General features: G+C 73.2%; 66 protein-coding genes, 1 tRNA gene and 2 pseudogenes (2 of these 69 cut by a window edge). 20 read left to right on the plus strand and 49 right to left on the minus strand.

Annotated features, from left to right (window positions below; translation table 11 throughout):
• The 33 genes from ACGFR9_RS27830 to ACGFR9_RS27990 form a co-directional block, all read right to left on the minus strand.
• A protein-coding gene (locus ACGFR9_RS27830) for a hypothetical protein (RefSeq protein WP_393213452.1) crosses the window boundary here: on the minus strand, positions 1-93 show its 5' portion. 90 nt of this gene lie to the left of the window's left edge; the window shows 93 of its 183 coding nt (coding positions 1-93); it begins with the start codon at positions 91-93; its stop codon lies off the left edge, out of view.
• Positions 90-1,658 carry a terminase gene (locus ACGFR9_RS27835; protein WP_393213455.1) on the minus strand — a complete coding sequence of 523 codons (1,569 nt, stop codon included), beginning with the start codon at positions 1,656-1,658 and terminating at the stop codon, positions 90-92. The genes ACGFR9_RS27830 and ACGFR9_RS27835 overlap by 4 nt, the downstream gene beginning before the upstream one ends.
• Positions 1,655-1,975, minus strand: coding sequence for a hypothetical protein (locus ACGFR9_RS27840; RefSeq protein ID WP_393213458.1), 321 nt, complete (start codon positions 1,973-1,975; stop codon positions 1,655-1,657). Before ACGFR9_RS27840 ends, ACGFR9_RS27835 begins: the two co-directional genes overlap by 4 nt.
• A 304-nt stretch (positions 1,976-2,279) precedes the next feature.
• On the minus strand, positions 2,280-2,720 hold the full coding sequence (locus ACGFR9_RS27845) for an AAA family ATPase (RefSeq protein ID WP_393213460.1): 441 nt from the start codon (positions 2,718-2,720) through the stop codon (positions 2,280-2,282).
• A 4-nt stretch (positions 2,721-2,724) separates the two neighbouring features.
• On the minus strand, positions 2,725-3,042 hold the full coding sequence (locus ACGFR9_RS27850) for a hypothetical protein (protein WP_393213463.1): 318 nt from the start codon (positions 3,040-3,042) through the stop codon (positions 2,725-2,727).
• Positions 3,036-3,326, minus strand: coding sequence for an HNH endonuclease (locus tag ACGFR9_RS27855; protein ID WP_393213466.1), 291 nt, complete (start codon positions 3,324-3,326; stop codon positions 3,036-3,038). Before ACGFR9_RS27855 ends, ACGFR9_RS27850 begins: the two co-directional genes overlap by 7 nt.
• A gap of 19 nt (positions 3,327-3,345) precedes the next feature.
• The gene (locus tag ACGFR9_RS27860; RefSeq protein WP_393213469.1) at positions 3,346-3,708 is read right to left on the minus strand and encodes a hypothetical protein; all 363 of its coding nucleotides are present in this window, start codon (positions 3,706-3,708) and stop codon (positions 3,346-3,348) included.
• Positions 3,709-3,867: 159 nt separating this feature from the next.
• A complete protein-coding gene (locus ACGFR9_RS27865; protein ID WP_393213471.1) occupies positions 3,868-4,107 on the minus strand; it encodes a MerR family transcriptional regulator in 240 nt (79 codons plus the stop codon).
• Positions 4,108-4,330: 223 nt separating this feature from the next.
• Positions 4,331-5,053: a DNA-methyltransferase gene (locus ACGFR9_RS27870; RefSeq protein WP_393213473.1), complete on the minus strand. Its 723-nt coding sequence runs from the start codon at positions 5,051-5,053 to the stop codon at positions 4,331-4,333.
• Between the two features lie 116 nt (positions 5,054-5,169).
• Positions 5,170-5,568: a hypothetical protein gene (locus ACGFR9_RS27875; RefSeq protein WP_393213476.1), complete on the minus strand. Its 399-nt coding sequence runs from the start codon at positions 5,566-5,568 to the stop codon at positions 5,170-5,172.
• A gap of 158 nt (positions 5,569-5,726) precedes the next feature.
• Complete coding sequence (locus ACGFR9_RS27880; protein ID WP_393213479.1) at positions 5,727-6,101, minus strand: hypothetical protein; 375 nt, start codon at positions 6,099-6,101, stop codon at positions 5,727-5,729.
• A gap of 270 nt (positions 6,102-6,371) precedes the next feature.
• A complete protein-coding gene (locus tag ACGFR9_RS27885) occupies positions 6,372-6,746 on the minus strand; it encodes a hypothetical protein (protein WP_393213482.1) in 375 nt (124 codons plus the stop codon).
• A gap of 163 nt (positions 6,747-6,909) precedes the next feature.
• On the minus strand, positions 6,910-7,848 hold the full coding sequence (locus tag ACGFR9_RS27890; protein WP_393213485.1) for a hypothetical protein: 939 nt from the start codon (positions 7,846-7,848) through the stop codon (positions 6,910-6,912).
• The gene (locus ACGFR9_RS27895) at positions 7,845-8,354 is read right to left on the minus strand and encodes a hypothetical protein (RefSeq protein WP_393213488.1); all 510 of its coding nucleotides are present in this window, start codon (positions 8,352-8,354) and stop codon (positions 7,845-7,847) included. The genes ACGFR9_RS27890 and ACGFR9_RS27895 overlap by 4 nt, the downstream gene beginning before the upstream one ends.
• Positions 8,351-8,755 carry a hypothetical protein gene (locus ACGFR9_RS27900; RefSeq protein ID WP_393213490.1) on the minus strand — a complete coding sequence of 135 codons (405 nt, stop codon included), beginning with the start codon at positions 8,753-8,755 and terminating at the stop codon, positions 8,351-8,353. The genes ACGFR9_RS27895 and ACGFR9_RS27900 overlap by 4 nt, the downstream gene beginning before the upstream one ends.
• 120 nt (positions 8,756-8,875) lie before the next feature.
• Positions 8,876-9,106 carry a hypothetical protein gene (locus tag ACGFR9_RS27905; RefSeq protein WP_393213493.1) on the minus strand — a complete coding sequence of 77 codons (231 nt, stop codon included), beginning with the start codon at positions 9,104-9,106 and terminating at the stop codon, positions 8,876-8,878.
• Entirely contained in the window at positions 9,103-9,624 is a 522-nt protein-coding gene (locus tag ACGFR9_RS27910; protein WP_393213496.1) for a hypothetical protein, read from the minus strand. Before ACGFR9_RS27910 ends, ACGFR9_RS27905 begins: the two co-directional genes overlap by 4 nt.
• Complete coding sequence (locus ACGFR9_RS27915; protein WP_393213499.1) at positions 9,621-9,953, minus strand: hypothetical protein; 333 nt, start codon at positions 9,951-9,953, stop codon at positions 9,621-9,623. Before ACGFR9_RS27915 ends, ACGFR9_RS27910 begins: the two co-directional genes overlap by 4 nt.
• A 22-nt stretch (positions 9,954-9,975) precedes the next feature.
• Positions 9,976-11,022 (minus strand): hypothetical protein, encoded by a 1,047-nt coding sequence (locus ACGFR9_RS27920; protein ID WP_393213502.1) that lies wholly within the window; start codon positions 11,020-11,022, stop codon positions 9,976-9,978.
• A 36-nt stretch (positions 11,023-11,058) separates the two neighbouring features.
• Positions 11,059-11,307, minus strand: coding sequence for a hypothetical protein (locus ACGFR9_RS27925; protein ID WP_393213505.1), 249 nt, complete (start codon positions 11,305-11,307; stop codon positions 11,059-11,061).
• Positions 11,304-11,699, minus strand: coding sequence for a hypothetical protein (locus tag ACGFR9_RS27930; RefSeq protein WP_393213507.1), 396 nt, complete (start codon positions 11,697-11,699; stop codon positions 11,304-11,306). The genes ACGFR9_RS27925 and ACGFR9_RS27930 overlap by 4 nt, the downstream gene beginning before the upstream one ends.
• A 68-nt stretch (positions 11,700-11,767) precedes the next feature.
• Positions 11,768-13,192, minus strand: a complete 1,425-nt coding sequence (locus ACGFR9_RS27935) for a glycosyltransferase (protein ID WP_393213510.1) — start codon at positions 13,190-13,192, stop codon at positions 11,768-11,770.
• Positions 13,189-13,359: a hypothetical protein gene (locus ACGFR9_RS27940; RefSeq protein WP_393213513.1), complete on the minus strand. Its 171-nt coding sequence runs from the start codon at positions 13,357-13,359 to the stop codon at positions 13,189-13,191. Before ACGFR9_RS27940 ends, ACGFR9_RS27935 begins: the two co-directional genes overlap by 4 nt.
• Positions 13,360-13,560: 201 nt before the next feature.
• Complete coding sequence (locus ACGFR9_RS27945; RefSeq protein ID WP_393213516.1) at positions 13,561-14,070, minus strand: helix-turn-helix domain-containing protein; 510 nt, start codon at positions 14,068-14,070, stop codon at positions 13,561-13,563.
• 35 nt (positions 14,071-14,105) lie between these two features.
• The gene (locus tag ACGFR9_RS27950) at positions 14,106-14,702 is read right to left on the minus strand and encodes a hypothetical protein (protein WP_393213519.1); all 597 of its coding nucleotides are present in this window, start codon (positions 14,700-14,702) and stop codon (positions 14,106-14,108) included.
• A gap of 73 nt (positions 14,703-14,775) precedes the next feature.
• Positions 14,776-14,982, minus strand: coding sequence for a hypothetical protein (locus tag ACGFR9_RS27955; protein ID WP_393213522.1), 207 nt, complete (start codon positions 14,980-14,982; stop codon positions 14,776-14,778).
• Entirely contained in the window at positions 14,982-15,200 is a 219-nt protein-coding gene (locus ACGFR9_RS27960; protein WP_393213525.1) for a hypothetical protein, read from the minus strand. Before ACGFR9_RS27960 ends, ACGFR9_RS27955 begins: the two co-directional genes overlap by 1 nt.
• Entirely contained in the window at positions 15,197-15,664 is a 468-nt protein-coding gene (locus ACGFR9_RS27965) for a LuxR C-terminal-related transcriptional regulator (RefSeq protein WP_393213528.1), read from the minus strand. The genes ACGFR9_RS27960 and ACGFR9_RS27965 overlap by 4 nt, the downstream gene beginning before the upstream one ends.
• Positions 15,664-16,170 (minus strand): hypothetical protein, encoded by a 507-nt coding sequence (locus ACGFR9_RS27970; protein ID WP_393213530.1) that lies wholly within the window; start codon positions 16,168-16,170, stop codon positions 15,664-15,666. Before ACGFR9_RS27970 ends, ACGFR9_RS27965 begins: the two co-directional genes overlap by 1 nt.
• Positions 16,167-16,787 (minus strand): hypothetical protein, encoded by a 621-nt coding sequence (locus tag ACGFR9_RS27975; protein ID WP_393213533.1) that lies wholly within the window; start codon positions 16,785-16,787, stop codon positions 16,167-16,169. Before ACGFR9_RS27975 ends, ACGFR9_RS27970 begins: the two co-directional genes overlap by 4 nt.
• A complete protein-coding gene (locus ACGFR9_RS27980) occupies positions 16,784-17,620 on the minus strand; it encodes a hypothetical protein (RefSeq protein WP_393213536.1) in 837 nt (278 codons plus the stop codon). The genes ACGFR9_RS27975 and ACGFR9_RS27980 overlap by 4 nt, the downstream gene beginning before the upstream one ends.
• Positions 17,621-17,708: 88 nt before the next feature.
• Positions 17,709-17,894 (minus strand): hypothetical protein, encoded by a 186-nt coding sequence (locus ACGFR9_RS27985; RefSeq protein WP_393213539.1) that lies wholly within the window; start codon positions 17,892-17,894, stop codon positions 17,709-17,711.
• A complete protein-coding gene (locus tag ACGFR9_RS27990) occupies positions 17,891-18,139 on the minus strand; it encodes a helix-turn-helix domain-containing protein (RefSeq protein WP_393213542.1) in 249 nt (82 codons plus the stop codon). The genes ACGFR9_RS27985 and ACGFR9_RS27990 overlap by 4 nt, the downstream gene beginning before the upstream one ends.
• A 145-nt stretch (positions 18,140-18,284) precedes the next feature.
• On the opposite strand from ACGFR9_RS27990, the gene ACGFR9_RS27995 reads away from it, so the two are divergent.
• Positions 18,285-18,746, plus strand: a complete 462-nt coding sequence (locus tag ACGFR9_RS27995) for a hypothetical protein (protein ID WP_393213544.1) — start codon at positions 18,285-18,287, stop codon at positions 18,744-18,746.
• Between the two features lie 422 nt (positions 18,747-19,168).
• Here ACGFR9_RS27995 and ACGFR9_RS28000 read toward each other — a convergent pair whose 3' ends face one another.
• On the minus strand, positions 19,169-20,680 hold the full coding sequence (locus ACGFR9_RS28000; protein WP_393213547.1) for a recombinase family protein: 1,512 nt from the start codon (positions 20,678-20,680) through the stop codon (positions 19,169-19,171).
• Positions 20,681-20,721: 41 nt separating this feature from the next.
• On the opposite strand from ACGFR9_RS28000, the pseudogene ACGFR9_RS28005 reads away from it, so the two are divergent.
• A pseudogene (locus tag ACGFR9_RS28005) lies at positions 20,722-21,240 on the plus strand (phenylacetate--CoA ligase); the annotation flags it as partial.
• Positions 21,241-21,255: 15 nt separating this feature from the next.
• On the opposite strand, the gene ACGFR9_RS28010 reads toward ACGFR9_RS28005, so the two are convergent.
• The 3 genes from ACGFR9_RS28010 to ACGFR9_RS28020 form a co-directional block, all read right to left on the minus strand.
• Complete coding sequence (locus ACGFR9_RS28010) at positions 21,256-21,834, minus strand: TetR/AcrR family transcriptional regulator (protein WP_393213550.1); 579 nt, start codon at positions 21,832-21,834, stop codon at positions 21,256-21,258.
• 77 nt (positions 21,835-21,911) lie between these two features.
• The gene (locus ACGFR9_RS28015; protein ID WP_393213553.1) at positions 21,912-23,480 is read right to left on the minus strand and encodes a phytoene desaturase family protein; all 1,569 of its coding nucleotides are present in this window, start codon (positions 23,478-23,480) and stop codon (positions 21,912-21,914) included.
• A gap of 48 nt (positions 23,481-23,528) precedes the next feature.
• Positions 23,529-23,900 carry a ferredoxin gene (locus ACGFR9_RS28020; RefSeq protein ID WP_393213556.1) on the minus strand — a complete coding sequence of 124 codons (372 nt, stop codon included), beginning with the start codon at positions 23,898-23,900 and terminating at the stop codon, positions 23,529-23,531.
• 90 nt (positions 23,901-23,990) lie between these two features.
• On the opposite strand from ACGFR9_RS28020, the gene ACGFR9_RS28025 reads away from it, so the two are divergent.
• From ACGFR9_RS28025 to fdh, 8 genes are all read left to right on the plus strand, one after another.
• A complete protein-coding gene (locus tag ACGFR9_RS28025) occupies positions 23,991-24,368 on the plus strand; it encodes a DUF6479 family protein (RefSeq protein WP_393213776.1) in 378 nt (125 codons plus the stop codon).
• Positions 24,369-24,544: 176 nt separating this feature from the next.
• Positions 24,545-25,051: a SigE family RNA polymerase sigma factor gene (locus ACGFR9_RS28030; protein ID WP_393213559.1), complete on the plus strand. Its 507-nt coding sequence runs from the start codon at positions 24,545-24,547 to the stop codon at positions 25,049-25,051.
• An 11-nt stretch (positions 25,052-25,062) separates the two neighbouring features.
• The gene (locus ACGFR9_RS28035) at positions 25,063-25,536 is read left to right on the plus strand and encodes a cellulase (RefSeq protein ID WP_393213562.1); all 474 of its coding nucleotides are present in this window, start codon (positions 25,063-25,065) and stop codon (positions 25,534-25,536) included.
• A 63-nt stretch (positions 25,537-25,599) separates the two neighbouring features.
• Positions 25,600-26,883, plus strand: a complete 1,284-nt coding sequence (locus tag ACGFR9_RS28040) for a glycosyltransferase (protein ID WP_393213565.1) — start codon at positions 25,600-25,602, stop codon at positions 26,881-26,883.
• Positions 26,880-28,157, plus strand: a complete 1,278-nt coding sequence (locus tag ACGFR9_RS28045) for a hypothetical protein (protein ID WP_393213568.1) — start codon at positions 26,880-26,882, stop codon at positions 28,155-28,157. The genes ACGFR9_RS28040 and ACGFR9_RS28045 overlap by 4 nt, the downstream gene beginning before the upstream one ends.
• 62 nt (positions 28,158-28,219) lie before the next feature.
• Complete coding sequence (locus ACGFR9_RS28050; protein WP_393213571.1) at positions 28,220-29,086, plus strand: 4Fe-4S dicluster domain-containing protein; 867 nt, start codon at positions 28,220-28,222, stop codon at positions 29,084-29,086.
• A gap of 59 nt (positions 29,087-29,145) precedes the next feature.
• The gene (gene nrfD / locus ACGFR9_RS28055) at positions 29,146-30,042 is read left to right on the plus strand and encodes an NrfD/PsrC family molybdoenzyme membrane anchor subunit (protein WP_393213779.1); all 897 of its coding nucleotides are present in this window, start codon (positions 29,146-29,148) and stop codon (positions 30,040-30,042) included.
• A 66-nt stretch (positions 30,043-30,108) separates the two neighbouring features.
• On the plus strand, positions 30,109-33,354 hold the full coding sequence (fdh, locus tag ACGFR9_RS28060) for a formate dehydrogenase (RefSeq protein ID WP_393213575.1): 3,246 nt from the start codon (positions 30,109-30,111) through the stop codon (positions 33,352-33,354).
• Positions 33,355-33,357: 3 nt separating this feature from the next.
• Here the strand turns inward: fdh and selD are convergent, their stop codons facing one another.
• Positions 33,358-34,371 carry a selenide, water dikinase SelD gene (gene selD / locus ACGFR9_RS28065; RefSeq protein ID WP_393213578.1) on the minus strand — a complete coding sequence of 338 codons (1,014 nt, stop codon included), beginning with the start codon at positions 34,369-34,371 and terminating at the stop codon, positions 33,358-33,360.
• Positions 34,372-34,429: 58 nt separating this feature from the next.
• On the opposite strand from selD, the gene ACGFR9_RS28070 reads away from it, so the two are divergent.
• Positions 34,430-34,522: transfer RNA gene (locus tag ACGFR9_RS28070), tRNA-Sec, on the plus strand.
• Positions 34,523-34,593: 71 nt separating this feature from the next.
• Here the strand turns inward: ACGFR9_RS28070 and ACGFR9_RS28075 are convergent.
• Together ACGFR9_RS28075 and selA are read right to left on the minus strand one after the other, a co-directional pair.
• Positions 34,594-36,297: pseudogene (locus ACGFR9_RS28075) on the minus strand (GTP-binding protein); the annotation flags it as partial.
• Positions 36,294-37,634, minus strand: coding sequence for an L-seryl-tRNA(Sec) selenium transferase (gene selA, locus ACGFR9_RS28080; RefSeq protein ID WP_393213581.1), 1,341 nt, complete (start codon positions 37,632-37,634; stop codon positions 36,294-36,296). The gene selA and the pseudogene ACGFR9_RS28075, both read right to left, overlap by 4 nt.
• 170 nt (positions 37,635-37,804) lie before the next feature.
• Here selA and ACGFR9_RS28085 point away from each other — a divergent pair, with 170 nt between their 5' ends.
• The gene (locus tag ACGFR9_RS28085; RefSeq protein WP_393213584.1) at positions 37,805-38,215 is read left to right on the plus strand and encodes a hypothetical protein; all 411 of its coding nucleotides are present in this window, start codon (positions 37,805-37,807) and stop codon (positions 38,213-38,215) included.
• A 242-nt stretch (positions 38,216-38,457) separates the two neighbouring features.
• Here ACGFR9_RS28085 and ACGFR9_RS28090 read toward each other — a convergent pair whose 3' ends face one another.
• Entirely contained in the window at positions 38,458-39,477 is a 1,020-nt protein-coding gene (locus ACGFR9_RS28090) for a hemolysin family protein (RefSeq protein WP_393213587.1), read from the minus strand.
• Positions 39,474-40,811 (minus strand): hemolysin family protein, encoded by a 1,338-nt coding sequence (locus ACGFR9_RS28095; RefSeq protein WP_393213589.1) that lies wholly within the window; start codon positions 40,809-40,811, stop codon positions 39,474-39,476. The genes ACGFR9_RS28090 and ACGFR9_RS28095 overlap by 4 nt, the downstream gene beginning before the upstream one ends.
• 314 nt (positions 40,812-41,125) lie before the next feature.
• Here ACGFR9_RS28095 and ACGFR9_RS28100 point away from each other — a divergent pair, with 314 nt between their 5' ends.
• Both ACGFR9_RS28100 and ACGFR9_RS28105 read left to right on the plus strand, forming a co-directional pair.
• Positions 41,126-42,070, plus strand: a complete 945-nt coding sequence (locus ACGFR9_RS28100) for a sporulation protein (protein WP_393213592.1) — start codon at positions 41,126-41,128, stop codon at positions 42,068-42,070.
• Between the two features lie 79 nt (positions 42,071-42,149).
• A complete protein-coding gene (locus ACGFR9_RS28105) occupies positions 42,150-42,605 on the plus strand; it encodes a tellurite resistance TerB family protein (protein ID WP_030223025.1) in 456 nt (151 codons plus the stop codon).
• Positions 42,606-42,624: 19 nt separating this feature from the next.
• On the opposite strand, the gene ACGFR9_RS28110 is transcribed toward ACGFR9_RS28105, so the two are convergent.
• The gene (locus ACGFR9_RS28110) at positions 42,625-43,557 is read right to left on the minus strand and encodes a M56 family metallopeptidase (RefSeq protein WP_393213595.1); all 933 of its coding nucleotides are present in this window, start codon (positions 43,555-43,557) and stop codon (positions 42,625-42,627) included.
• A 7-nt stretch (positions 43,558-43,564) separates the two neighbouring features.
• Complete coding sequence (locus ACGFR9_RS28115) at positions 43,565-43,996, minus strand: BlaI/MecI/CopY family transcriptional regulator (RefSeq protein ID WP_393213598.1); 432 nt, start codon at positions 43,994-43,996, stop codon at positions 43,565-43,567.
• A 107-nt stretch (positions 43,997-44,103) separates the two neighbouring features.
• Between ACGFR9_RS28115 and ACGFR9_RS28120 the strand changes: the two genes are divergently transcribed.
• The 4 genes from ACGFR9_RS28120 to ACGFR9_RS28135 all read left to right on the plus strand — a co-directional run bounded on the left by ACGFR9_RS28120 (position 44,104) and on the right by ACGFR9_RS28135 (position 46,658).
• On the plus strand, positions 44,104-44,337 hold the full coding sequence (locus ACGFR9_RS28120) for a twin-arginine translocase TatA/TatE family subunit (protein WP_393213601.1): 234 nt from the start codon (positions 44,104-44,106) through the stop codon (positions 44,335-44,337).
• Between the two features lie 129 nt (positions 44,338-44,466).
• Positions 44,467-44,922: a cyclic nucleotide-binding domain-containing protein gene (locus ACGFR9_RS28125; protein ID WP_393213604.1), complete on the plus strand. Its 456-nt coding sequence runs from the start codon at positions 44,467-44,469 to the stop codon at positions 44,920-44,922.
• 5 nt (positions 44,923-44,927) lie between these two features.
• A complete protein-coding gene (locus ACGFR9_RS28130) occupies positions 44,928-45,590 on the plus strand; it encodes a CBS domain-containing protein (RefSeq protein WP_393213606.1) in 663 nt (220 codons plus the stop codon).
• A gap of 249 nt (positions 45,591-45,839) precedes the next feature.
• Entirely contained in the window at positions 45,840-46,658 is an 819-nt protein-coding gene (locus ACGFR9_RS28135; protein ID WP_393213609.1) for a ribonuclease BN, read from the plus strand.
• A 245-nt stretch (positions 46,659-46,903) separates the two neighbouring features.
• On the opposite strand, the gene ACGFR9_RS28140 is transcribed toward ACGFR9_RS28135, so the two are convergent.
• Entirely contained in the window at positions 46,904-47,968 is a 1,065-nt protein-coding gene (locus tag ACGFR9_RS28140; RefSeq protein ID WP_393213782.1) for a galactosyldiacylglycerol synthase, read from the minus strand.
• 248 nt (positions 47,969-48,216) lie between these two features.
• Here ACGFR9_RS28140 and ACGFR9_RS28145 point away from each other — a divergent pair, with 248 nt between their 5' ends.
• Together ACGFR9_RS28145 and ACGFR9_RS28150 are read left to right on the plus strand one after the other, a co-directional pair.
• Positions 48,217-49,119, plus strand: a complete 903-nt coding sequence (locus tag ACGFR9_RS28145) for a DMT family transporter (RefSeq protein WP_393213612.1) — start codon at positions 48,217-48,219, stop codon at positions 49,117-49,119.
• A gap of 13 nt (positions 49,120-49,132) precedes the next feature.
• Positions 49,133-49,867: a polysaccharide deacetylase family protein gene (locus ACGFR9_RS28150; RefSeq protein WP_393213615.1), complete on the plus strand. Its 735-nt coding sequence runs from the start codon at positions 49,133-49,135 to the stop codon at positions 49,865-49,867.
• Positions 49,868-49,895: 28 nt separating this feature from the next.
• On the opposite strand, the gene ACGFR9_RS28155 is transcribed toward ACGFR9_RS28150, so the two are convergent.
• From ACGFR9_RS28155 to ACGFR9_RS28170, 4 genes are all read right to left on the minus strand, one after another.
• Positions 49,896-50,741 (minus strand): SGNH/GDSL hydrolase family protein, encoded by an 846-nt coding sequence (locus ACGFR9_RS28155; protein ID WP_393213617.1) that lies wholly within the window; start codon positions 50,739-50,741, stop codon positions 49,896-49,898.
• Between the two features lie 119 nt (positions 50,742-50,860).
• A complete protein-coding gene (locus ACGFR9_RS28160; protein ID WP_393213620.1) occupies positions 50,861-51,805 on the minus strand; it encodes an ion transporter in 945 nt (314 codons plus the stop codon).
• A gap of 261 nt (positions 51,806-52,066) precedes the next feature.
• A complete protein-coding gene (locus ACGFR9_RS28165) occupies positions 52,067-52,519 on the minus strand; it encodes a DUF5707 domain-containing protein (RefSeq protein ID WP_393213623.1) in 453 nt (150 codons plus the stop codon).
• A gap of 555 nt (positions 52,520-53,074) precedes the next feature.
• Positions 53,075-53,143: the 3' portion of an MFS transporter gene (locus ACGFR9_RS28170; RefSeq protein WP_393213626.1), read on the minus strand. It continues 1,404 nt past the right edge of the window; only the last 69 of its 1,473 coding nucleotides appear in the window; its start codon lies beyond the right edge, outside the window — the gene reads right to left on this strand; the stop codon is at positions 53,075-53,077.

Genomic DNA, 53,143 nt, shown 5'->3' on the forward strand with positions numbered 1-53,143 from the left:
GAACCCGAACTGCAGCCCTGCCCCCACCGCCAGGCCCACGCAGCCGCTCACGTAGCCGAGCCCCACCCGGGCCAGCCGCGACCACCGCGTCACACGTAGGCGCCCCAAGGCTCCGCCTCCTCTGGCTCGACGTCGTGGTACGTCTCCCAGCCCCACACCGCGTAGGTACCGGACGCCAGCGGGCTCACGTCCACGCCGTCACTACGGCGCGACCACAGCCACGCATCCCCGACCTCGCGCTTCTTCGCGCCCGCCAGCGCGGCCACCATCGGCGCCTGCCCGAGGTGGCGCAGCGTGCCCTCGGTGACGCGGTCGTAGAACTGGCCGCAGGCCTGCGTCAGCTGCCGCACCTTCGGACATATCAGCAGCTCAGAGCGGTCCTCGCGGTCCTCGTCGTCCTCGTACGCCAGCGCCTTGCGCAGCGCCGGCACCAGGGACCCGGCAGGACCGCCCTCGTCGATGACCCACGCGCACGGGTTCCACTTCTTGTCACGCTCCTTGACCCAGTCGACGACCCAATCCGTACCCGGCTGGTGTGCAACGACCTCGACGTGCACGCCGCCGCCCTCGGTCGCGGCCGCGATCGAGATCGCCGTCCACGTCCGCTCAGGCGTCGTCTCGATGGAAAACGCCACCGGGTCCGTGGGACGCGACGAGGAGTCCTCACAGGCCTCCCACACGGCCTTACTGATGACTTCCCAGGTCTCGTCCGTGACCTCGGGATAGTCGCCCACACCCTCCCGCTCACGGTCGAACAGATCCGACCGCATGGCCCGCATCTCCTGCAGGACGTACGACGTCCGGATACGGACGCCCAGCGCCGGGTTGGCCCGGGCGAACGACCGCTCGTCCTCCCGGTCGTCATGCTGGTCGCAGACGATCCGCCCGTCGGCGTCCTGCGGGCACTCCTTGACGTGAGGGTCGATGGAGTACTCGAGATACGTCAGCGACTGGTCCGGCTGCTCGCCCTCGGCCATGGCCCGGGCGCGCAGTAGTGCCAGCTGCTCGCTCTCGTCGCCGAGGCCGGCCGAACCGGTGTACACCAGCTGGGGGTTGTGCCGCGCCGACAGCACGGGCATCAGCGCGCCGATCGGGCCCGCGCGCAACTTCATGGCCTCATCCATCAGGACCAGGTCGCCGGAGAACCCTCGGCCGCTGTCCCCGCCGCGCGCCAGGAAGCGGATCCGCGCCCCGTTGAAGAGCTCGAACCCCTCCTCGCCGTGGGAGCGGCGCACGCGCTTGACCCGGCGGCTCAGGGAGTACGAGCCCTCGATGAGCTGATCGAGGCGAAGGAAGCTCTCTTGCGCAGTGTTGAACTGGTGCGCCGTGTGGATGACCAACTTCCCGCCGAACAGGATCACCTCGCCCAGCTGGCGGGCCTCGAGGAACCCGCCCTTACCGTTCTGCCGGGCGACGTTGAGGACGACGTCGAGGGACGTCCACAGGCCCTCGTCGTCCTCCGCGAGGGAGTGGTGCAGCGCGAGCTGCTGCCACACGTCGAGGTGCAGGCCTGCGTCCTCGGCGAGCTCGATGCACTCCTGCCCGGCGGGCGAGCGGAAGTCGAGTGCGGCCTGGTCCTCGGTGCCGTCCCACCGGCCGGTGCTGACGCGCTTGTACCAGGGCGTCGAGATGATCCTCGGCGTCTGGCAGCCGATCACCGGGCGCCGCCCTTACCGGCTGCCGGGGAGACGGCGCCCGCGCGCCGTTCCGTACGCCGTGCGGCCAGCTGGTCGATGCGGTCGCCGCGCTCCTTAGGGGGAGCGGCCGCGCGGACCACGGCCATGGCCTGGCGCAGTTCGCGGGCGACGCCTGCGGCTGCCTTGGGATCGGGGGCGGAGTCGAGTTCGGCGGCGAGCCGGAGGGCGGCCGCGGCCTGCGCGTTGGCGGTAGGGTCGACGCCCAGGTCCTCAAGTTCGGCGGTGGTCGCCGCGGCGACCGCGCCTCGGCGGAGTCGGCGCTTCGGAGCGTCACCCATCGGTCATCACCCCCCGTAACCGGACAGACAGTCACGGACTGCGATGAATCGTCAGTTACTCTCCGCTACAGGGGCAATTGTCACAGAGAGTAACTTGTAGGGTCGAACTGGGCTCGGGGTGGTAAGTGCGATCGCCGCGGGGAGAGATCTGGGCGACAAGGGCTTTTGGGTCGCCCGTCCCCTCGATTTACGTCGCGGCACGGCCCCCCTCCCCTTCTCCGCTCGGCGCGGTCCGAGCGTGATCATTCGAGCGAACGTTCGACGGATCGACACGGATGACCACGCGTCGCCCATCGCTCGGTCATCACCAGTCGCGTGACGTCTGGGCAGTGACGGGGTGTGAGCCCTGCCGCCGGTACTGCCCGTACCACCGGGTGACCACCCGGTCCATGCCGGCCGACCGCATGGCCGCGACACGTTCACGCACCGTGTCCTCGCCCGGGTCGACCACGACGATGCGTGCACGTAGCCGACGGTAGCGGGCCAGTGCCTTGGGCCCGGGCATGGTGTGGATCAGGTAGACGTCGACGTCGTCGAGGTGCTTGACCGCCTCATCAATGGCGGCGAACCGCGCGCGCTGGGCGACGCGCTGCACGACCGTGTCCTGGTTCCACGCCGGCGCGCCCGGGCCAGTGAGCGCCGAGGCGATCCGGTCCATGTCGATGACGATGTCACGGGGCGTGGCGTGCGCGGTGATCCATGTGCTCTTGCCTCCCGCCGGCGGGCCGGTGATGACGTACAGCACGCTGTCATCCCCTGCCTGGCTGCCGCCCTGCGAGGCCGTCGGCGAGGGCCTGGGCGACGTCGGCCCACATGGTGGCGAGGCGCAGCGCTTCGGTGGTCCGTACGCCGTGGAACTCGGCCAGGCGTCGCTCCTCGGCCATGCGGTCGCGTTGCCAGGCGTGGTCGTGGCCCTGGCGGGCGCGGGCCTGGTCCTCGTGTTGGATGGCCTGGCCGTACTCGGTGGTCGCTCGTTCCGCCCAGCCGAAGGCGTGGGCCTGGGCGCGGCGGTGCTGCTCGGTGCGCCACGCTCCGTAGTCCTGCTCTCCGTTGCTGATGGTCACCATCTCCTCGAGGCTCGGGCCTGCGGCGGCTGGGCGGTGGTGCGGTTGCCGCGGGCACTGTTGCAGCGGCGGTGTGCGCTGCGGGCATTGGCGGGGTCGAGGAGGTCGCCGCCGCGCGTGAGGGGTTGGGCGTGGTCGAGGGTGAAGGCCCAGGCGCTGCGTTGTGCGGCGTAGCCGGTGAGGCTGTAGTCGATCTCGTGGCCGCAGAGCCAGCAGGGCAGACCGAGGGCGCGCTGGCGGGCGCAGAGGGTGCGGTAGGGGCGCCCGTTGCGGGGGTTGCCGGCCACGGGCGCCACCTCCCGGGGTCTACGGCTGTGCTTCCTCGGAGGCTTCGTCGATGAGGTCCTGCAGGGCATCGCGGCCGGCTTGGTTGGCCTGTTGGAGGCCGTCCATGTAGCGGTCGGTCCATTCGTCCTGCGGTAGCCCGTCGCACTCTGCGGGCTCGGTGTCTGTGTCGGCCTCGGCGTTGAAGTCGTCGGGCCGGTTGCTGATGGTCTCTGCCCAGGCGTCGACGCATGCCTGGCGTGCCTCGGCGGGGTCGACGGTAAGCGAGGGCGGCGGGGCCGACGTTGTGGCAGCCGGCGTGTCGCTGCTGCTGTCGCTGCTGCAGCCGGCGGTGAGGGCGGCGAGGGCGAGCAGGACGGCGGCGAGGGTGGTTCGTGTGCGCATGGTCCCCCCAAGGACGTACGGGCGCTGACGGGGCATCATCGCGTGCCATGTGCGGTGCGTGGGGGTGGTGTGTCTGTTCTGTGACGTCCCGCTGCCCGGCATCCCACCGTGGCGTTGGGGCGCCGGCGGCGGTCGCTGCCCATCGCCGGGCAGCGGGAGCTAGGGGGCACCGATGCCGACCAGGCGCAGCGCCCGGGCACGGGTGGCGTGCTCGGCGCGGGCGAGGTCGGCGAGGGTGTAGAGGGGGTGGCCGCGGTCGTCGAGGCCTGCAGGCTCGAGGTGGCCGCGGCTGGCCCACTGGCGGATGGTGGCGGGGGTGACCTCGGCGGCGCCGGCGGACAGGGTGCGGCGCCAGGTTGTGGCGAGGTCGGAGGCCTGGGCGGTGGTGAGGTGCTGCATGGGGGCCTCCCTCGGGTATGCGTGAGCCCCGGGCGCTCGGGGGCGCTGCCGGGGCTGTGTGGGCACAGGTGTGCCGCTGGCATGAGTGTGACGCTATGTAGTGATCTTTGTCCAGCAGGGACGCGCCGGCCCGCCTCACGTGGAAGTGAGGCGGGCCGTGTGAAGCGTCGACCTTGCCCTAGTCGAGTGCCGGCAGCAGTGTGGCACGGGGCGCTGGCGGCTGTCAGGCGGCGGCTGCGGTGAGTCGGGCGTCTGCGGTGGTGGCGATCTGTTCGGACTGTTCGATGCCGATGAAGCTGCGCCCGGAGGCGAGCGCGGCGACTCCGGTGGTCCCGGAGCCGGTGAAGGGGTCGAGGATCGTGCCGTCCGGCACGCAGACCTTGACCAGTTCGGTCATGAGGCCGTCCGGTTTCTGGGTGATGTGGACGCGCGCTTTGCCGCGCGGCTGGCTGGCTGAGTAGAGGCCGGGCAGGTAGACGGGGTTGCGGGTGGCGTCAACGGGGCCTTTGGTGCCCCACAGGATGTATTCGCAGGCCCGGTTGAAGCCGCCTCTGCAGGGGCGGGAGATCGGTTTGTGCCAGGGGACGATGCCGCGCCAGGTCCAGCCGGCGGCCTGCAGGGCGTCGGAGGTGGCGGGTAGCTGCCGGAAGTCGCTGAAGACCAGGAGGGGGCCGGCGTGCTGGGTGATGCGGTAGCACTCGGTGAGGATCAAGGTCAGCCACAGGGTGTAGCTGCGCTGGTCGCGGCTGTCGCCGTCGAAGTCGGGCAGCTGGTGCTGGGCGTCGCCGCTGACGTATTTGTCGCGGGCGGTGCTGGCGGTGCGCTGGGCGGCGCTCATGGCGCCGGAGTTGTAAGGCGGGTCGGTGATCGTGGCGGCTACGGAACCGCTGGGAAGGGTGCGCAGGGTGGTGAGGGCGTCTCCTCGGTGGAGAGTCCAGATGGGCATCGGGGCCCCTTTCCGTGCGTGTCGCATGCGCCGCCGGCGGCGGCGAGCGAGTCGGTGCACTGGCGCACCAAGCCTCGCTCGAACATGCGTTCCCGTCCGGGAATTTCGTGCAGTGGTCACTTACCGGGCGTCCGCCGGTAGCTGCGCCGTGCGGCGATTGCCTCGGTGGCGGTGGCGCCGAGCCAGCGATTGACGCCACCGTCGGTGTTGTCGGGGGCTGGCCAGCGGCCGCGGGTGCGGTCGGCTCGGATGGTGCCGGCGGTGACGCCGACGCCGGCGGCCTCGAGCTCGCGGGCGGTGTAGAGGCGGCGGGGTTCGAGGGCGGGGGCCTGACGGTCGATGTGGTCGCGGACGAACTGGTCTACGGCGTCCGGGTCGTAGAGGCGCCAGCGGCCGCGCCGCTGCTCGAGGGGGGCGGGCCATGCGGGGTGGCGTGTCCAGGTCTTGCTGACGGTGGTGGGGGGTCGGCCGAGGCGGGCAGCGAGCTCGGCGACCGTTTCGGGCGGTCGTACCATGGGGGTCTGTCCTCCTGTTGGGTGGATGGATCGTGACCGGTGAGGGTTTCGTGACCGGCGCCCCTCGGGGTGCCGTGGGCCTCGGCCCGGCCCTCACCGGTCGTTCTCTCGTCTTCAGTGGGTACCGCCCCCGGCTGGCTGCCGGGGGCGGTGCTGGATCAGTCAGCCTCGTTGATCACCAGCCAGAGTGCGAGTGCCTTGAGCTCCTGCTCTGCGGCGAGCAGGTTGGCGCTGCACCCTTCGGCTCGGGTGTCCATGTACCTCGCCGTGCAGAGCGCGTAGAGGTCGATGGCGGCCAGGATGTGGATGCAGCCGCTGTACAGCTGGATCCCCTGGAGATCGCCCATGGGCTGATCGCCTGCAAGATCGGTCACCCGCTGGATCGCGGGGTAGACGGACTCGGCGGGGATGTGCTGGTCGGTCGGGAGACCGATCGGCACGGGGAGTGCCCCGCAGACGTCCACCAGGATCGAGTAGACGACAGAGATCGCGAGGGTGAGTTCCCTCATGACCTCATCCTTGTGGTCAGCCATGTGACTGTCCTTCCACTGTTGAGTTGAGATGGATCGGAGTTCGGGGTTCGTAGCCCCTCCCTCTTGAGTAGTACTTTACAGCACATGGGTAGTATGTTGCAACACCTTGCGGCGAGGAAATACGGCCCTGCGTCATGCGCCGGTCGGACGGGTGGCCGGCGCCGGCGACCATGAGACTCGGGACGCCGGCGGCCTCGGCCCGGTCCCCGCCGACCGCTCTCGCCTTCAGTGGAGCGCCGCCCCCGGCTGGCTGCCGGGGGCGGCGGTGGATCAGTCAGCCGACTGGATCACCAGCCAGACATAGAGGCTCTTGAGCGCCTCCTCCGCGTAGAGGAGGTTGGCTCCGCATCCGTCTGCCCGGGTCTCCCGGTACCTCGTTGCACAGAGTGCGTAGAGGTCGACTGCGGCGAGGAGGTGAGTGCAGCCGGTGTACAGCTGCGCTTCCTGGATCTCGCCCATCGGCTGGTCCTTCGCCAGTTCCGCGACCCTCAGCACTGCGGGGATCGCGTCGCCTGCCGGGATGTGCTGGTCGGCCGGGAGGCCGATCGGCACGGGAAGCAGGGCACAGACGTCGACGAGCAGGGTGTAGACCCTGGAGATCATGTGGGCCAGGGCCCCCATGATCTCGTCTTCGCGGTCAGCCATGATGACTGTCCTTCCACTGTTGAGTTGAGATGGATCGGAGGCCGGGGTTCGTGGCCCCTCCCTCTTGAGTAGTACTTTACAGCATTCAGGTAGTGCATTGCAACACTCTTGGGTGAAGAAACGGCCCCTGGAATCTGTCCCGTTCCGGGGGCCGTTGCCGGTGCTACGCGACGCGCCAGCCGGACAGCTGGTCGTCGTCGCCGACCTCGGCGGTCAGCCGGCGGCCGGGGAGGTCGGCGACGGGGACGCCGGCGGCCGCGGCGACGTCGGCGGCCGGGTAGCGGGCCGGCTCGCTGCGCTCGGCCTCGGGGACGTCGGCGACGATCTCGGCCTGGTCGCCGAGGAGGAGCAGGACACGGACGGTGACGCGGGACATGGGCAGGGTCCTCTCAGGGGTGGTGGTGATGGTGGTCTGGTGAGTGTGCAGGACGGCCGCCGCGTGGTCGGCGTAGGCGTCCGGCTCGAGGTGATGGCCGCAGGCATCGCAGGTGATCCCGGCCCGGCCGTCGACGGCGACCAGGGCGAACGCGTCACAGCCGGGGCAGGGCGCGCCCTGGGGGTGGCGGTGGGGCACGGCGTGGGTGAGGTCGCGGATGCGGCCGAGGAGCGCGCCCAGCTGGCGATGCAGGTCGCCCACCCATGGGTGCGTGATCGCGTACGGCAGGTACCGGGCGAGCCACTGGCACCAGCCGGTGACGGTCTCGCCGTGGCGCGGCCGCGCCTGGTCGCACGGCATCACGTGGACGGTGCCGTGCCGGTCGCGGACGACGGCGGGGAACCGGTACGCGATGTATCCGGCCCATCCGCCGAGGATCACGAGGATCGGCACGGTGCCGTCCTCGTCGTCGTCGCCCTGCGGGTCGACGTGCCCGGGGCCGAGGAGGGTGAGCACGCGCAGGTCGACGGGGACGGGGGCGTGCGCGCGGCCGGCGGGGCCGAGACGGCCGGCCGCGGGCGCGCCGGCGGGGGTGAGGAACTCCTCCTCGAGGAGGCGGGCCTGGCTGGGGAGTTCGGCGAGCCATGCGCGCAGCTCGGCGGTGTGCCGGGGGCAGGCGTGCACGCCGGGCTCGGTGGCGCGGTAGCAGATGGCGCACCCGGTCATCGCTGCGTCTTCTGCAGGAGGGCGAACAGCTGCTCGATGTCGCCAGCGGTGAGGTGGTCCCACTCGCCGAGGGCGTAGCGGAGGCGGACGTCGATCTGCGCGGCGACGGCGGCCTCGGTCCAGTGCTGCGCCATCTGCCGGGCCTCGTCGGGGCTGAGTTCGCCCCTCTGCGAGCCGCGGTAGATGTGGACGTAGGGGCGGCGGGTGTTGTGGCCGGCCACGGCCTGGATGCGGAGAGCGGCGGGGGCGGGTGGTGCGGGGCGGCGGCCGCGGATGTCGAGGATCATCCGGCCGGCGGTCTGCTCGTCGACGCGCAGGGTGTCGGTGCACCAGCCGAGGAGGGCGATGTCGGCCTCGGCGTGCGCGGCGGCCGCCATGAGGTCCCGGGCGGTGGCCAGTACCTTGCCGGGGGTGAGCAGGGCCTCGACGGGCCCCCAGGTGAGGAGGCAGGCGGCGGTGCCGTCGCGGCTGTCGACGGTGGAGCGGATGAACACGGTGTCGGTCACGGGGCGTTGCCTTCCTCGGTGTTGCGGCCGCAGGTGTGTTCGGTGCCGTTGGTGCGGAAGCCGGCCTCGCAGCAGTCGCGCTGCTGCTGGTGCAGCTGCTCGAGCGCGGCCGCCGACGTCGTGGCGGCCGCGGCGATCTCGTCCTGGAACTGCCGTACGGCGGCCTGGCCCTCGTCGCGGAGGATCTGCGCCTGCAGGGAGCCGATCATGTCGGTGAGGACGCAGCGCGGCACGATCGTGTGGATGCGCTGGGCGTCGTGGGGGCGGGCGCGGTAGGCGCCGAACAGGACGAGCAGGACGGCCGGTATCCCGTGCTCGCAGCTTGCGTCTTGGGCGGTCTGCACGCCGGTGTTGGAGATCACCAGCAGGTCGTCGGGCTGTACGAGTTCGAAGTGGGTCACGGGGTCTCCCGTCGGTGGGCGAGGGTCATTCGTACTGGCGGGTAGGGGTGGGTCTCGCGCGCGCACGCGCCTGCGATTGCGTGCGCGCGTTCGCAGGCGCGTGCGCGCGAGGCCCGGGGGTTAGTCGTCGGTGGGCTGGCGGGCTGGTAGGGAGTTGATGGCGTGGCAGGCGGCGAGGTCGGCTCGCTGCTGCCGTCTGAGGGCGCGGCGGGCGCGGTGCTGGGCGCGCAGGTCGATGATGCGGTCGATGACTTGGTAGAGGCCGAGGGCGAGGGCGATGAACAGGACGACGGCGACGAGGGCGGCGAGTCCTCCGAGGGCGGCGACGGCGAGGACCTGGAACGGGGTCACCGGCGGGGCCCCCGGTGGTGGGCGCGGCGCTCGGCGTAGGCGTCGGCGGTTGCCCAGCCGGCGGCGGTGGTGGCGAGGGTGACGGGTATCGCCCAGGCCCAGTACTCGTACGCCGCGGTGTAGAGGGCGCCGGCGGCACACGCGAGGGTGAGGACCGCGAAGCACGTCACGGCGAGCCGGCTGGGCGGGGCAGCGGGGGCCGGGGGCGGGGATATCCACCAGGTGGCTCCGGCGGCGTCCTGGTGGACGGGGCCGTCGTGGCCGGCGCGCAGGATGCACGGGCCGGCGGGGTTGGTGAAGCCGGTGTCAATGGAGGCGTCGCAGGTGGTGCGCACGGGTGTGCTCCCGGGGACGATGCGGTAGCCGGACAGGGTGAGGCGGGCGTCGACGGCGCGGGCGACCACGTTGATGTCGAACGGGCGTGCGGGGTCGGTGGTGAACCACCAGTCGCTGAGTGCGCCGGCGATCACCTCGAGGTGGGGGCGGTCGGTCATGTCGGTGGTGGGCTGGGTGGTCATCGCTGCCACCGGACGGGCCGTACGCCGTGGCGTATGCGGGGGGCGGGGGTGCGGGCGCCGCGGGGGGCGGGGACGGGGCAGGACTTGATGTGGGGCATGTGCAGGTGCTCGTCGTTCTCCGGGGTGGGGCGTTCCTTGGTGAGCTGGCGGGTGAGCCAGCGTCCGGTGTGGTCCTGGCGTACGGCCTGGTTGCCGGCGTTGTCGCGGTCGGTGTCGACGGCGAGCGGGACGCGGTTGGCGGCGGTGAGGCACCACAGGACCTCTTGCAGGCAGCGTGGGCAGCGTCCGGGGCCGTTGGGGGCGGGCGGGCGTGGGGTCGGGTAGGGCATCGCAGGGACGGGTCCTCTCGGGTCAGGTGCCGGTGGGGTCGGGCAGGTAGGTGGCGGCGTCGCCGGACCAGCGGTCGCGGTAGACGCGGGCGGCGGCGTCGGGGCACTCGGAGGCGACCAGGGCGCGCCACGGCATGCGGGGCCGACCGAACTCCTGAGCGCCCGTCTCCGGGCCTGGCAGGGGTTCGTGCGCCTCCTCGTCCGCCGGGGCGTACGCAGGGCGCTCAGCGGGGAGCGCAGGGGTCTGGACGGGCAGGAGCAGCGGCGGCTGCCCGTCGGGGGTGCGGACGGTCCGTCCGCCCGTGCGGCCGCCCTGCGGCGGGGGCACGGCGCGCAGCGACTGCCGCGCCAGCGGTGACGGAGGACCGTCAGCCCGTTCGTGGGTGTCGTGCCCCCGCGCGCCCTCAGGCTGAGGTTCTACAGACACCATCTCGTGGGGGTTGTTCTTGAGTACCCCTGGGTTATTGGGCGGGGCGTAGCCCGAACCATTCGGGCGGTCGTAGCCCGAACCCGGTCGGGCTACGACCGCCCGAACTCCCTCCTCGGTGCGGGGGGTCGGGAACGGGCTACGACCGCCCGAACTCGACGGGCGGACAGCCGCCGCCGGTTCGGGCGACGAGGGCCCGAACTCGGCGGCCGCGCGGTCATGCCGGCTCTCGTCCCGATCCGTCGTCCCTCCGGCGTCGAGGACCGCGAGCGCGGCACCCCACAGGGGGCGCGGCGGGATCTGCAGGACGTAGACGGTGGTACGGCCACGGCGCGGAGCCTGCTCGGTGGTGAGCACGCCGGCGGCGATCGCCGCGCTCAGGTAGCGGCGGGCGTCCTTCTCCCGCGATCCCATGGCGGCCGCCAGCGTGCTGAAACGGATCGGCTGCCCGGTGTCGGAGAAGCGCGTGCGGCCGGCTGTGTCCGCCATCGTGGCGATCGTCGCCAGCGCGTACAGGAACGCCTTACGGCGGCGCAGCTCGGGCGGCATCTGCCGCTTTCCACCCACCCACTGCCACGCCATGCGCAGGCGGAAGGTATGCGGGACGCCGCCGCTTGCGCGGTCCGGCTGAGTGTCGGGCACGGTCTGCTCCTGGTGCGGGTGGATGGGAGAAACGGTTCAGCCGTCGAGCTGGGGGCCGTCCCCAGCGCCGTCGTCATCGGCGCCGGGGACGGTGTAGGTGGTGCCGCAGGGGGCGGTGCGGACGCCGGGTGCGATGTGCCGGTGCAGGCCGCCGCAGCCGTCGCAGCGCACGGCGTACTCGGTGCGGCCCTGCGTGCGGATCGGGTCGGCGGCTACCGCGGCGGGGCCGCCCCATCGGGGCGGGTCGGAGGGCAGCAGCGCTAACTGCTCCTCGTCGTCGCTCACCGCGCGGCCTCGCTCGGATGCTCCGGCTCGGTGCGAGCGGCAGCCGTGACGGCGGGGATCGTCAGATGAATCGGACGGGCCGCGAGCCGGTCACGCCACGTGTGCAGGTTCGGGCGGCGCATGAAGCCGGACAGCTCGAGCTCGCGCAGGATGACGCGGATCCGCTTGCCGTCGATGCGGGCCAGCGCGCACAGCGAGTCGACGCGCTGCGGCCCGTCGGCGGGCAGGTGGCCGACCGGGTCGGCGTGGTGAGCGAGGATCAGCCCGACCAGGCGCAGGTCGCGGCGCAACTGCGAGCCGAGGAGCGCGCGCTCGAACGCGGTCCGGTCGAAGGGCTCGCGCGGGGCCAGGGCGGCGGCCGGGGTGGGTATGGTCCGGGCGTTGGTGTCCATGAGAGTGGTCTCCGTTTCGGTGGAGGCCGGGTCCTGGCGGTGCGCGCCGGGGCCCTGGCCGGTGGACGTCAGCGGGTGGGCAGCGCGAACTGCAGGGTGGTCTCGGTGTCGTGGGCGGCCGGCTCGGTCGGCGCGGCCGCGGCCAGGGCGACCTCGGCGCCGTTCTGCCGGGTGCCCCAGCCGGTGCGGGCGCAGGTGGCCACGCCGTACCAGCGCATCGCACGGAGCCACGTCCACCCGCCGATGACGGCGAGCGGCATCAGCAGCCAGGTCACGGCCCGCTCGCGCATGCGCTCGTCGGAGCGGATCACGCCGAGGTACCGCAGGGCCTGCGCCCAGCCGATCAGGAACGGCACGACGAGGAAGGACGCGGGCGGGGTGTGGCCGTAGCGGACGGGCTCGACGACGAGGAGCCAGCCGAGGACGGCGGTGGACAGGGCGACCTGGAACCAGCGCAGGAGGTGCGCCCAGTAGGGCCAGCCGGACAGCGGCAGGTACCGCAGGCGCCACACGGAGCGGATCGTCGAGCCGCGCATCCATCGCATGTACATGCGGCCGAAGTGCGAGGCCTTCTCCGGCAGGGCGGTGAAGACGACGGCCGACGGCTGCTGGACGGTGCGGCCGCGCAGCAGCGCGTACAGGGTCAGCAGCGAGTCGTCCGAGAACATCACCGGGCGGCCGAGGAACGTCTCGTGCAGGTAGCTGTCGAGGTTGTCGCGGACGACGCCGGCGCGGTACGCGGCGAGCGGCCCGCTGTTGACGAGGACGGCGCCCATCGCGGACAGCGCGGACCGGTCGGTGAGCTGGCCGGTGGTGAACCAGAGATCCATCACTCGGGTGAGGAGGTTCGTGCGGTGGTTGGTGGCGAGGACGACGCCGGCGACGGACTGCACCCGCTGCCGGGCGAACGGCAGCAGCACCTCGGCGAGCGCGTTCGGCGCGAGACAGGAGTCGCTGTCGACGGTGATGTACACGTCCGCGTGCGGGCTCATCCGTACGCCGGCCGCCTGGGCGTGCCGCTTCCCGCCGTTGGGGGTGCGCTGCCACGTGGTGGCGATCCCGGCCGCGGCCGCCGCCTGCGTCCACCAAGCGCGCACCGAGGCGTAGTCGCCGGAGGTGGACCCGTCGTCGACGACGTGCACGCTATCGGGCGGGCGGGTCTGGGCGAGGAACGACTGCAGCCCGAGCCGCAGGTATCCCTCGTCCTCGTTGTAGACGGGCAGGAGGACGGCGACGTGCAGGGCGTCGAGCTGGCGGCGGGCGCGCGGCGAGACACGGCGCGGCCGCTCGCAGTGGTACATGACCGTCTGGGTGAGCAGCAGCAGGAACGTGATCAGCCACACGGCGGCCAGCCGGCTGCCGGTCTCGTCGCCGTAGGTGGCGGCCTGCACGCCGTGGTGCGCGGCCCATACCCCGGCGGTGACGAGGACGACGGCCGCGCCGAGGACGGTCCCCGAGCGGTGGACCCGTGCGGACAGCGGCCGGTCATTCACCGCTGCCCCGCGTTCTTGCCCGGGCGGAAGCCGAAGCGGATCACGAGCGCGCCGGCGATGACGACGGCCGCCGGGATGGCGAGCAGCCACCAGCCGGTGACGACCGCGCCGCCGATGGCGACGGCGCCGAGCGTTCCGGTGCGGGCGAGCTGTGCGTTGTCAGACACGGGTTGTCCATTTCTGTGGTGTGTGGGTGGCGGGGCGGCCGGCCAGGTGCCAGGGGCTGTGCAGGTCGCACAGCCAGCCGCACGGGTACAGCCGCGCCCGGGTCAGGGAGTGCCGGCCCGTCAGGGCCTGGCACGGCGGGGTCCGCCGGCGGCGGGGGGAGGGCGGCCCGCCCCGGGAGTCGGGCGGGGCGGGCCGCCCGGTCACGGCGCCGGCCGGTCGGCGAGCAGGGCGGCCGGACGCAGGCTCATGCCGGTGACGACGAACGGCCGGCCGGGCTGTAGCTCGCCACGGTCCAGTGCCTGGCGGTAGTGGTGCGCCAGGGCGACGACCGCCTGATGCACCAGCGCCTCGGCCGACTGCCCGGTCTGCGCCAGCACCGCGAGGTCGCGGCGCAGCGCGCGCCACTGGCTCACGTCGATCCCGGCCAGCGGATCAGCCACCCGGCGCGGCAGTTCCACCGGTGGCGCAGCCTGCGCCATGGTGTCCGCGGCGGTGGCGCACGGCGGCGCAGGCTCGGCGCTGACCTGCGGCGCAGTGTGCGCCACCTGGTCCGCGTTTGATGCGTCTGCCCGGCTGGCCGGTGGCGCAGGCTGCGCCACCTCGGCGTCGAGCGCTTCCAGGTCGCGGCGCACCGTGTCCTTGGAGATGCCAAGGCGCTGCGCCATGTCGCGGTGGCTCAGGTCCGGCTCGCCCTGGCGCAGCTGCGCCACCCTCGCGCGGCGCAGATCCCGCGCCGTCGCCGGCGTCACCGCGTACCGCCGGTGTGGACGGGGCGGCCATCGCGGATCACGGTGAGCCGGTGCGGACCCGCCTCGAACCACAGGTCCGACAGCGGGTCGGGGTCGTCCTCGACGGTGAAGCAGCCGACCATGCCGTCGAGGAACTCGGTGTCCTCGGGCAGGCTGTGGCACAGCAGCTTCATGGACAGGAAGCCATGGGCGCCGGCCGTGAGGAGGTACGTCTCACCGAAGGCGGCCATGCTGCCGACCGGCTCGAAGTGGACGTGGACCAGGTCGCCCGGGCGGGCCGGGTACCAGGGCGCCGACGTCAGAGCGGCACCGGCACCGATCAGAATGTCGAGCTCACCGGGCAGGTCCCGGCTGCGCTTGGCGTCCTCGGCCTGGGCGACCGGGCTCTGCTCGGAGTCAGCTTCGAGCGGAAGCTGCCCGGCGATCTTCAGGGCCAGGACATCGACCTGAATGGCCCACGGCTTGGGACGCTCCGTGGCCCGCGGGTCGAACACGGCGACGGAATGGCCAGTGATCAGGTCGGCGGGGGGCACATCCGGGACGGGCTGCTTGAGAACGCGGGTGATGATCTTCAACGCCTCGGTTCGGCGCATGGGGGTACTCCAGAACGGTGGTTGGTGGCCGGGCGGCGGGACGGGGGGTCAGACACGTCCCGCCGCCCGGGGATCAAGGGGTGCGGCCGGCCTTGATACGGCGGACCGCGGCGGGGACGGCCTCCACCGGGACGGTGATCCGCCAGCCCTCACGGCGCAGGTCCTCCGCCTGGGCGCGGGCGATGCGGTAGATCTCCTCCCGCTCGAGGCGCAGCTCCTGCGAGAGGCGGGCGGCGAGGACATCGATAGCGGCCTCGGTCACGATCCCGATGCGGGTCATCAGTCCTCCGGCGTGCTGGGGCGGGTCAGGGTGCGGGCCATGGCCTTGCGGGCGCGGGCGTAGTCCTGGCGGACGTAGGCCGGGAACCGGCCGGGGATGTGGACCGCCCACCGCTCGGGGATGTGCGGGCGGCGGCCGACGAGGACGTCCGCGACGATCGCGACGGCCCACACGACGGCGGCGAATACGGCGAAGACGAGCAGCAGGATGAGGATCACGGGGTGTCTCCGTCCGGGGCCGGGGTGTCAACGGGGATCCAGCCGGCGGCCACCGCGAGCGCGACGGCCTGGACCATGCCGTGCGCGCCAAGGCGGCGAGCGGCCCGCTGCCGCGCCGACTTGACCGTGTCGGGCGTGACATGCAGGCGGCGGGCGGTGTCCTCGATGGTTTCGCCATGCGCGGCCGCAGCCAGGGCCTCGAGCTGACCGGCCGTCAGAGGGCTGTTCCTCAGCACCTGCAGACGGGCCAGCTCGGACCGCTCGCGCGGCGGGGTGGCGGTGCGCAAGCGGCCGATCTCGGCGAGGAGGCTCTCCCGGATGCGGTCGAGGCGCTGCGCCTCGGCCAGGAGGTGCCGCTCGGCGGGGGTGGCCGGCCGCCACTCCTGCCCCGGCAGCACGCGCGGCAGGCGCAGGCCTGCGTTACGGGCCAGGGCGACGAGGTCGCGGATCAGGGTCGCCGTCATCACCACACCCCGTCCGGCCGGTCCTCAAACCGGCTGATCGCAATGTCGAGATAGACGGCCTCGGACCAGCGGCCGTCGGCCGTCGGCACCCACGGCTCGCCGACGCCGTGCCGCGCGTGGTGCCGGGCGGCGTCGGCCACCAGCTCGGGCGCGGCCAGGGCGTCGACGTCGAGGAGCGCGTACCGCTCGTCGGCGTCGTGGACGGACCAGCCGGTGACGTGCGACCAGGCGATCGTCAGGCCGTACGGGCGGGCGGGGTCGGCCAGGGCGGGAGCTCCCGCCGGCCACACCGCGCGCACGTACAGCTCGGACGCCCCGCTCCGGCCCCGCCGCACCCCGGCCTCGTAGCAGGAGGGCTGCAGGGCGGCGGCGCACAGGGCGTCGTACACGGCGTCCGCGTACGGGAGTTGCGGCAGGACCAGGATGCGGGTGGCGTCGCCCGGGGACAGTCGGCTGCTGTCCTGGGTGCTCTTCCCGACCAGACCGGTCTCGTCGGTGGCTGTCACTGGGCACCGCCCGTCTGCTGCGCGAGCTGGGCGGCGATCCACCGGGCGGCGGCCGCGACCGTGCGGGCGGGCCGGTCCTCGTTCGTGGCACCCCAGTCGAACCGCCGGTACTGCTGGTACTTGCCCGGGGTGGGCAGGGCGCCGGCGTTCCAGATGATGGCGCCGCGCTTGCCGCGGCCCTGGGTGATGACGCCGACGACGTCGGCCTCCGTCACCCGGGTCACGCCCTTGCGGGTCACGACGAAGTCGTACGGCTCGTCGCTGGACAGGCGGCCGAAGTTCAGCCAGGGCTCGCCCGGCCACAGCAGCAGACCGGCCACCGTGCGGGGCGGCTCGCCGTACCCGTACGTGGCGTGTGCGCCCCGGCTGGTCGACGCGTCCTCGCCGCGGATGACGAGGGCGGCCTGGCAGGACCGGCACACGATCCGCACCGTGGTGCGCTCGTACCGGTCGCCGTGCTGGCACTCGTCGTTGGGGCAGGAGTGCGCGCCGCCGCCGAGCCGGTCACGCAGCTCGTCGCGTTCGGTGCGCATGTCCACTGACCAGGCGGGCCGCTTGCAGCCGGCCATGTGCTGGGGTTCCTCCCAGCCCAGGTACGTCTCGAGGACCGAGGTCACAGCTCACCGCCGGTGGTGGTCTCCTCGATGGCGGCGAGCTCCTCGCCCGCGCGGGCGAGCGCGGCGAACACGCACTGCGGGGTGCAGTACCAGCGGGGGCCGCCGTCGATGCCGGCGACCTCGACGCGCGCCCAGCCGAAGACTCCGTTGCTGTCGAGGTGCGCGTCGTCGCTGCCGCAGCCCCGCTCGTGCGGGCAGGGGGCGTGGATGTCGCGGATCACCTCGGCGTCGAGGAGGGAGGCCAGCGCCATGCGGTCCTCGTCGTCGACGACCAGGTCGGCGCGGCCGCCGTACGAGGACTCGCAGTGGATGGTCACCTGCTGCACCCGGTCGGTGTTCTCGGGGACGGAGGGGCTGCGCTTCCAGGTGAGGGTCATCGGGAGTCCGTCGAGGGCGGTGGTGCCGCACTCGGCGGCGGTCGCGACGGCGGAGACGAGCAGCAGGTCGTCGCCGCGGCGGCCCTCGCACAGGCGCAGGACCGCGTCACGGCGGCGGTGGTCGCCGGCCAGTAGCGCGAGCTCGCGGCGGGCGTCGGCCAACTCGGCGCGCACGGCGTCGAGCTCGGCCTGGTCCTCGGCGTGAGCCTGGTCGCGGGCCGCCGTCACGGCGGCCTCGACGCTGGCGGGGTCGAAGAGGATCCCGGCGCGCGTCTCGGCGGCGGCGAGCTCCTCGCCGGTGGCGGCCCCGTTCTCCTGCATCTCGGCGTCGATCACCGCGGCGGCGGCCTCGGACACCGAGGCCGGGAAGGCCTGGTGCAGGGGCGCCACGGGGTGGGGCTGGGGCGGGAGCTCCGGGGGCAGGGCCCCGGGCTGTGTCTGGGATGATGCGGTCACGGATTCCACTCCTGGGGTTGGTTCGGGTGTGGTGTGCCGAGGGGTCGCGTTCCGGGGTCGAGCCGGGCGCGGCCCCGTCCTTGTGTGGTCAGGCGGCCGTCGGGTGCGCAGTGGTGTCGCTGGTGATGGCTTCGGCGGCGGGGGCGAGGATCGGGCGCAGCGACTCGACGAGTTCGGGCGAGATGCCGACCGTGTCCAGCGCGCGCTGAGCCTGGCCGCGGGCGTCCGCGAGCTCATCCGCGCTGAGGATCCGGCGGCGTTCCTCCCTGGTCACGCCGCGCCCTTGCCCTCTCCACCGCGCCGGTACATCGGCGCGACCTCGGCGGCGTCGATGTCGAGGAGGCGGGCAAGGGTGACGCGCAGCCGCGGCCGGCAACTCGCTACACCGCGTTCGATGCGGCTCAGCTGCGAGTTGTGCACGGGTACGCCAGCGTCGGCGCACTGCGCGGCCAGCTCCTCAAGCGTCAGGCCACGTGCGAGTCGACGACTGCGCACAAGCCCTGTGGGTTTCTGCGTCATGACACCGCAGATTAATGCAGAGCAGCGCCGAAAACAACAGGGTTGCGGCATTCTGTGGTTTGAGCTGGGGCAACAACCCCTGGGCGCCGCGCGCTCCCTGCTGGAAGTTGCGTTAAATTGCGTGATGGACTGACGGAGGGCACACATGGCAGAGCTGGCTGAGCGTCGCGACGCGGCCATGAACCGCCGACGCCTCGACCTCGGGATGACGTGGCGGCAGGTCGCCGCCGCGGCGAACATCTCGTACGAGACGCTGCGCGCGGTGCGCAAGGGCGATACCGCTGGTGGGGAGCTGACGCTCAGCAGCATCGAGAGGGCGCTGCGTTGGGCCCCCGGGGCATTCGCGGCAATCGATGCAGGGTCGGAGCCACGCACCGACACCAGCGCCCCTGACGCCGACCAGGGCGGTCACACGAGAGAGCTCCCCCCGCTCGAGCAGGAACTGGAGCTGGCGCAGCGCCTCCTCGCCGGAACCGTGCGGGAGATGGGCCTGACACCCGAGGAGGCTGACGTGGTGTGGCAGCGAGTCAAGCAAGAACTCGAGAACGCCCACACGACAGGACAGGACGGACCTTCCCGCAGGAAGTGGCGACGGCGCGCCGGATAGTCACGAACTGGTTACGGATCGTTTGATGTTGCACATTTCGTCCACTCCGTAAGCGGAGAGTGGTCCTCCCCCACACATGCACTCTGCACGGACCTTTGGGGAGGTAACGGGTGGCAAATCTTGCTCAGGTGATTGCGGCTGCTGCCGGCGGCGCACTACTCACGATCGCGGCCGTGCTCGGTCTCAGGCTGTATGCCATGCAGCGAAGTTCTGAGCGCCAGAGACGAATCGATTCGGCAGTACAAGCCATCGTCACCGGAGTCGCAGCAATGCGCTCCCAACCACCCGATGCTGTCCCTCAGGCACCGCAGCAGACGGCGGACGTTGTCGACATACACAGCAAGTCACGCCAGAGAACGCTCGTCTCCCGCCCAGGCAGCCGGTCGGACAGGCGCATCGGACCGCCCGCCCGGGCGAGCAGCTCAGGCCCTGCGCGTTGGTGACGCCGGCCTGAAGCCGGGCTCGCCGTGGAACGACAGCGTGACGCGCCCTGGCTCGATGCGCCTCACTCCCGGGGCGCGGGCCGGGAACAGCCGGACGGTCACAACCAGGCGCAGCACCGTTCGTTGCTGGTGCAGCGTCAGCTCGTCGTTCCATATCTGCTCAACGTCGGGACGCGGCCGGCCGAGGAGGCCACGCAGCAGCTGCGGCACGTGTGCCTCCTCAGCCTCCGCACGGGCCCGCTCGATCTGTGGCAGCAGCCCTGCCTCCATATCGGCGAGCGAGTCGACGGACAGCATCATGCCCAGCCCGTCCGGTCTCAGCGACCGCGCCTTTGCCCGGGCGTCATCGAGCTGCTCGTTCAGTGTCTTCAGCCGGATGCGGGCCGCGCGCGCCTTGTCGTCCTTGGGTTTCGGGCGGAACGCGGCGCGGGCCTGCGGAGAGCTGAGCCACTCCAGCACGCCCTCCTCGACGTAGGCCTGCAGCAGGTTGGCCTGGATGCTCAGGTCCTTCTCGTAGCAGCGATATATATTCCGGCCGCGGGTCGTGGGCTCGTGCTTGAGCGTGGCCGGTTCGTGCACGCTGCAGTACGGGATCCCGGAGAGCAGGTACTTGACGGACGTGTCATGCCCCTTGCCCTTCGCGCGGCCAGCGAGCAGCGCCTGCACGGTGGCGAACTGCTCCTCGTCGACGATTCCTTCCCACGTGCCATCCCGCGCGGTGCCGAGGTGTACACGCTTACCGATGTACGCCTTGTTCCGCAGCATGATGTGCACGGTGCGCGCGGACCATGGCTTGCCCAGACGGGTAGTTACCTTCTGGCTGTTGAGCTTGCGCGCGATCGCCGCCAGCGGCACAGCCTCCTCGGCCCACTGAAACATGTCGGCCACGACCTTGACCATTTCCGGATCAGGCACCCGTTCAAGGAGCTCGCCGGTGTCCGGGTCGTAGACGTGCCGGTAGCCCAGCGGTGCCGGACCATGCGGACGGCCCTCCTTGGCCACCCTGCGGGTCGTCCGCAGGTTCCTGTCCCGAATGCCCTCGCTCTCGTCCTCGGCGCTCACGGCATCCATGGCCGTGGCCTTGCGGTCCTCGCGCTTGGACAGGTCGTAGAGCTGGCCGTTGTAGCAGAGCAGCACACCGGCTTCGAGGCAGGCACGGCGCAGCTTCACGTAGACCTCGAGGTCCCGGTAGTACCGGGAGGCCTCCCACGCCACGACGATGCGGCACTCGCCGGCGGCTATCCCCTCGAGCATGGCGTCGAAGTCGTCGCGCTTCTTGCGCGCGTGCCGCGATGCGGAGATCCCCGGGTCTTTGAACTCCCGCTTCACCGGCCAGTTGTACTGATCGCACAGGGAGCGGCCGTCGCCGAGCTGGTCGCCGACCGACCGCGTCTTGCGCTTCGGGTCGTGGGAGTTGCGGCCGTACAGAAAGGCGTCATATGGCGCGAGGTCGGGCCGCACCAGGTGCAGGTACTCCGGGTCGATGGGCATGCTCGCACCCTAGCCATGATGTACGGGTCAAGTGGTAGTTCTGGGAGGACCACTTCTATCCGGAGGTCGTCGATCCGGTCACCGGCGAGGTGCTTCCGGAGGGCGAGCGGGGCGAGCTGGTCTTCACCTCGCTGACCAAGGAGGCGATGCCGGTCGTCCGCTACCGGACGCGGGATCTGACCCGGCTGCTGCCGGGCACCGCGCGGGTGTTCCGGCGGATGGAGAAGGTCACGGGCCGCAGTGACGACATGGTGATCCTGCGCGGGGTGAACCTGTTCCCCACGCAGATCGAGGAGATCGTGCTGCGCACACCGGGCGTGGCGCCGCACTTCCAGCTCCGTCTCACCACGGTGGGCAGGATGGACTCCCTCACCGTCCGCGCGGAGGCGCGTCCCGACGCGGACGCCACGGCGCGTGAGGCGGCAGCCAGGTCGATCGTGGCAGCCGTGAAGGACGGTGTCGGGGTCTCGGCGAACGTGGAGATCGTCGACCCGGAGACCCTGGAGCGCTCGGTGGGCAAGATCCGGCGGATCGTTGACCTGCGCGACAAGCGGGACTGACGGGGTCGCCGTCGGCTACTCGGCGGCCACGATCCGTTCGACCGCCGCCGTCACCAGCCGGTCGCGTTCCTCCGGGGTGAAGACGTCCGGCAGGGTGAGCTGTTCGACGATCAGCCAGTTCAGCGCCATGTAGAGCAGCCGGACGGCCATGGCGTCACCGGGCAGGCCGGAGCCCTCGTGGTAGCGGATGTTGGCGTCGAGGTCGGCCCGGACCCGCTCGGTGAGCACCTTGCGGAGTTCCGGGCGGCGGGTGGCCTCCAGCCGGAGTTCCAGCAGCGCGAGATAGCCGGTGCGGAAGGCGGCGATACGGCCGACCAGTTCCCGCATCAGTCCCGCGTAGACCTCCCGGTCGCGTCCGGCGGCCTGCTGCCGGGCGATGACCGCGTCGTCGGGCCGGAGCCGCTCGTAGACCCGGGCGCCGGCCTGGGTGAGCAGGTCGTCGCGCGAGGTGAAGTAGTTGGAGGCGGTGCCGACGGGGACGGCGGCCCCGGTGTCCACGGCCCGGAAGGTCAGACCGCGGGCGCCCTCCCGGGCCAGTACCTCGATCGCGGCGTCCACCAGGGCGGTCCGCCGCTGCTCGTTCCGTCTCACCACCGACATCACTCCGCCCGTCATCACGATCTGTCACACCACTGCGGGCAGAGTACTACGTCCGGAGTCGTCCGAAGGTGTCAGCTCTCCCCGGCCTCCAGGACCGCCATGGCCGCGTTGTGCCCCGGTACGCCGCTCACCCCGCCGCCGCGCACGGCGCCCGCGCCGCACAGCAGGACGTTGGCGTGCCGGGTCTCCACGCCCCAGCGGCCGGTGCCGTCCTGGGCGTGGGGCCAGGACAGGTCGCGGTGGAAGATGTTGCCGCCGGGCAGGCCGAGGTCGCGTTCCAGGTCCAGCGGGGTCCGGGCCTCCAGGCAGGGGCGGCCGTCGGCGTCGGTGGCCAGGCAGTCGGCGAGGGGCTCGGCGAGGTGGGCGTCGAGCTGGGCGAGCGTCGACTTCAGCAGTTCCTCGCGTACGGCGTCGTTGTCCCGTGCGAACAGCCGGGCGGGGGTGTGCAGTCCGAACAGGGTGAGTGTCTGGTAGCCGCGTGCGGCCAGGTCGGGGCCGAGGATCGTGGGGTCGGTGAGGGAGTGGCAGTAGATCTCCGAGGGCGGGACGGCGGGCAGCTCACCGGCGGCGGCCTGGGCGTGCGCGGCGGCCAGCTGTCCGTATCCCTCGGCGATGTGGAAGGTGCCGGCGAACGCCTCGCGCGGGTCGACGGAGGTGTCGCGCAGCCGAGGCAGCCGTTTGAGCAGCATGTTCACCTTGAGCTGGGCGCCTTCGGCGGGCGGTGGGGGCGTGTCGCCGGTGAGGGCCGCCAGTTCGCGCGGTGAGGCGTTCACCAGGACGTGCCGTGCGGCGGCGACGCCCTCGCCGTCGGCGGTGCGGTGGGTGACCTCGGCGGTACGGCCGTCGGTGTCGATGCGCACCGCGCGGTGACCGGTGGCGATGACCGCGCCGGCCGCGCGGGCGGCGTCGGTGAGGGCGTCGGTGAGGGCGCCCATGCCGCCGACCGGGACGTCCCAGGCGCCGGTGCCACCGCCGATGACGTGGTAGAGGAAGCAGCGGTTCTGTCTGAGGGAGGGGTCGTGGGCGTCGGCGAAGGTGCCGATCAGGGCGTCGGTGAGGACCACGCCGCGCACCAGGTCGTCGGAGAAGCGCTCCTCGACCGCCGCGCCGATGGGTTCCTCGAAGAGGGTGCGCCAGGCCTCGTCGTCGTCGACCGTGCGGCGCAGTCCATCGCGGGTGGGCAGGGGTTCGGTGAGGGTCGGGAAGACGGTGCGGGCGACGCGTCCCGTCATCTCGTAGAAGCGCTGCCAGGCCTCGTACTCGCTGTCGGAGCCGGTGAGCCGGGCGAAGGCCTCGCGGGTGCGCCGCTCACCGCCGCCGACGAGCAGCCCGGTGGGCCGTCCGTCGCGTTCGGCGGGGGTGTACGAGGAGATGGTGCGGGTGCGCAGCCGGAAGTCGAGACCGAGATCCCGGACGATCTTCCGGGGCAGCAGGCTGACCAGGTACGAGTACCGGGAGAGCCGGGCGTCGACGCCGTTGAACGGGCGGGTGGACACCGCCGCCCCGCCGGTGTGGTCCAGCCGCTCGAGGACCAGTACGGAGCGCCCGGCGCGGGCGAGGTAGGCGGCGGCGACGAGACCGTTGTGCCCGCCGCCGACGATGACGGCGTCGTAGGTCCGGGTTCCCTCGGGTGCGGTCATGGTCCTTCGTAGCACGCGCTGATCGGCGGCGGCCAGATGCCGCCCGCCTCAGTCGAGGGTGGCGAGGAACTCCGTGCAGGCCCGTGCGCAGGCACGGCAGGACTCGGCCGTCTGCCCTGCCCCGGAGTGGGTGTCGAAGGCCTGCGCGCTCTCCAGGCACACCTGCCGGCACCACTCCACCTGGACGCGGATGATCTCCTCGTCCACCTGGTTCTGCTCGGACAGCACCCGGCAGGTCGCGTCGCAGACCTCCGCGCACATGATGCCCTTGCGCCGTACGAGTTCCTGGTTCTCTGTGCCGTCGGGGTCCACGAGGCTCGCCCGCGTCGCGCAGTCCCTGGCGCACTCGGTGCATGCCTGGGCGCACGCGAACCGGTCCTCCAGGAACCGGAACAGCTCCTTCTGCGATGTCGTCGTCACACCGCGCGGGTAGCCGCCGGCCCGGCGGCCAAACACGCGCGGCGGGGTGGGCGGGTTCGCGGGCGGGGCCGGGGGTACCCGCGCGCCATGATGAACTCCGCGTGGATGGAAACGGCCGACCTCGCCGCGGGCCGCGGCGCCCTCGGTACCGGGCTGGTGGTGGCGGGACTGGTGGTCCTGGCGCTGCTGATCGGCATGTTCGTCTTCGGCAGCCGCCGGGTCAGGAACAGCACGGTGCGCCGGCCCCGCCCCGAGGAGCAGCCCCGGATGCCCGAGGGCGGCCCGGTCCGGGAGGTGCGGGAGCACCGCGAGGCCGAGGAGGTGCCCCGCGACGGCGAGCGCCGGCTGCCGCACGAGCTCAAGGGGAACGGCACCGTCGGCAGCCGCACCAGCGCCTCGCAGGAGCGGCCCCGCTGGGACGAGGGCGGCAGCGGCGGGTTCGGCAGCGGCGGTCCGGGCCGCCACTGACACTGGGCGCCCCGACGACCGGGTCAGGGGGCGGGTCGTACGTCCGTCGGGGGCGGACGGCCCGCCCCTTTCGCATGTCCGGGGTGAGGTGGATCACAGCGCTTCGGTGCATCGTTTCGCCCTGCCGTGAGTCTTTGTCTGAGGTGTGAGGGCTTTTCGGACACGGGGCGGTGGGGATGGAGCGGTTTCGGGTGGACGGCTTCGACGAGTTCGTCGCCGCCCGCTGGCCGGCGCTGCTCCATGTCGCGCGGCTGCTCACCGGCGGCGACCGGCAGCGCGCCGAGGACCTCGTCCAGGAGGCCCTGGTGAAGCTGTGGTTCGTCTGGCCGAAGATCGCCGAGCAGGCCCCGGAGGCGTATGTGCGCACGGTGCTGGTGCGGATGGCGGCCCGGTCCGCCCGCCGGCGCTGGTGGGGGGAGCGTCCGGTGGGCGAGCTGCCGGACCGGCCCGGACCGGGCGACCTGTCCTCGGCCGTCGCGGAGCGTTCGCGGCTGGAGGCCGCGCTGGCCCAGCTGCCGCCCCGGCAGCGGGCGGCGGTGGTGCTGCGCTACTGCGAGGACCTGCCCGAAAGCCAGGTGGCGCAGGCTCTCGGCTGTCCGGTGGGCACCGCGCGCTCCCACGCTTCGCGCGGTGTGGCGCGGCTGCGGCGGATCCTGTCCGAGACCCTCGGGGCCGTGGGGTGAGGGGAGAGGCCATGGACGACTTCGAGTACGAGCTGACCCGCATGATGCGCGACTCCCGGCAGCCGGATCCCTTCCGGGCCGAGCAGCGGGAGCGCCTGTACGAGGGCATCCGGGTCCGCCGCAGGTCCCGGATGCTGTGGCGGGCGGGCGGCTCCGCGCTGGCGGTGGCCGGGCTGAGCGTCGTACTGGCGCTGCTGCCCGGCACCGACTCCCGGTCCGCGCCCGCCGACCGCGGGCCCCTGCCGGCGACGGGCCCGACGGCGGGGCCCACTCCTCCCCCGGTCCCGCCCTCGCCCACGACGGCCCCGAGCACGTCGGAACCGCCCGCGGGGCCCACCTTCACCACGAGCGCCGGCACCCCCGGATACGCCCCCACGCCGACCTCGCGTCCGCCGGACACCAGCGTGTCCACCACGTCCGCACCGCCGCCCACGCAACCGGCACGGGGGCCCTCCCCCTCTCTCACGGAGGACGGCAGGGGCTAGCCTCTCCTCGCCCGTCCCGGGCCCCGTCATACACATACGCGCCGGAAAGAGACCCCACCCGTCATGAGAACCGCGAGGCGGTCGGCCGCCGCCGACCGCAGCTCGTCCGCAGCGCGGCTGCCGCGCCGGGCGCCGCTGCCCGCGCACCATCAGGAACCCGTCCTGGACGTGGTCGTGCCCGTGTACAACGAGGAGAACGACCTGGAGCCCTGTGTCCGGCGGCTCCACGCGCACCTCGCGGAGACGTTCCCGTACCCGTTCCGGATCACCGTCGCCGACAACGCCAGCACGGACGGCACCCCGGCGATCGCCGAGCGGCTGGCGCGGGAGCTGCCGGCGACGGAGTGGATACGGCTGGCCGAGAAGGGCCGCGGCCGGGCGCTGCACACCGCGTGGTCCCGGTCGTCGGCTCCGGTGCTCGCCTATCTGGACGTGGACCTGTCCACCGATCTGGCGGCCCTGCTGCCGCTGGTGGCGCCGCTGATCTCGGGTCATTCGGACATCGCCATCGGCACCCGGCTGGCCCGTGGCTCGCGGGTGGTGCGCGGCCCGAAGCGCGAGATCATCTCCCGCTGCTACAACGGGCTGCTGCGCGGCACGCTCGCCGTGCGGTTCAGCGACGCGCAGTGCGGTTTCAAGGCGGTACGGCGGGACGTGGCCGAGCGGCTGCTGCCGCTGGTGGAGGACCGGGGGTGGTTCTTCGACACCGAGCTGCTGGTGATCGCCGAGCGGGCCGGGCTGCGCATCCACGAGGTGCCGGTGGACTGGGTGGACGACCCCGACAGCCGGGTCGACATCCTCGCCACGGCGCTGGCGGATCTGCGCGGCATGGCCCGCCTCGGCCGTGCGCTGGCCGGCGGCAGGCTGCCGCTGGCGGCGCTGCGCCGCCCGGAGGAGCTGGACGAGGCGGCCGGGCTGCCGCCCGCGCTGGTCCCCCAGATGCTGCGCTTTGCCGCCGTCGGGGTCGCCAGCACCCTGTTCTACCTGCTTCTCTACAGTCTGCTGCGGCCCGCCGCGGGCGCCCAGACGGCCAACGCGCTCGCCCTCCTCGCCAGCGCCGTCGCCAACACCGCCGCCAACCGGCGGCTCACTTTCGGGGTGCGCGGGCGCGACGGGGTGCTGCGCCATCACCTCAAGGGCCTGGCGGCCTTCCTGGTCGGTCTCACCCTCACCAGCGGTTCGCTGGCGGTGCTGCACCGCACGGCGCCCGACGCCGGGTCCCGGGTGGAGCTTCTGACGCTGATCGCCGCCAACCTCGCCGCGACCCTGCTGCGCTTCCTTCTGCTGCGGGCCTGGGTGTTCCCCGGCCGCCGCTCCCGCCGTACGACAGGATCCTCCGCCTCATGACGACCGTCCCGACCAGCCAGGCCGGACCGGCCCCGACGCCCGTGCCCCGCCCGGACACGGCATCACCGCCGGACACCCCCGGCCTGCGTGAGCGGCTGCGCCGCGCCGCCGCGCACTACGGGCCCGTCCTCGCGGTGTACGGCGTGCTGAAGCTCACCGGCTTCGCCGTCTTCATGTTCCTGCTGGACTCGGCGGGCGACTTCCGCGGGAAGAACCCGCGGTTCGGCGGCGGCGCCCACACCTGGGACGTGCTGGGCAGCTGGGACGGCTGGTGGTACCAGCAGATCGCCCTGCACGGCTACGACCCGGCGCTGGAGCCGATACCCGGCGCCACCGGGCTGATCACCCTCCATGGCAACTCGGCGGCGTTCTTCCCGCTGTACCCGGCGCTGATGCGGATGGTCTCGGAGGTCACCGGGCTCGGCCCGTACGGCGCCGGCATGACCGTGTCGGTCGTGTTCTCGTTCGTCGCGGCGCTCGGCGTCTACGCCGTCACCGCTCATCTCGGCGGGCGCCGGGCCGGTCTGATCGCCGCCGGGCTGTGGGCGGTGTGGCCGGGTTCCGGGGCGGAGTGGGCGGTGTACTCCGAGTCCGTGTACACGGCGCTGGCCGCCTGGGCCTGCTACGCCGTGCTGACCCGCCGCTGGCTCACCGCCGGGGTGCTGACGTTCACCGCCGGGCTGGCCCGGCCCACCGCCGTCACCCTGGTCGCCGCCCTCGCCGTGGCCGGGCTGTTCGCGGTGCTGCGCCGCGAGGAGGGCATTCGCCGCCCGCTGATCGCGGTGGCGATCGCCCCGCTGGGCGTGGCCGGCTATCTGGGCTGGGTGGGCTACCGGATGGGCGACTGGGGCGGCTACAACAAGCTCCAGGACGGCGCCTGGGCCCACAAGTTCGACTGGGGCAGGCACAGCCTCGACGTGCTCACCTCCGTCCCCGTCGGGCGCCACGACTACCGGTTCGCGATGCCGATGGAGGACATGATCGGGGTCGTGGTGGTGCTGCTGGTGCCGGTGCTGACGGTGCTGCTGCTGCGGCTGCGTCCGCCCGCCGTGCTGGTGGTGTACACGGTGCTGTCGTATCTGATGGTGATGGCCACCCAGCAGTACTTCGGCAATGTCTCCCGCTATCTGCTTCCGCTCTTCCCGCTGTTCATCCCGCTCGCCCTGGCCATGCGCCGGCTGAAGTGGCCGTCGCTGGCCACGGTCCTGGGCACGGCGGCCCTGGCCTCCGGTTCGTACGCCGGATACGTGCTGTTCGAACTGGGCGTTCCGTAAAGCGGTCGTTTCGGGCGGGCGGGCCCGGGGCACCCGGGCCCGGCCGAGCAGGAGGTCCCCGTATGACGGACGACATCGCGCGCGCCGCCGGACACACCGATCCGCCGCCGCGCATGGGCTTCTTCACGGACACCTCGGTGTGCATCGGCTGCAAGGCGTGCGAGGTGGCGTGCAAGGAGTGGAACGCCGTCCCCGAGGACGGCCTCGACCTGACCGGCATGTCGTACGACAACACACAGGGCCTCGGCGCGAGCACCTGGCGGCATGTGGCCTTCATCGAGCAGACCGCCCCGCCCGCCGGTCACGAGAACGTGGACGTCTTCGACGCCGCCCGCGGTCTGTCCGGCTCCGACGCGCCCGGCGAGCTGCGCTGGCTGATGTCCTCCGACGTCTGCAAGCACTGCACGCACGCCGCCTGCCTCGACGTGTGCCCGACCGGCTCCCTGTTCCGCACGGAGTTCGGCACGGTCGTCGTGCAGGAGGACATCTGCAACGGCTGCGGCTACTGCGTGCCCGCCTGCCCCTACGGCGTCATCGACCAGCGGCCGGGCGACGGGCGGGCCTGGAAGTGCACCCTGTGCTACGACCGGCTCGGTGAGGGCATGGAACCGGCCTGCGCCAAAGCCTGCCCGACCGAGTCCATCCAGTACGGCCCGCTGGACGAACTGCGGGAGCGCGCGGCGGGCCGGGTGGCGCGACTGCACGCGGCGGGCACGGTGGACGCGCGGCTGTACGGCGAGAACCCGGGTGACGGGGTCGGCGGCGACGGCGCGTTCTTCCTGCTGCTGGACCGGCCGGAGGTGTACGGGCTGCCGCCCGACCCGGTCGTCACCACCCGTGATCTGCCGGCCATGTGGCGGCACGCCGCGGCCGCCGGCGCCTCGCTCGCCGCACTGGCCGTGGCGAGCTTCGTCAGGAGGTCCCGATGAACCGGTCCCGGGAGGGGTTCAAGGGCGGAGGGCGGCGCCGTGGACGCGGCGAGCGGGCCATGGTCCCGGACGCGGAGTTCTCCTCGTACTACGGCCGGCCGATCCTCAAGAAGCCCACCTGGAAGCTGCTGGACGTGGGCGGCTATCTCTTCCTCGGCGGTCTCGCCGGGGCCTCCTCGCTGCTGGCCGCCGGGGCGCAGCTCACCGCGCGGCCGGCGCTGGGCCGGACGGCGAAGGTGGGGGCGGCGGGGGCGATCTCCCTGTCGCTGGCCGCGCTGGTGCACGACCTGGGCCGCCCGGAACGGTTTCTGAACATGCTCCGTGTCATCAAGCCGACGTCGCCGCTGAACCTGGGGTCGTGGCTGCTGGCGGGCTACGCGCCGCTCACGATGGCGGCGGCCGCCGCCGACGTCGCGGGCAGGTACCGGGCGGCCGGGGCCGCCGCGACGGGGTGCGCCGCCGCGCTCGGTCCGGCGGTGGCGACGTACACGGCCGTGCTGCTCGCCGACACGGCCGTACCGTCCTGGCACGCGGGCCACCGTGAGCTGCCGTTCGTGTTCGCCGGTTCCGGCGCCACGGCGGCGGCCGGCTGGGCGCTGCTGGCGGCACCGGTGGACCAGGCCGGTCCGGCACGCCGTATGGCCGTCCTGGGCGCGGTGCTCGAGGTGGGCGCCTTCCGGCTGATGACGGGCCGCATGGGGCTGGTGGCCGAGCCCTACGAGAAGGGCCGGCCGCTTGCGCTGCTGCGCACCGCCGAGGTGCTCACGGCCGGCGGGGCCGCGCTCGCCGCTTGCGCGGGCCGGCGCGGCCGGGCGCTCGCCGCCGTCGCCGGTACGGCCCTGCTGGCCGGCTCGGCGTGTCTGCGGCTCGGTGTGTTCCGGGCCGGGGTGGCCTCGGCAGAGGACCCGAAGTACACGGTCGTACCGCAGCGGGAGCGGCTCGAAGCCGCCGGATGAGGAATGGGCCGCGGGCGGGCGGGTACTCCGCCACCGCCTACGGCACTTCCGGGAAGGGCGGGCGTCATGGGCGTACGCACATGGATCGATTCCTGGCCGGTCTACCGCCAGCTCACGGGCACCGACCCGCTGGGGCGCGGCGCCGCCGCCAGGAGCGGGCCGAGCGAGCGGCTGACGCCCCGGACCGCCACCGCCGACCGGGTGGTGAAGTCGGTCTGCCCCTACTGCGCCGTCGGCTGCGGTCAGAACGTGTACGTGGAGGACGGGCGCGTCACCCAGATCGAGGGCGACCCCGACTCCCCCGTCTCGCGCGGCCGGCTCTGCCCCAAGGGCTCGGCCAGTCTGCAGCTGACCACCGGCAACGCCCGCGAGCAGCAGGTGCTGTACCGGCGCCCGCACGGCACCGGGTGGGAGCGTCTCGCTCTCGGCAAGGCGATGGACATGATCGCCGACCGGGTGATCGAGGCCCGCCGGGCGGGCTGGCAGTGGGAGGTCGACGAGGCGCGCACCCGGCGTACCCTCGGCATCGCGAGCCTGGGCGGGGCCACGCTCGACAACGAGGAGAACTACCTCATCAAGAAGCTGTTCACCGCGCTGGGCGCCGTACAGATCGAGAACCAGGCGCGTATTTGACACTCCTCCACCGTTCCCGGTCTGGGAACCTCGTTCGGACGCGGTGGCGCGACCACCTTCCAGCAGGACCTGCAGCACTCCGACTGCATCGTCATCCAGGGCTCGAACATGGCCGAGTGCCATCCGGTCGGGTTCCAGTGGGTGATGGAGGCGAAGGCGCGCGGGGCGAAGGTGGTGCACGTGGACCCGCGGTTCACCCGCACCAGCGCCCTGGCCGACCTGCATGTGCCGCTGCGGGCCGGGTCGGACATCGCGTTCCTCGGCGGGATCATCCGTCATGTCCTGGAGAACGAGGCGTACTTCCGCGACTATGTGGCCGCGTACACCAACGGGCCGGTGATCCTGCGGGAGGACTTCCGCGACACCGAGGACCTCGACGGCGTCTTCTCGGGGCTGGACGGCGACGGCCGCGCCTACGACCCGAGCAGCTGGCAGTACGAGGGCGTCGACGTCCAGGCGGCCTCGGGACAGCGCGACCAGCTGTTCCAGGAGCGTACGGTCACGGAGGCCGCGCCGGGTGAGTCGCACGGCTCCGGCGGTGCCTCGATCCCGCCGGGCGAGCCGGAACGCGACGAGACGATGACCCACCCGCGCTGTGTGCTGCAGGTCCTCAAACGGCACTACGCCCGCTACACGCCCGAGGCGGTCGAGCGGATCTGCGGGGTCCCCCAGGACGTGTTCCGTCAGGTGTGCGAGCTGGTCACGGAGAACTCCGGGCGGGACCGCACGACCGCGTTCGCGTACGCGGTCGGCTGGACGCAGCACACGGTCGGGGTGCAGTACATCCGGGCGGCGTCCGTGCTGCAGAGCCTGCTGGGCAACATCGGCCGGCCGGGCGGCGGCATCCTCGCGCTGCGCGGGCACGCCTCCATCCAGGGCTCGACGGACATCCCCACACTGTTCAACCTGCTGCCCGGCTACATCCCGATGCCGCACGCGCACGAGCGGCAGGACCTGGACGCCTTCGTCCGGGCCGACGCCTCGGGCAAGGGCTACTGGGGCAATATGCGCGCCTATCTGGTGAGCCTGCTCAAGGCGTACTGGGGCGACGCGGCGAGCGCGGAGAACGACTACTGCTTCGACTATCTGCCACGCCTGACCGGCTCCCATTCGACGTACGAGACGGTCATGGCCCAGCTGGACGGCAGCTGCAAGGGCTACTTCCTCATGGGCGAGAACCCCGCGGTCGGCTCCGCCAACGCCAAGCTGCAGCGGCTGGGCATGGCGAACCTGGACTGGCTCGTCGTACGGGACTTCTCCCTCATCGAGTCGGCCACCTGGTGGCAGGACGGTCCCGAGATCGAGACGGGTGAGCTGCGCACCGAGGACATCGGCACGGAGGTGTTCTTCCTGCCGGCCGCCGCGCACACCGAGAAGGACGGCAGCTTCACCAACACCCAGCGGCTGCTGCAGTGGCACCACCAGGCGGTCGAGCCGGCCGGGGAGGCCCGCAGCGACCTGTGGTTCACCTTCCACCTCGGGCGGATCATCCGGGAGAAGCTCGCCGCGTCCACCGATCCGATGGACCGGCCGCTGCTCGAACTGACGTGGGACTACCCGACGAAGGGCCCGCTCGCCGAGCCGGACGCCGAAGCCGTCCTGGCCGAGATCAACGGTCACGACGCCGACGGCACGCCGCTCGCGGGCTACGAGCAGCTGAAGGACGACGGCTCCACCACCTGCGGCTGCTGGATCTACTGCGGAGTGCGGGCCGACGGTGTCAACCAGGCCGACCGCCGCACCCCCGGCGGCGAACAGAGCTGGGTCGCCCCCGACTGGGGCTGGGCCTGGCCGGCCAACCGGCGGGTGCTGTACAACCGCGCCTCGGCCGACCCGGAGGGCAGGCCGTGGAGTGCGCGCAAGGCGCTGGTGTGGTGGGACGCGGAGGCGGGCGAGTGGACCGGGCACGACGTCCCCGACTTCAGGAAGGACAGGCCACCCGACCACCGTCCGGCCCCGGACGCGACGGGACCGGACGCGCTGTCCGGCACCGACGCGTTCATCATGCAGGCCGACGGCAAGGCGTGGCTGTACGTCCCGTCCGGCCTCACCGACGGACCGCTGCCGACGCACTACGAGCCGCAGGACTCCCCGTTCCCCAATCTGCTGTACGGCCGTCAGCGCAATCCGGTACGGCATCTGCCGCCGCCGCACCCGGACAACCGCTACCAGCCGAGCGCCGGCGAGCCGGGCGCGGAGGTCTTCCCGTACGTCGCCACCACCTACCGGCTGACCGAGCATCACACGGCGGGCGGCATGTCCCGCTGGCAGCCGTATCTGGCGGAGCTGCAGCCGGAGTTCTTCTGCGAGGTGTCACCGGCGCTCGCCGCCGAGCGGGGCCTGGAGCACACCGGCTGGGCGACGATCGTCAGCGCCCGCGCGGTGATCGAGGCCCGGGTGCTGGTCACCGACCGCATGGCGACGCTGACCGTGCAGGGCCGCCCCCTGCACCAGGTGGGGCTGCCCTACCACTGGGGTCCGAACGGCTACAGCACGGGCGACGCGGCCAACGAGCTGCTGCATCTGTCCCTCGACCCCAACACGCACATCCAGGAGGCGAAGGCGTTCGCCGTGGACATCCGGCCGGGGCGGCGTCCGCGCGGCCCGGCGGCCCGGGAGCTGGTGCGCGCCTACCGGGAGCGGGCGGGCATCGACGAGAACACCGGTACGGAGCCCTGAGATTCACCTCAGCACGACGGAGTGCGCGCCCCTGGCCACGAGTTCGCCGACGACCGGGGCGCCCGGCACCTCCCCGGCGACGAGCAGCCCGCCCGAGGTCTGGGCGTCGGCCAGGAGCAGCCGGGTGTCGTCGTCCGCGGACCCGAAGTCGGTGAACGGCGTCACCCAGTCCAGGTTCCGCCGGGTGCCGCCGCTGACGTAGCCGTCCCGCACGGCCTCGCGGGCGCCGTCGAGGTAGGGCACGGCGGCGGTGTCGACGACGGCGGTGACGTTCGAGGCGCGGGCGAGTTTGTGCAGATGGCCGAGGAGGCCGAAGCCGGTGACGTCGGTGGCGCAGGTCGCGCCGGCGGCGAGGGCGGCGGCGGAGGCGTCCCGGTTGAGGGCCGTCATCGTGGCCACCGCCTGCTCGAAGCGCTCGCCGGTGGCCTTGTGCCGGTTGTTGAGCACGCCCAGGCCGAGGGGTTTGGTGAGCGACAGGGGCACGCCGGGGCGGCCGGTGTCGTTGCGCAGCAGCCGGTCCGGGTCCGCGAGTCCGGTGACGGCCATGCCGTACTTGGGTTCCGGGTCGTCCACACTGTGGCCGCCGCCCACGTGGCAGCCCGCCGCGGCGGCGGTCTCCAGTCCACCGCGCAGGACTTCGCGTGCCAGCTCGAACGGCAGCACGTCCCGGGGCCAGGCGAGCAGGTTGACGGCGACGACGGGCCGTCCGCCCATCGCGTACACGTCGGACAGGGCGTTGGCCGCGGCGATGCGGCCCCAGTCGTAGGGGTCGTCGACGACGGGGGTGAAGAAGTCGGCGGTGGACACCACGGCCTCACGCCGCCCCGGCAGGGCGACTACGGCCGCGTCGTCGCCGGTGGCGAGCCCGACCAGGAGCGGGATGTCATCGGCGGCCGCCACGGGCGCGGCGAGTCCGGCGAGCACGTCCTCCAGTTCGCCCGGCGGGATCTTGCAGGCGCAGCCGCCGCCGTGCGCGTACTGGGTGAGGCGTACGGGTGCCCGCGTGGGGGAGTTCATCAGCCTGGGCTCCTTGTCGGGGTTCGGGGCGGGTGAGCCGGTAGCCTGGGCGGGCGGTGGAGGCGTGTGGGTGCCTGGTGGCCCTCCCGGTCTTCAAAACCGAGGTGCCCGAGGATCTCGGGCAGGCGGGTTCGATTCCCGTCCGCCTCCGCTCCGGCAGCGCCGGTGCCGGTCGTCCACCCGCTCGGTGAGTCCCTTCTCGTCCAGGAACTCCAGCAGCGGTACGGCGACCCGGCGCGTGGTGCCGAGGGCCCGGCGGGCCGCGCTCAGGGTGAACGGCTGGGGCAGGGCGCGCAGTACGGTGGCGGCGCGGGTGTCCGCGCCCGGCAGCAGGACGATGCCGTCGCCGACCCGCAGCAGCGCGCCGGCGGTGACCGCGGCGGCCAGTTCCCTGCGGCCCAGGCCCAGTTCGGCCAGCCGGCCGGCCTCCGGTGCGTGGAAGGGCGACCGTTCCAGCTCCTCCCGGAGGGTGTCGACGGCGGCCCGGACCGGGGGCGGGAGAACGGGTTCCCGCCGCTGCCGGTGCAGCCGTCCCCTGCCGCGGCTCAGTGCCACCGGGCCCGGGACGTCGGCGAGGGCGTCGACCAGGGCCCGGTCGGGCAGTCCGAGCAGTCGCCTGGCCTCCTCGGTGGGCAGGCCGGGCTCCAGCGGGCGGTCCACGGCGTGCCGTGCGACTTCCTCGCCGAGCCGGCTGCGCAGCGCCGTCCAGTGTTCCGGGTCCGCCAGCCAGTCCCCGGCGACCGGTGGCGCGGGAGCGGGTGCTCCCATCGCCTCCAGCTCCGTACGGCGGACGAGCAGGCGCCGCCGTAGTTCCGCCGCGCCGTCGGGACGGCCGGTCATGCCGTCCAGTTCGGCCGCGCGCGTGCGGGCCGCGCCACGCCGGGTGAGCGGGGGCGGCCGGACGTCGAGCACGGTCACCCCGCGCGGGGGGTGGCGCCGGCCGCCGGGTTCGCGCAGCACCGCGCGGTCCCCGATCCGCAGGGGCAGCTCCCGCGCGAGGCTCAGCCGGGCCGTGTCCGCGCCGAGCGGCCGGACGGTCACCGGCACGGCCGCCGTGCCGATGTGCAGGGTGGACGCGCGGGGCAGCTCGTCGACGGGCGTCGTGCCGATCCGGACGTCGACCGTCGCGGCCGGCAGCCAGCGGTCCGGTGTCAACAGCACCTGTCCGCGCCCGAGTACGGCGTCGGGGGCGCCGTGGACGTTGACGGCCACCCGTGCCACACCGCCGACGGTGTCCCGTTCCTCGTTCAGGCACTGCAGTCCGCGCACCCGCACGGTGGTCGTGCCGTCCCCCGTCACCAGCCGGTCGCCGGTGCGCAGGGTGCCCGCGCCGAGGGTGCCGGTGACGACCGTGCCGTGGCCGCGCACGGTGAAGCAGCGGTCGAGCCACAGCCGTACATCCGCGTCGGCGGGCGGCACGGGCAACGCGCGGGCCAGCGTGGCGAGTTCCTTGCGCAGTCGGTCCACTCCCCCGCCGGTCACCGCGCTCACCGCGACCGTGGGCACCGCGCCGAGGGTGGTGGCGGCGAGGCGTCTCGCGGCGTCCGCGCGGACGGGTCCGGGGTCCGCCAGGTCGCTGCGGGTGACGGCGAGCACGGCGTGGCGCACCCCGAGCGCGTCGAGGATGTCGAGGTGCTCCTGCGACTGTTCCTGCCAGCCCTGGTCGGCGGCGACCACGAACAGCACGGCCGGTACGGGTCCGACGCCGGCGAGCATGGTGGCGACGAACCGTTCGTGGCCCGGCACGTCGACGAGGGCCAGATGTTCGCCGTCCGGCGGGTCGAGCCGGGTCCATACGAAGCCGAGGTCCAGGGTGAGGCCCCGGCGCCGCTCCTCCGCGAACCGGTCGGGTTCCATTCCGGTGAGCGCCCGCGCGAGGGCGGATTTTCCGTGGTCGACGTGTCCGGCCGTGGCGAGCACCCTCATGGGGCCCACCGTTCCTCCACCGACCGGACGGCGTCGGTGAGTCGCCCGTCGTCCTCTTCCGGTACCGCCCGCAGGTCGAGCAGACAGCGCCCGGCCTCCAGGCGTCCCGCGACGGGGACCGGGCCGGTGCGCAGCGCCGCCGCGTAGCGTTCGGGCAGGGACAGGGCGGCGCTGGGCAGGAGCACGCCGGGGGCTCCGCCGCCGCCCACGGTCGCCTCGCTCGGCACGGCCCGTACGTCGACGCCGTCGGCGCGCAGCAGCGCGGCGAGCCGCCCGGCGCGCCGGTTCAGCTCCGCCGGGTCGGCGGCGAGCGCTTCGGCGGTGGGGGTGGCGGGGCCTGTCAGGGTGGCTTCCAGGGCGGCGAGGGTCAGCTTGTCGACGCGCAGGGCGCGGGCGAGCGGGTGCCGGGACAGCGCGCGGATCAGGTCCTCGCGGCCGAGGAGTAGTCCGCACTGGGGGCCGCCGAGCAGCTTGTCGCCGCTCGCGGTGACGAGTGCCGCTCCCGCGGTCAACTGGCTGTGGGCGTCGGGCTCCTCGGGGAGCAGGGGGTGACGGGTGAGCAGTCCCGAGCCGATGTCGACGACCACCGGGACGCCCAGGTCCGCGAGTTCGGTGATGTGCGCGGCACGGGTGAAGCCGGTGACGCGGAAGTTGGAGGGGTGCACCTTCAGTACGAAGGCGGTGTCCGGGCCGACGGCGGCGGCGTAGTCGGCGGCGGTGGTGCGGTTGGTGGTGCCGACCTCGCGCAGCCGGGCGCCGGTGGAGACCAGCAGATCGGGCAGGCGGAAGCCGTCGCCGATCTCCACCATCTCGCCCCGGCCGACGACGATCTCCCGTCCGGCGGCGAGCGCGGTGGCGGCCAGCACCAGGGCGGCGGCACCGTTGTTGACGACGTGTACGGCGTCGGCGGCCGGCACGGCGGCGCGCAGGGCGGCCAGCGCGGTACGGCCCCGGCGTGCCCGTACGCCGGTGCTCAGGTCGAATTCGACGTCGGTGGGTCCTGCGGCGTCCGCAACCGCCTGCCGGGCCGCCGCGGAGAGCGGGGCCCGGCCGAGGTTGGTGTGCAGGACCACTCCGGTGGCGTTGAGCACCGGGCGCAGTCCGCCGGCCGACCCCGGCAGCAGCGCCACGGCGGTGTCGGCCACGGCCTCCGGAGGTACGGCGCCCTCACGGGCCCGCTGCTGGGCCCGGTGGACGGCCGACTTCACCCGTCCGGCCCCGAGCCGGTCCACCGCCCGCAGCAGCCGGGGATCACGCAGTACGGCGTCGGTGCGCGGGATGTGCCGTCGTACGTCCGTGCCGTCGTCCGTCGCGCCGGGTGCGACCCGTTGCTCCACCCCGGTTGCCTCCGTTCAGCCCGCTGCCGCCGGTCGGTCTCCCATCGTCCTCCAGTGCCCCGGGACGGGGACCCGACACGCCGGGCGGCTCCTCCCGTGGGGGTTCCGTGCGGTGTCCGGTGCGGACACCCCGCAGTACGCTGGCCGCATCCGGCCGGCGGGAGCTCGCGATGTGGAAGCGCAGGAAGCACGCCCGGAGCGGGGAGACCCTGCCGCTGGAACTGTGCGACCTCTGCGGGAGGACGTTCCCGTCGGGTGACGCGGTGGTCGGCCATGTCGCGGACTCCTCCTCCGTCCATCCCACCGACGACTGGTCCGACGGCCTGCGCCGGGTGACGGCCTGCTGCGAGACACATCTCGACATGATCCGCGAGACGTACCGGCGCCGCCCGTTCGTGGAGGAGGAGCTGTGGGCGGCGAAGATCACCCGGGCGCTGACGTCCGGCCCTCCGGTCCTGTCCATGGTCCAGCTGGCCCGCCGGACCGGGCTGCACGAGCCGGACATCCGACGGGCGATCGCCTGGCACAACGAACGACGCCGGCGGACGGACGGAACCGGCCCCCCGGGGCCGTCGGCCTGACGCTCCGCGCCGCCGCCCGAGAGGAGGCCCGGCCCCGAGCCCTCGCACTGGACGTACTCGGGTCCGGGACCGGTGCGGCGAGAGGGGATCTCCGTGCTCTCGGTGTGCCGGGCCCTGGGCCTCGTACTGGATGTACTCGGCTTCAGGGCCCGGTGCGGCGAGTGGGGGCACCTCCCGCGCCCTTGAGGCAGCGGGGGAGCGTGCATGGCGTCGCGCGGCAGACGGGAAGGTGACGCCAGGGCCTAGGCCGCCTGCGGCTGCAGGAAGCGGGCCAGGAGGTCGTCGAGGCTGACCATGCCGGTGAGCCGGCCCGTGCTGTCGCGGACCACGGCGAGGGAGGCCCGGCGGCGGCGCAGCAGATCGATCGCGTCGGCGACCGTGGCGTCGTCCGTCAGCTCCGGCACCGGGCGGGCGAGCGCGCGGGCACCGGCCGCCCGTCCCCGGGAGCGGGCCACCACGGCGTCACGCGCGTGCACCGAACCGAGGACCACGCCCCGCTCGCGCACCAGCAGCCGGGTGCGGTCGCGCTCCGCCGCGATCCGCAGGATCTCGTCCACGCCGGCGCCGCCGTCCACCGAGACGATCTCGGACTCCGGCACCTGCAGCTCCCGCACCGGGGTCTCCGGTTCGGTGAGCGAACGCGTCAGCAGCTCCGAGTCCGTCTCGCTGATCAGGCCGAGCCGCTCGGACTCCGCGACCAGATGGGTGAGCTGCTCCCGGTTGTGGACCGAGGCCAGCTCGTCGCGCGGGGTGACCCGGCACAGCCGTACCAGGGCGTTGCTCATCCTGTTCAGCACCGAGATCAGCGGCCGTACGGACTTCACCACGGCCCGGAAGGGCGGCGAGAGCAGCATCGCGGACCGCTCGGGGTGGGCGATGGCCCAGGACTTGGGGGCCATCTCGCCGACCACCATGTGCAGGAACACCACCACGGTCATGGCGACGGCGAAGGCGACGCCGTAACTGACCGCGCTGGGCAGGCCCAGCCGGTGCAGCAGCGGGTCGAGTTCGTGCGAGATCGCCGGCTTGGACACCGAGCCGAGGCCCAGGGTGCAGACGGTGATGCCGAGCTGGGCGCCGGCCAGCATCAGGGACAGCTCGCGCATACCGGCGAGGGCGGCCTTGGCGCCGCCCCGGCCCTCGGCGGCGGCCTTCTCCATGCGGTGCCGCTTGGCGGCGACCAGCGCGAACTCGGCGGCCACGAAGAATCCGCTGCCGATCAGCAGCAGCACGGTGACGAAGAGCGCCATCGGGAAACTCATGTCTGGTCCTCCGTCTCACGGACCACTCGGCTGATCCTCACGCGTTCGGGCACATGCCGGTCGAGGGTGCGTACGTCGATCACGGCGCCGTCCCCGTCGGGCAGCCGCAGCGTGAGCCGGTCCCCGATGGCGGGGAAGCGTCCGAGCCGGTCGACGACCAGGCCGGCCACGGTGTCGTAGTCGTCCTCCTCGGGCAGTTCGACGCCGGTGGCCTCGGCCACCTCGTCCAGCCGGCGGCCCGCGTCCACCAGCCAGCCGTCGCCGTCCGCGACGGCGACCCGGGTGACGGTGTCGGTCTCGTCGGCGATGTCGCCGACGAGTTCCTCGGCGATGTCCTCGTAGGTGACGATGCCGGCCACACCGCCGTGCTCGTCCAGGACGACCGCGAACTCGTCGTCCCGCTCCCGCATCTGGGTGACGGCGTCGGGCAGCGGGAGGGTGTCGGGCAGCAGCAGCGGGCGGCGCGCGACCGCGCCGACCGTGGTGCCGGTGAGCCGGTCGGCGGGCAGCCGCATCAGCTCGGCCACGCCGAGGACGCCGCCGACGTCGTCGGGGTGGTCGCCGAGCACGGGGTAGTTCGAGTGCCCGTACTTGGCGATGAGGTCGACCGCCTCGGCGGCGGTGGCGTCGGCGCGGACGAAGACCGCGTCCACGCGGGGCACCATCACCTCGTCCAGCGTCCGGTCGGAGAACTCCAGGGCATGGTCGAGCAGTGCGGCGGTGTCCTCGGGCAGCGCACCCTGTTCATGGGACTCACCGATCAGATGGCCGAGTTCCTCGAGGGTGGCGCCGTGGTGCAACTCCTCCACCGGTTCGATGCCGACCCGGTGCAGCAGCCGGTTCGCCGCGCCGTCGAAGACGCGCACGAGGGGGCCGACGACCTTGAGGTAGGCGAGGGTGGAGCCGGCCAGCGCCTTCGCGAGACGCTCGGGGACGGCGATGGCGAGGTTCTTCGGGGCCAGTTCGCCGAGCACCATCTGGACGACCGTGGCCAGCACGAAGGCCAGCACGACGGAGATGCCGCTCACGGCCGCGTCGGGCAGGCCCGTGCCGGACAGGGCGGGCTTCAGCAGCGCGGACACCGAGGGTTCGGCGATGAAGCCGACGACCAGTCCGGTCACGGTGATGCCGAGCTGCGCGCCCGACAGCATGAAGGACAGCCGCTCCAGCACCGTGAGGGCGCGGGCGGCCCTGCGGTCGCCGGAGGCGGCCTCGCGTGCGAGGGCGAGGCGGTCGGCCGAGACGTAGGCGAATTCCTGGGCGACGAAGTATCCGGTACCGGCCGTCAGGACGAACACGGCGAGCAGGCCCAGCAGGGCGTTCGCGGCACTCATCGGCGCGTCGATCGCGAGGGGGCGTCCCGCCGCGTGCCGCGTTCAGGGGGTTCCTGGCGGGATGGCCGGGGACTGTGCCCCGGAGGGTCCGTCGGTCTGCCGGACAAGTACGTGCTCCTTCTGTGGGTGTACGGAGGGTCAACGATCGCGGCCGGGACCGTGTTCCCCGTACCCGCAACTGTAAAGGAGAGGCAAAGTGCGGCCCGGCCCCACCCCTCTATGCTTCTACTCGCTTGTAGAAGTTATATCGCGTGCCGCCGTCCGCGCGGCACCCCTTTCCTGGCACATACGCACGTTAAGGAGTGGACGCCACCATGGTGTTCAAACGACTGCTCGGCTCGCTCGGCGTGGGCGGCCCCACCGTCGACACGGTGCTGGACCCCGGCCCGGTCCTGCCCGGCGGGGTGCTCAGCGGCCAGGTCCGTCTCGAGGGCGGCCAGGCCGCGTTCGACGTCGAGGCCATCACACTGGAGCTGGTGGCGCGGGTCGAGGCCGAGCAGGAGGAGGACGAGCGCGAGGGCGCCGTCGTCTTCGAGCGGTTCACGGTCGGCGGCGGCTTCCGGCTCGGCGAGGGCGAACAGCTCGCCGTGCCGTTCGGTGTGACGCTGCCGTGGGAGACGCCGGTCACCGAGCTGTACGGACAGCCGCTGGGCATCGTGCTCGGCGTGCGGACCGAGCTGTCGGTGGCGGGTGCGAGGGACAAGGGCGACCTGGACCCGCTGACCGTCGGCCCGCTGCCCGCACAGGAGGCGGTCCTGGAGGCGTTCGGGGCGCTCGGCTTCGGTTTCCGGTCGGCCGACCTGGAGTACGGGCGCATCGGCGGCACCGGGCAGCGGCTGCCGTTCTACCAGGAGATCGAGATCACCCCCTCCGCCCAGTACGCGCACCAGGTGAACGAGGTCGAGGTGACCTTCCTGGCCGGTCCGGACGGCATGGAGGTCGTCCTGGAGGCCGACGGGCGCGGAGGCCTCTTCTCCGAGGGCCATGACGCGCTGACCGTGTTCCGGGTCGGCCATCACGACTCCCGGGACTGGACCGCCGAGGTGGACGGCTGGATGCGCGAGCTGGTCGAGCGCCGGGCGCCCCATGTCCCGCACCACTCCCCCGCAGGTCATCACCGGTCCTCGGGCCCCGGCGTGGGGACGGCCGTCGCGGCGGGTGCCGCCGGGCTGGCGGTCGGGGTCGTCGGGGGCATGGTCGCGGCGGAGGCCGTGGACGAGATCGGGGACTTCTTCGAGGGCGACGAGGAGGAGGAGTAACTTCTACATTAGTGTAGAAGCACCGGGCGCCCGGAGATCCTTCGGGCCGGGCGCCCTTCCGACCACGTACGGAGTGCTCATGGCCCTGTGGGACCGCTTCAAGGAGTCCGCATCCCAGATGCAGACCCAGCTGACGGCGAAGAAGAACGATCTGAAGAGCGGCGCCTTCCGCGACGCCAGCATGGCGATGTGCGCGCTGGTGGCGGCGGCCGACGGGTCGGTCGACCCGTCCGAGCGGCAGCGCGTGGCCCAGCTGATCGCGGGCAACGAGGTGCTGCAGAACTTCCCCGCCGACGATCTGCGCCGCCGCTTCGAGGAGAACATCGGCAAGCTGACCGCCGACTTCGCCTTCGGCAAGGTGAGCGTCCTGCAGGAGATCGCCAAGGCGAAGAAGAAGCCCGCCGAGGCGCGCGCGGTCATCCAGATCGGCATCGTCATCGGCGGCGCCGACGGCGACTTCGACAAGGACGAGCGGGCCGTGGTCCGCGAGGCCTGCTACGCCCTCGACCTGCCGCCGCACGAGTTCGACCTCTGAACGGGCCGGCCGCCGCGGGTCACAGGGGGGTGGCCGCGTACAGGATGAGGACCATCGTCACGGCGGAGTTCGCCGACGACATCGCGGACACGGCGGTCCCCGCGGCGGCCCCCCACACCGCGAGGCCGGCCAGGGTGAACAGCGACGGCAGCCGGCGCGCCGCCGGCGCGGGGCCCAGCAGGGCCGCCACCCGGCGCGGCACCGGGCCCGCCGCGGCGAGGCCGGCGAGCGTCGCCACGGGAGTGCCGCCCGACACCAGGGCCGCCTTGCCGATCGCCCGCGCCACGGTGCGGCGGCTGCCGACCTTCCGCGCCGCCTCCTCGTCCGCCCACCGCTCCGCCGTATAGGCCACCGCCGTACGCAGCGGACGCAGGAAGGGGTTGGCGCGCGCGGCCAGCTGGACGGCGAGCAGGAAGCGGTGGTGGCGGGCGGCGAGGTGGGCGCGTTCATGGGCGAACAGCGCCCGGCGCTCGCCGGGTTCCAGACGCTCCAGCAGCGCCGTGCTCACCACGACACGGTCCCGCCGGCCGCCCGGCAGCGCGTAGGCGTAGGGAACGCCGTCCGGCAGGACCGCCGTCTCCGTGCCGCGCAGCCCGGCCAGCGCCCGGTGGGCGCGGCGGCGCACCCGCCCGTGCCGCCACAGCGTCCGCGCGCATGCCGTCAGCACGGCGCACAGGGCGGGGATCGCCACCTTCCCGGCCACCTCGTCGTACGGCACCGCGGCCCGCACCTTGGGGTCCGACCAGCCGTCGGGCAGCGGGTTGCCGGGCAGCTGGGCGGTGCCCACGACCATCAGCAGCCCCAGACAGACCGTGCTGCAGACCGCCATCACCGCGGCCACCCCGGTCAGCAGCCGGGTCGCCGTGCGCGGATGCAGATGCTGCTCGGCGAGGCGCGCGATGGGCCACGCCGTCAGGGGCAGCACCAGTGGCAGTAGGACGAACACCCCCATGGCGGCCTCAGACTTCCCCTTCGTCCTTCGTCTGGCGCAGCAGTTCGCGCAGCAGGCGTTCGTCGTCCGGTCCGAGACCGGTGACGAAGCTCGCCAGCACCGCCTCCCGGTCGCTCTCCGCGTCCAGCACCCGGCGCATCCGGTGGGCGGCGAGGCCCGCCTGGTCGGACGCGGACGTCCAGGCGAAGGACCGGCCCGTACGCTCCCGGGTGACCACGCCCTTGGCCAGCAGCCTGGTCAGGATGGTGATGACGGTCGTATAGGCGAGGTCGCCGCCGAGGCGCTCCTGCACCCGGCCGGCCGTCGCCGGACCGTCCGCCTCCCGCAGTGCCGCCAGGACCAGTGCCTCCAGTTCACCCTGCCCACGGCGCCGGGAACCCTCCCGCTGCTCCGTCACGCCCGCCTCCCTTCCGCCGCCGCCTGTTCGCCGGGCAGACATCGTATAGACGCCCGCGGAATCCGTACGCCGGACCACCCCCGCCGTTCTCTACAGTGATGTAGATTCTGCCCGGGCCGTCCGTGCCACGGAGAAGGAGCTTTGCACCCATGTTCGGACTGAGCGAACTGGCCGTCGTCCTCATCGTCGTCATAGCGGTCCTCGCCGCCAGGAAGCTCCCGGAACTGACCCGCTCGGCGGGCAAGTCGGCCCGCATCCTCAAGGCCGAGGCCCGCGCGATGAAGGAGCGGGAGGAGCCGCCCGGGACTCCCGGGACCCCGCGCGTCATCCAGGGCGAGACGCTGCCGCCGCGCACCGCGGAGGACACCCCGCCACGGCCCTGATGGGGCCTAACGGCCCCCTGTCGGGGCCGGTCGGCCCGTGGTGTCTCCTCCGGGGCGGTCGCACGCTGGCATCGAGGGCCGCGAAGTCGCCCGTTCGGCTCCGGCGGCAGCCATCGAGAGGAGACGGCGATGACGTCCACCACCACGCTGACCGCGGGTCTCCCGGCCGAGTACCGGGACCGGCTGATGGGCCACGCCCGCGAGGTCTCCTTCGGCGCCGGGGTGCGGCTGTTCGAGGAGGGCCGGCGCGCCGACCGGTTCTGGATCGTGCGGACCGGAACCGTCGCCCTCGACCTTCAGGTGCCCGGCCACCGCGCGGCCGTGATCGAGTCGCTGGGCCACGGTGAGCTGATCGGCTGGTCCTGGCACTACCCGCCGTGCCTGTGGCACCTGGGCGCCGAGACCACCACCCCCGTACGGGCCTGGGAGTTCGACGCGGAGGGCGTACGCGCGCTGTGCGCCGCGGACGCCGAACTCGGCCGGATGATCGCCGTGTGGGTCGGCCGGGTGGTCGCCCAGCGGCTGCACGCGACCCGGGTACGGCTGCTCGACCTGTACGCCCCCTACGGCAGCGGAAGCAGGTGACCGCCGTGAACGGCAGCCCGTACACCGTGGGCGACGTCATGACGCGTGCCGTCGTGGCGGTCGGCCGCGACACCCCGTTCAAGGACGTCGTCCGGCTGATCCAGGAGTGGAAGGTCAGCGCGCTGCCCGTGCTGGAGGGCGAGGGCCGGGTCGTCGGCGTCGTCTCCGAGGCCGATCTGCTGCCCAAGGAGGAGTTCCGCGACAGCGACCCCGACCGGCTCACCCAGCTGCGCCGGCTGTCCGACCTCGCCAGGGCGGGGGCGCTGACCGCCGGGGAGCTGATGAGCAGCCCCGCCGTCACCGTCCACGCCGACGCGACCGTCGCCCAGGCGGCCCGGGTGATGGCACGGCTCCGGCTGAAGCGGCTGCCCGTCGTGGACGGCGAGGGGCTGCTGCGGGGCGTCGTCAGCCGGGTCGACCTGCTGAAGGTGTTCCTGCGCCCGGACGACGAGATCGCCGGAGAGGTCCGCCGGGAGGTCGTCGGCCGGCTCTTCCCGTCCCCGCCCGGCACGGTGGGGGTGGAGGTGGCCGACGGCGTCGTCACCCTCACCGGACGTGTCCCCGACACCTCGCTCGTGCCCGTTGCCGCCCGAGCGGTGCGCGCCGTCGAGGGGGTCGTGGACGTGGAGTTCCGGGTCTCGGACGGGGCTCTGACGGCCCGGCGGTAGCGCAACCCCTGTCACCCGCCGGGCGGACAGGGTTCCCGCACGCGGCGCAGGGCGTGTTTCGCGGCCCCGGTGCGAGGTGAATCCGACACTGATGTGGACGCCACGGCGCATGGCGCGGCCGCCGCGGGTGCCGGGCGGCCGGGGCCGCCTGCCCGCCGGGGACGCGGTGTCGGCGTACCCTTCGGCTCGCGGACCGCGCGAGGCGGCAGCGGCCGGGTGCGTACTGGCGAGCCGACGAAGGAGCGCACCGTGAGGCGTCATCTGCGCGCGTTCCGGCACGGATGGGAGTGGCTGGGCGCCGATACGCTGCTGCGGCGGGGCCGTGACCTCGAACTGATGCACAGGGCCATGGGGTTCGCCACGCTGGCGCTCGTCACACTGGCACCCCTGTTCATCGTGATCGCCGCCGCCGATCCGCTCGGGCGGGGCGGGTTCTCCGCCTGGCTGGCGGACGGCATGGGGCTGTCCGGCCGGTCCTCCCGCGTGCTCACGGAGATCATCAGCCCGCCGCGCAAGGTGGTCGGTACGACCAGCGTGTGGGGTGTGGTGGCTCTCGCCGCGTTCGGCATCCCGTTCGGCGGCAGTGTGCAGAACGGTTTCGAGCGGATCTGGAACCTGCCCCCCGGGCCCTGGCACCGGATCTGGCGTCAGGCGACCTGGCTGTGCGTGCTGACCGCGTTCCTCTACCAGGAGGCACAGACCCGCGGCGCCCTGCACGGACCGGAGCGGATTACCCTGTCCCTGGTGACCGGCGTCCTGTTCTTCTGGTGGGGGCAGCGCTTCCTGCTGGGCGGCCAGGTCCGCTGGTGGCATCTGCTGCCGGGCGCGCTCGCCACGATGGCCGGCCTGATCGGTCTGCGGGGCTTCTCCTACTTCGTCTTCACCCCGCTGATCGTGGACAACGCGATCAGCTACGGCACGGTCGGTGTCGTCCTCGTCGTCGAGTCGTGGCTCATCGGCGTGGGCTTCGTCATCTACGGCGGTGCCCTGTTCGGTCGCTGGCTCCTGGACCACCACGGCCACCGCTGGACCACCGGGGACACGCAGGCGCCGCCCGCGGACGCCTGACGCGCTCCGCGCGGAGCCGCCGGCGAGTGCGGCCGCCCGTTCCCCGGAGGGTGCCGGCCGGGGCGGTGACCCGTGCGCGCACGCCGCCGGTACGGTCGCCCGGCCGGGCCACACGCGCGGGCTTCCCCGCTTTCGCGCGCCGGCGGTGGGAGGCCCGCGCGCTTCCGGTCGCCGCGCCGGATCGCACGCGTGAGGCGCGTTCCCGGTCCGGGCGCCGACCGCGCGCACGGTCCGGGCCGGTCATGTCAGGCGTGGGACATCGCGCCGAGTGCCGTCACCCGGGTCAGTGCGTCGGTGTGGAAGAGTTCGCGGCCGCGGGTGGTGCGGCGGTCGCGGTGCGGGCCGTCCGGGGTCAGGTGTCGTAGGGCGTTCAGCAGGGCGGTGGGATCGGGGGCGAGCTCCGAGGCGCCGAGTGCCGCCATGCGTCGTACGCCCTCCGCGCCGTGGCCGGGCAGCGGGCGGTAGCCCACCACGGGCAGTCCGGCGGCGAGGGCCTGTACGGCGGTCTGGCCGGCGGCGTTGTCGACGAGGACGCGGGCCGCGTGCAGCAGGCCGGGCATGTCGGTGACCCAGTCCGGTACGAGCGCGCCGGGAACCCGGGCGAGGCGGGCCCGCAGAGGTGCGTTCCGGCCGCAGAGCACCACCGGGAGGAAGCCGGCGCCGACGAGCAGCCGGGCCGTCCCCTCCAGTTCCGAGGCCGCGCCCCAGGCTCCCGCCGACAGGACGACGGGCGGGCGCCCCGGCGCGTACGCCCCGAAGCGCCGGCGCCACGCCTCCGCGCCCGCCCCGGGGGCGAAGAAGCCGGGGGCCACGACGGGTCCCGTCGCCTCGGCGGGCACCGGGACGGTCTCGCGCACGGTCCGCGCGGCCTCGTCGGTGAGGCAGAGGTAGAGGTCGTTGCCCGGGTGGAGCCATTGCCGGTGGACGGCGAAGTCGGTCAGGAGGACGGCGCTCGGGGGCCGCAGCAGCCGCCGGTCCCTCAGGTGGCCGGTCAGCTGGGCGGCCAGATGGAAGACGGGGACCACCACGTCGGCGCCGGAACGTTCCGCGAGGTCCGTCAGCCCGCCGCCCGCCAGCCGGGCGAGCGGGGTGCCGTCGGGCCTGCGGTGCGGGCCGGGGCGCAGCAGCGCGCGGTAGAGGCCCGCGTACGCCCACGGGAAGTGCCGTATCGACGACCGGTAGAAGAGGCGCAGCCCCGTGCCCAGGCCGTACGGGAGCAGTCGCAGGAGGTCCACGACCTGGGCTTGGTGGCCCTGCTCGCGGGCGCGGCGGGCGAGTTCGCCGGCCACGGTGTCGTGGCCGGCGCCCATGCTCGCGCTGACGATCAGCAGGCGCAGTCCGCGGTCCGCCGGGGCGGGCCGGTGGGGCGCCGGGGACGGTGCGTGCACAGCTGGCGGGTCTCCCTCCGCCACGTCGGCGAAACACCCTTTGCCGCGTTTCGGCGGCTGTGTCCGGGATACTCCCGGTGCCCCCTCCCCGCCGAACGCGCAGCCGAGGTGCACCATGACTCACCCTTCCGCCCCGCACGCCGCCGTGTCCGGCTGAGCGGCGGTACGGCGTGCTGGTCGTCGTACTGGCCCTGCTGGCGGCGCTGTCCAACGCCACGGCCTCGGTACTGCAGCGGCGGGCCGCGGCGGACGAGCCGGACGGCGGCGCGGGAACGCGCCAGGCAGTCCGCTGGCTGCGGAACGTACTGCGGCGGCCCCTGTGGGTGGCGGGTGCCGGGATGCTCGCGTTGTCCACCGTTCTGCAGGCGGCGGCCCTGGGCCTGGGCAGTCTCGCGCTGGTGCAGCCGCTGATGGCCGCCGAGCTGCTGTTCACGCTCGTCGTCGGCAGCGCGGTCTTCCATCGCCGTCCGGATCCGCGGACATGGCTGGCGTTCGCCGCGCTGGCCGCCGGACTGGCGGTGTTCCTGACCTCGGCCGCGCCCACCGCCGGCCGCTCCACGGCCTCCGCGGGGCGGTGGCTGGTGGCCGCGGGGGTGGTCCTGGGGGTCGTGGCGGTGCTGACGGCGACGTCCCGCGGGGTGCGCGGCGCACCCCGCGCGGCGCTGCTCGGGCTGGCGTCCGCGGTGTCGTTCGCCCTGACGGCGGCGCTGCTCAAGGAGGTCACCGGCAGGCTCGCGGACGGAGTGGGGACCTTGCTGACGACATGGCCCCTCTACGCCACGGCCGCCGCCGGAGGCGTCGCCTTCCTGCTGCTGCAGGCAGCGTTCCGGGCCGGGACGCTGGCGGCGTCCCAGCCCGCTCTGACCCTCGGTGACGCGCTGACGAGCGTGGCGCTGGGGTGGGGGCTGTTCGGGGAGCAGATCACGCTCGGGGTGCGGGTGGTGCCCGCGGTGCTGGGCCTGCTGCTCATCGGGGCGGGCACCGCCCAACTGGCGCGCGCCCCGTCGGTCTCCGGACACTGGGACGAGGCACCACGGCCGCCGGACACCGGCCCGGGCCGGCCGCTGCCGTGAGGAGTCAGCGCCGATGCCCCGTTCCCCTTGGCACGCGACGGCCACCGTGCTCGCTCCGCTCGCCGCCGTCGGCGCGGCGCACATCGTCCCGGCGGCGACCTGGCTGCCCGTGGTGCGCCGCCGTCTGCCGCGCCTCGCCGGCGTCGGCGACCCCGCCCATGTGGCACTGACCTTCGACGACGGGCCCGATCCCGAGTCCACCCCGCGCTTCCTCGACGCCCTGGACGCGCTGGGCGTCCGGGCGACCTTCTTCGTCCTGGGCGACGGCGTCGTACGGCATCCCGCCGTGGTGCGGGAGACGGTCCGCCGGGGGCACGAACCGGCGGTGCACGGCTGGAGCCACGACCGCCCCTGGCGGCCGGCCCCGGCGGACGACGTACGGTCCCTGCTGCGGGCGGCCGGCGCGGTCCTGGAAGCGACGGGCCGGCGCCCCCGCTGGTACCGCCCGCCCTACGGCATCCTCACCGGCGGACGCTGGGCCGCCGCGCGCACGGCGGGTCTGCGGCCGGTGCTGTGGAGCGTCTGGGGCAGGGACTGGACGGCACGGGCCACCCCGGCGTCGGTGCGTTCGGCCGTGACGGCCGGTCTGCACGGCGGCGAGACCGTCCTGCTGCACGACACGGACCGCATGTCGGCCCCGGACAGCTGGCGGGCCACACTCGGCGCCCTGCCCGGCGTGGTGAACGACTGCCGCGCCGCGGGGCTCTCGATCGGCCCGCTCGCCGAACACGCGGTACGGGGCGTCTGAGGCGCCACCCGGCATCCGCGCGCTCGGCTCACGCGTCCCCCGCGCGGACCGCCGCGGCCAGTGCGCCGCCGATCGCCCGCGCGCCCGCGGCGTTGGGGTGCAGGGGTGCGGCCGGGCTGGTGGGGGCCACACCCTCGATGTAGCGGTCGGCGGGGGCGGCGCAGGTGTCGTGGCCGATGCCCAGGGTGTAGGTGTCGACGAAGGTGGCGCCGTGCGCCTCGGCCGTTCGGCGCAGTGCGTCGCTGAGGTGGTCGACCGCGCCCTGGAGGTAGTTGGCGTCCTGTTTCCAGAAGGGCTGTACGGGATGGCAGCCGTCGGCGCGGAGGTAGTTGCCGTAGCCGACGACGAGGATCCCGGCGTTCGGCGCACGCCGGGTGATCTCGTCGAGAACGCCGGCGAAGGCGGGCGCCCAGGCGTCGATGCGGGCCGCGACCTTGTCGGTTCCGCCCGCGGTGTTCCGCTCCGCGCAGCTGGTGCCGAGGGGCGGGGGAAGGAGGTTGACACAGCGCAGCGCCTCGTCGAAGAGGCCGGTGTCGTTGCCGCCGATGGTGATGCTGACGAGGTCGGTGCCGGGCGTGAGCGCATCGTACTGGGGTGGGGTGCCCGGGTACGGGGAGCCGCTCAGATGGCCGACGGTGGCGGCGGAACAGCTGACGTCGGTGAGCCGTGCGCCGAGCGCCTCGGCGGCGATGCGCGGATAGCCGGCCAGGGAGCGCACGCACAGCGGGGCCGCCGGATCGGGCGGCGGCACCAGTGGCGCGGCGGCGTAGGAGTCCCCGAGCGCGACGTAGTCGAGTGGTTCGGCCGCGTCCGCGGCGGCCGACAGGGCGCCGGTGACCAGCAGGGTGGCGAGGGCGATGCGCGCGATGTTCAAGGACGGCCTCCGTACGGCGGCCACGGGCATGCGATGCCGCCTCGCGACGAGCATGCCCGGACGTCCGTACCACCGCACGGCGGACGGCGGATCGGTACTCCCGCCGGATGACATCACGGTCAGGAACGGCGAGCCCGTCGCTCCGGACCCGGTACCGTCCGCGCGCCCGCCCGCTCCTCGCCTCCGAACGGCCCGGTCCCGGCGGCGAGGTCGCGTTCCAGGTCGTCCAGGGCCCTGCGGGCCACCTCGATACGAAGGCGCAGCTGCTGTCCCTCCGCCGGCCGGCGCGCGAGTGGTGCCTCCCCTTCCCTCTCGTCCATGTCCCGGGCCTCCTCGAGTGAGGTGAGGACGACACCGATGAGGACGTTGACGAGGACGAAGGAGGCGAGCAGGACGTAGGAGGCGTAGTAGAGGAGGCTCCAGCGGGAGATCTCCAGTCCCGCGTGGACGGCGTCGCCTATGCCGTCGAGCATCATCAGGAGGAAGAGCGTGAGGACGGCGCGGCCGATGGAGCCGTAGTGCTCGGGATCGTGACGGCCGAAGAAGACCCAGCCGACCATGGCGTACATGTACAGCAGCAGCGCGCCGACGAGCAGAAAGCTCAGGGTGCCGGGCAGGCTGCGGGCGACCGCGACGAGCACGATGCGCAGCTGGGGCAGGAAGCGGGCGGTGCGCAGCACCCGGGCCAGCCTGAGCAGCCGCAGCACGGTGGTGTTCTCACGGACGACGGGCAGCAGGGTGCACAGGATGACGGCGAGGTCGAAGAGGTTCCACGGGTCCTTGCCGAAGTCCCGGGGACGGTCGGCGTGGGCGGCCACGCGCAGCAGGATCTCGACGGTGAACGCGGCCAGACAGGCGTGCTCGGCGAGCCGTAACCAGCGGTGCCACTCCTCAACGAATCCGGAGTACGTCTCCAGACCCAGCAGCGCGGCGTTGGTGAGGATCAGGGCGAAGACGGTGAGAGCGAACCAGCGGGCCTCCGTGATGTCACGGCAGGTGCGCGCGAGTCGCCGGCGCCCGGACAGGGCTGTGGATCCGACCGGGTGGTCCTGGTGCTGCGGCATCCTGCTGCCTTGTCTCCTCCGGGCCTGCGGCGGTCCGCCCCCGGCCGGATCGGCCGGACACGGGATCGGTGAACGATCATGCTCCGGAAGAGACTTCTACAGCACTGTAGTTGCCCGCGTGCGACCACCCCGGCGAAACCGTGACGTCCGGCCGGGGGTCCGCCGTTCCCAGGCTCCCGTGCGCCCGCGGGCGGCGGACCGGCCCGACCGGTCCCGGGGGTGACCGCCGACCGGCAAAGACCGCGACGGGCGGTGTCCGGGCTATCCGGCTGTGAAGTCGGCCGCCTTCGTGTCCAGGGTGCGGGAGCCGTCGTCCGCGGTGGCCAGGACCGCGATGTGCCACAGGCCGCCGGGCGACGAGTCGGCGTCGGCCCTCGTGACGGTGATGGTGTAGGTGCAATGGGCGGTGTCGTGGCCGGAGGGCTCGCAGGTGGCGGATTCCGCCGCGGCCATGTCCTTGGCGGTCAGCTCCTGCTCGGCGAAGGAGGAGTTCTCGGGCCAGGCCAGGACCTTGACGCTCTTGACACCCGAGGACGCGGTGACGTCCGCGGTGAAGGTGAGCGAGCCGTCGCGGTCCGCGCCGGGAGCGGTGTACCGCGCGGCGCCGTCACCCAGGGCCGGAGGCTGCTCGCCGGCGTGGGCGAGAGCGAAGGCACCGGCACCGGCGAGCACCACGGCACCGGCTGCAACGGACAGAACCACACGAGGCGACATGAGAATCTCCCACACTTCATCGGCTGGACCGGGCGAAGCCCCATGGCTGCCCCCTGCCGTCGATCATCGCCGGGCGGGACGTACGGAACATGAGCGCGGGTACTCAACGGGGCATGAGTAAGTACCCGGTGCGGCCTCCGTGTGGGAGGAACGCCTCCCCGGAACCGCCCCGGCGGGTGGGGCCGCCGGCCGTGGCCGCCCGGTACGAGGTCGCCCACGGGGCGGCGGCCATCGGAGGGGACCTCTTCTCCGTCCACCGGACGCCGTGCGGCGTTCGGATCCTCCTCGCCGATGTGCGTGGCACGGGGCTCCAGACGGTGCGCACGGTCAACGCCCTGCTCGGCGCCGCCTTCCGTCAGGCATCCGACCCTCAGCCGGATCTGCCCGGTGTCGTCCAACAGTTGGAGAACCGGATGCGGGGCGGGGGCCGCAGGGGCGGACGGGGCGGAAGCCGAGCCGTTCGCCACGGCCGCCGTCGCGGGGCTTTCCCCCGATCTCGGTAGGGGCGGGATCCGATGCGACCCGTCCGCCGGAACCCGACCGGTCTCCGGCTCGTCATGCTTCCGAGGTCTTGCTCCTCCCGGCTGACAGCGGGGTGGCGACGTCCTCCAGGGAACGACGTTC

The organism is Streptomyces sp. NPDC048584, from assembly GCF_043199595.1.
GTDB classification, from domain to species: Bacteria; Actinomycetota; Actinomycetes; order Streptomycetales; family Streptomycetaceae; genus Streptomyces; species Streptomyces edwardsiae.

Coding starts and splice junctions, on each gene's coding strand:
- ACGFR9_RS27840 (WP_393213458.1), bottom strand. CDS start 1,975: ATGGGTGACGCTCCGAAGCGCCGACTCCGCCGAGGCGCGGTCGCCGCG.
- ACGFR9_RS27850 (WP_393213463.1), bottom strand. CDS start 3,042: ATGGTGACCATCAGCAACGGAGAGCAGGACTACGGAGCGTGGCGCACC.
- ACGFR9_RS27860 (WP_393213469.1), bottom strand. CDS start 3,708: ATGCGCACACGAACCACCCTCGCCGCCGTCCTGCTCGCCCTCGCCGCC.
- ACGFR9_RS27865 (WP_393213471.1), bottom strand. CDS start 4,107: ATGCAGCACCTCACCACCGCCCAGGCCTCCGACCTCGCCACAACCTGG.
- ACGFR9_RS27870 (WP_393213473.1), bottom strand. CDS start 5,053: ATGCCCATCTGGACTCTCCACCGAGGAGACGCCCTCACCACCCTGCGC.
- ACGFR9_RS27875 (WP_393213476.1), bottom strand. CDS start 5,568: ATGGTACGACCGCCCGAAACGGTCGCCGAGCTCGCTGCCCGCCTCGGC.
- ACGFR9_RS27880 (WP_393213479.1), bottom strand. CDS start 6,101: ATGGCTGACCACAAGGATGAGGTCATGAGGGAACTCACCCTCGCGATC.
- ACGFR9_RS27885 (WP_393213482.1), bottom strand. CDS start 6,746: ATGGCTGACCGCGAAGACGAGATCATGGGGGCCCTGGCCCACATGATC.
- ACGFR9_RS27890 (WP_393213485.1), bottom strand. CDS start 7,848: ATGACCGGGTGCGCCATCTGCTACCGCGCCACCGAGCCCGGCGTGCAC.
- ACGFR9_RS27910 (WP_393213496.1), bottom strand. CDS start 9,624: ATGACCACCCAGCCCACCACCGACATGACCGACCGCCCCCACCTCGAG.
- ACGFR9_RS27915 (WP_393213499.1), bottom strand. CDS start 9,953: ATGCCCTACCCGACCCCACGCCCGCCCGCCCCCAACGGCCCCGGACGC.
- ACGFR9_RS27930 (WP_393213507.1), bottom strand. CDS start 11,699: ATGGACACCAACGCCCGGACCATACCCACCCCGGCCGCCGCCCTGGCC.
- ACGFR9_RS27950 (WP_393213519.1), bottom strand. CDS start 14,702: ATGCGCCGAACCGAGGCGTTGAAGATCATCACCCGCGTTCTCAAGCAG.
- ACGFR9_RS27955 (WP_393213522.1), bottom strand. CDS start 14,982: ATGACCCGCATCGGGATCGTGACCGAGGCCGCTATCGATGTCCTCGCC.
- ACGFR9_RS27965 (WP_393213528.1), bottom strand. CDS start 15,664: ATGACGGCGACCCTGATCCGCGACCTCGTCGCCCTGGCCCGTAACGCA.
- ACGFR9_RS27990 (WP_393213542.1), bottom strand. CDS start 18,139: ATGACGCAGAAACCCACAGGGCTTGTGCGCAGTCGTCGACTCGCACGT.
- ACGFR9_RS27995 (WP_393213544.1), top strand. CDS start 18,285: ATGGCAGAGCTGGCTGAGCGTCGCGACGCGGCCATGAACCGCCGACGC.
- ACGFR9_RS28000 (WP_393213547.1), bottom strand. CDS start 20,680: ATGCCCATCGACCCGGAGTACCTGCACCTGGTGCGGCCCGACCTCGCG.
- ACGFR9_RS28015 (WP_393213553.1), bottom strand. CDS start 23,480: ATGACCGCACCCGAGGGAACCCGGACCTACGACGCCGTCATCGTCGGC.
- ACGFR9_RS28025 (WP_393213776.1), top strand. CDS start 23,991: ATGAACTCCGCGTGGATGGAAACGGCCGACCTCGCCGCGGGCCGCGGC.
- ACGFR9_RS28030 (WP_393213559.1), top strand. CDS start 24,545: ATGGAGCGGTTTCGGGTGGACGGCTTCGACGAGTTCGTCGCCGCCCGC.
- ACGFR9_RS28035 (WP_393213562.1), top strand. CDS start 25,063: ATGGACGACTTCGAGTACGAGCTGACCCGCATGATGCGCGACTCCCGG.
- ACGFR9_RS28040 (WP_393213565.1), top strand. CDS start 25,600: ATGAGAACCGCGAGGCGGTCGGCCGCCGCCGACCGCAGCTCGTCCGCA.
- ACGFR9_RS28045 (WP_393213568.1), top strand. CDS start 26,880: ATGACGACCGTCCCGACCAGCCAGGCCGGACCGGCCCCGACGCCCGTG.
- ACGFR9_RS28050 (WP_393213571.1), top strand. CDS start 28,220: ATGACGGACGACATCGCGCGCGCCGCCGGACACACCGATCCGCCGCCG.
- nrfD (WP_393213779.1), top strand. CDS start 29,146: ATGGTCCCGGACGCGGAGTTCTCCTCGTACTACGGCCGGCCGATCCTC.
- selD (WP_393213578.1), bottom strand. CDS start 34,371: ATGAACTCCCCCACGCGGGCACCCGTACGCCTCACCCAGTACGCGCAC.
- ACGFR9_RS28085 (WP_393213584.1), top strand. CDS start 37,805: ATGTGGAAGCGCAGGAAGCACGCCCGGAGCGGGGAGACCCTGCCGCTG.
- ACGFR9_RS28090 (WP_393213587.1), bottom strand. CDS start 39,477: ATGAGTTTCCCGATGGCGCTCTTCGTCACCGTGCTGCTGCTGATCGGC.
- ACGFR9_RS28095 (WP_393213589.1), bottom strand. CDS start 40,811: ATGAGTGCCGCGAACGCCCTGCTGGGCCTGCTCGCCGTGTTCGTCCTG.
- ACGFR9_RS28100 (WP_393213592.1), top strand. CDS start 41,126: ATGGTGTTCAAACGACTGCTCGGCTCGCTCGGCGTGGGCGGCCCCACC.
- ACGFR9_RS28105 (WP_030223025.1), top strand. CDS start 42,150: ATGGCCCTGTGGGACCGCTTCAAGGAGTCCGCATCCCAGATGCAGACC.
- ACGFR9_RS28110 (WP_393213595.1), bottom strand. CDS start 43,557: ATGGGGGTGTTCGTCCTACTGCCACTGGTGCTGCCCCTGACGGCGTGG.
- ACGFR9_RS28115 (WP_393213598.1), bottom strand. CDS start 43,996: ATGTCTGCCCGGCGAACAGGCGGCGGCGGAAGGGAGGCGGGCGTGACG.
- ACGFR9_RS28120 (WP_393213601.1), top strand. CDS start 44,104: ATGTTCGGACTGAGCGAACTGGCCGTCGTCCTCATCGTCGTCATAGCG.
- ACGFR9_RS28125 (WP_393213604.1), top strand. CDS start 44,467: ATGACGTCCACCACCACGCTGACCGCGGGTCTCCCGGCCGAGTACCGG.
- ACGFR9_RS28140 (WP_393213782.1), bottom strand. CDS start 47,968: ATGGGCGCCGGCCACGACACCGTGGCCGGCGAACTCGCCCGCCGCGCC.
- ACGFR9_RS28150 (WP_393213615.1), top strand. CDS start 49,133: ATGCCCCGTTCCCCTTGGCACGCGACGGCCACCGTGCTCGCTCCGCTC.
- ACGFR9_RS28160 (WP_393213620.1), bottom strand. CDS start 51,805: ATGCCGCAGCACCAGGACCACCCGGTCGGATCCACAGCCCTGTCCGGG.
- ACGFR9_RS28165 (WP_393213623.1), bottom strand. CDS start 52,519: ATGTCGCCTCGTGTGGTTCTGTCCGTTGCAGCCGGTGCCGTGGTGCTC.